This window comes from Arthrobacter sp. NPDC056493, assembly GCF_042795115.1.
Classification (GTDB): domain Bacteria; phylum Actinomycetota; class Actinomycetes; order Actinomycetales; family Micrococcaceae; genus Arthrobacter.
Map to the genome: position 1 here is coordinate 1 of NZ_JBHTSL010000022.1, position 57671 is coordinate 57671.

A 57671-nucleotide genomic window follows, 5' to 3' on the forward strand; every position below is an offset into this window, starting at 1 on the left:
CAAGCAGTCCGGCCTGGGCCGTGAAGGCGGCCTGGAGGGCATCGAGGAATACCTCTACACGCAGTACATCGGCATCGCCGACCCCTACGCCGGCTGATTTCGCCCTGCCCCCGCCAGCCGGCGGGGGCAGACCTTCCGGCAGGGGGCGACCCGACAACCGTTTACCTTCGGCAAACCTTGAGGGACTCGGGATGGGCTGTGGACGGGAAGCCGAATGCTCTCGAGCCCGAATGTCTTCGGGATACCTTCGCCGTTGTGTTGCCTGCGTAGGCTGAAGTCATGCGAAAAGATTTTGATCCCGGCGAACTGTCTTCGCGGGACTTTTACCGGCTGTTGACAGCCGTTGTTGTTCCCCGGCCGATTGCGTGGGTCTCGAGCAGGTCGGCTGAGGGCGTGGACAATCTCGCTCCACATTCCTTCTTTACTGTTGCATCAGTGGATCCGCCGATCGTCCAGTTCACCTCGGTGGGGGAGAAGGATTCGCTGCGTAACATCCGCACGCGGGGAGAGTTTGTGGTGAACCTGGCACCTGCCGGGCTGATGGCCGAGGTGAATGCCACGGGCACGAATTTTCCACCGGACGTGAGTGAGTTCGACGCGGCCGGCCTGACACGGGAAGCAGGGAGCACTGTCGGCGTGGCCAGGGTCGCTGAGTCGCCGGTGGCCCTGGAGTGCCGGCTGCACAGTACGTTGCTGATCGGTGACTGTGTTTTGGTGTTCGGGGAGGTCACCCATGCCGTGGTTGATTCGGGCGTTCTGGATGGCAGCCACCCGCGGATCGACCTGCTGGAGCCGCTGGCACGGTTAGGGCTCGATGAGTGGGGCACCACGGGGTCGGTCAGGGAAATGAAGCGGATCCGCAGGGACGATTGGCCTGGCGGATTCCGCCTGCAGGACCGCTCGGAGGACTGAGCCGTTGCGGGGTGCCTGTATGGTCCCGGGCACCCCCGCAACGGGGCTTGTTGGTTAGCCGAGGCCGAGCTGGACGAAGATGACCCAGACGAGGAGCGGCACCATACCGATCATCGCGATCGCCCAGAGCAGCAGGGCCCGGAAGAACATCCGCTCATCCTTGGGCTGGGCGCTGGCCATGAGCAGCGCCCCGCTGGTGGACATCGGGCTGACGTCCACCACGGAGGAACTGATGGCGATCGCCGTGATCACGCCGATGGGGGAGAGCACCGGATCCATTGCGATGGGAGTGACAATCGGACTGATCACTCCAAGAGTGCCGGTAGTGGAGGCGAAGGCGGAGACGACCGCGACCACGTAGCTGGCGATCAGGGCGGCGAGGGAACTGTCGCCCAAACCGGCGATACCTGCCTCCAGTTCCTTCAGGGCTCCCATTTCTTCGAGCAGGCCCACATAGGTGACGATACCGGTGACCAGAATGATGGCGGACCAGGGCATGCTCTCCACGGCAGGCTTCTGCACGCCTGGCTTCACGCAGATCAGCACCAGGGCGACGACGAGCGAAGCCACTCCGACGTCGATGCCCATAACCGTCGTCAATACCAGCAACCCTCCCAGGCCGAACAGGGTCAGGACCCGTATCGGTGTTGCGGCGACCTTGATCGGGCCCTGACGCGAAGCCGGGTCGGTGGCCACCTGCGCCGGTGCTGCAACGGTGAGCACCGAGGTCCCCGGGCCGCCGGCAGTGCTCCGGTCCGCCCCTGGACGTACGGGGTCCTGGCTGGCATCGGCTCCGGTCGCGGCCGATTCATCACCGCTTTCCCGTGCAGCGCGGCGTTTCATGATCCACTGCACAAGGACGTAAGCGAGGACCGCGAGGACGGCGTTGAACACGAAGCAGTAAACGTACAGCTTCAGGGAATCGGCGGATGCTCCTGCCTCATCGAGCATGACATTGGCGAGGACGCCGAAGGGGTTGACCGGTGAGAATGCGCCGGCGTTTGCACCCTGGACGATGACCAGGCCCATGGCCAGCGTACTGATGCCGAACCGGAGACCAAGCGCCAGGGCCACCGGAGCGACGATCGCGATGGCGGCCGGCGTGAAGGCCCCTGCCGAGGCGAGAACGGCGGTCAGAAGGAACATCAGGATGGGAACGAGCACCTTCCGGTTGCCGGCGAGGCGCTCGGCCCAGTAGGCGAGCAGGTCGATGGTGCCGTTGATCCTCACGATGGCGAAGAGCAAGGTGGCGCCGACGAGGATGAAGAACAGGCCGGCCGGGAACTGGCCGATGACTTCCTTGATGGGCATGCCAACGAGCATGGTGCCGACGCCGAAGGCGGCAACTAGGGCAATCAGTCCGGCATTGATCCTGGTGAACGAACCGATGGCAAAGGCGGCCACAAGGATAATGAACGCGATAAGGGAGGTGGACATGGGGGTCCGCTTAGATCGTCGCGCCGGTCAGGGCGCGCGTTCCCGAGAGCAGGCTGCCGGCACCCGCAATAGCCGGAGCGTGGCCCAGGGCTTTCAGGATCTCGTACGTCGTTGCCGTCGCCGCGGTGATGACCGGCAAACCGAGTTCATCTTCAACAGCCTGGACCGCCGGGAGTGAAGGCATCTGGACGCAGGCGGAAAGAACAATGGCCTGCGCGCCTTCGCGCTTGAGGTTACGCGCGATACCCGGCAGATTCTGCGGGTCCAGGCAGCCGACTGCCAGGTTGTCGGCTACTTCGAGACTGGTTGCGTCCAGGACCGTGATTCCGGCGCCCTCGATGTACTCGACCACCATCTGGGTCAGCGGCTTCATGTACGGGGTGATCATGGCAACCTTCCGGACGCCCATCTCCTGAAGGGTTCGTACCAGCGCTCCGGCGCTGCTGGTGACCGGTGCCGGGTGCCCGTTCCCGGCTGCAGCAGCGGCGATGACCTCTTCGGACCCGGCATGGGCTCCCGGCCCCTGCGCCATGACAGCCACGAGGCAGGCGTAGGCGATGACGTCCACGTCGGCGTCCGACACGGCTTCGGCGCAGCCCGCAGCCTTGCCCACCATCGCCAGAAGCTCTTCACGGTTGACGTTCTTCATGCCCGCCCTGGCGGAGTGGAAGGTGTACTTGTGCCCGGTGGCCTCGGACTGGCGGCGGAAGAGCTCGGGCAGCTCGGTTTCCATGGTGGTGTTCGAACTGGGAACGATCAGGCCGACGCGGGAGGCGCCTGGACGCTTGGGCTCGGCGGCAATTTCACAGGTGACTTCAGGGGTGCTCATCGTTTTCTCCACGACGTTGTGCTGACAGGAAAACCCACAATCCGGGTTGATGTCCCATGATGTGGGTTCAGTGGCCGGAATGTCAAACAGATCACACGGCGCCTCAGGGAGAGCCGCCGGATCATCGCTTCCGGTCTGTCTAGGATGGAATCCCCGCAGGGTGCGGAATAAGGGCAGAAGGGATCACCGTGTCATCGGACCAAGGCTCAAGCTCCTCACCTCTTCTGGTGCTTCACAAGGTCGCCGAGATTCTGGGCTGTTTCTCAGTCGGCGAACCCGAGCCGACCCTCCAGCAGATCATCCGGCAGACCGGACTGCCCTCCAGTACCTGCCAGCGGCTCGTTCAGAACATGGTCCGGGAAGGATTTCTGGACCGGGACGGAGACCGGTACCGGATCGGGATCGGCATGGTCCGCTGGGCCGCGCCCGGCACCCTTGGGCTCGACCTCGTCAAGCTGGTCAAGCCCGTGCTGCAGCAACTGCGCGACGAGACAGGCGAAAGTGCATGCCTCTACGTCAGGGACGGGGCATTCCGAACGGTGGTCGCGGTTGCAGAAACCCGCCACGTGGTAATGCGGCCTTTCATGGTCGGAATGGTGATGCCCCTTCACGCCGGAGCTCCTGGCAAAATTTTTCTCGCGTATGACCCGGACGCCTGGAGTTCGTTGGGGGAAGCGGAATTGAGCCGCTACACCCCTGCCACCCCCGGCACCCTCGAGCTACTCCGGGCGCAGGCGCAGGCAGCCCGGGAGCAGGGTTACTACGCAGCCTTCGGTGAGCGCAACGAAGACGTCGGATCGGTCAGCGCACCCGTTTTTGACCATACCGGCCGGCTCGCCGGTGTGCTGGGACTGGGATTTCCCACTCAGCGCATAACGCCCGGTGACGTGCCCAGGCTGGGTCCCATCGTGGCGCGTGCCGCCGCCGCCGCCAGCAACGCGCTGGCCTACCAAAATGTGACGCATAAGGACTAGGGGCAGTCTGTCCGCCGTCCCGGGTGTTTGTCCTGGGTGTGTACTGTCTGCCGTTGCTCCGGCAAAGGTGCTGGCGGAAGCGGAAGTACTGGCCCGTAAGTCGAGGGTTGCGAGATTTCATGTCTTCGGGTGGGCTGTGCTTTGGCGGACCACGAGTTGGGCCGGGACGAGGGTGATGCCGGGTCCGGTGGTGTGGGTGCGGAGTTCCTGGAGGATGTTGTCGACGCAGCGTTCGCCGATGTCGGCGAAGTTCTGGTGGACGGTGGTGAGCGGGGGAGTGTAGGAGGAGGCTTCTGGGACGTCGTCGAAGCCGACCAGGCTGATGTCTTCGGGGACGGATTTTCCTTTTTCGCGGAAGGCCCGGAGCAGGCCGAGGGCCATGTGGTCGTTGGCGGCGAACACGGCGGTGCAGCCGGGTTCGTCGGCGAGCCGGAGCCCGGCGTCGTAGCCGGAGTCGGCTGACCAGTCGCCGCGGATCACGGGCGGGACTGGTTTGCCTGCGGCGGTGAGGGTGGCGCGCCAGGCGGCGGCACGGCGTTCGCTGGCGAAGGATTCCTCGGGGCCGGCGACGTGCCAGACCGCCTCGTGTCCGAGGTCCAGCAGGTGCTGGACGGCTTTGTGGGCGCCGTCGGCCTGGTCGGTGTCCACCACGCTGTACTGTTCGCCAGCGTCGGAATCCACGACGACGACCTTCACTCCCGGGGGCAGCGTCACTGTCGCTGCGTCCAGGAGGTGGACCTCCATGATGGCGATGACTGCGTCGACGGCGAGTTCCCCCATCCGGGAGAACGCGCCCTGGATCCCGGCCTGCGTCGGTGCGGTGACCGGGAGAAGTGTGATGGCGAAGTCCTGCCTGGCGGCGTGGAAGGCAATCGCCTCCAGGGTGCGCATGTTCCCCAGCGAGGACAGGGAAAACGTGATCACGCCGATGGTCCGGAAGCTGCCGCGCTTAAGCGCCCGGGCCGCGCTGTTGGGCCGGTAGCCCAGCTCGTTCATGGCCGCAATAACGTGCCGGCGGGTGACGTCGCGCACCTCGGGGCTCCCGTTGGCAACCCGCGACACGGTCTGGGTCGAGACTCCTGCCAGCACGGCGACGTCCACAATCGATACGCGGTTGTGGGGTGCCTCAGCACGGCTATTGCCTGCATTTTTCATTTCGGTTTCCGCGGGAAGCCTGTCGCTTGGCGTCATGGCAGTACGTGACCGGCCTGTTCCTTCAACCGGGTCATGCCAACTGGATCTGAACACATCTTTCCTGCCTTGTTGCCAGGGCCGCTTCGACGGCACCGAGGGGAACAACCGTGATTCGAGTTAGCGATAAATCAGCACCTTAACCAAGCGTGTCGCGCTCGAGCGCATCGGATCTTCCCCCATTTTGAGCGGTTTTTGAAGGAAAAGCCAGTGATCCATCTATTTTTAACAAATTTTCGGAAAGGTCTTGATAGTGCGCTAACTCAGCCTGTAACTTATCTCACTAAGCCCCACAGCCGGGGCGATCACGAACACGAGGGAGTGTTGTTCATGCAGAGAATTGGAACTGGAAGCCGTCGAAACAAAAGGCTTGCCACAGTGGCACTGTGTGCTTCCATCCTGACGGTCGGCACGCTCGGGCTGGCCGGCTGCAAAGGTGGCGCCGCCGCGGACGGCGGGGCTGAGAAAGCCTCCGGCAAGGGGCTGGTTATCGGCTGGAGCCAGCGCGGCATCAGCGGCAGCGACTGGTGGAAAACCCTCGTTGAGGGCGGCCAGGCTGAGGCCGGCAAGGTCGGGGCGCGGCTTGAACTCCTGGACGCCAATGGCGACACTGTGCGGCAAAATGCCGATGTCCAAACCCTGATCACCAAGGGCGTTGACGTCGTCGTCATGAATCCGAATGACCCGATCGGGGTCGGCCCGTCAATTCAGGCATTGAAAGACGCGGGCATCCCGGTTGTGACAGTCAATTCGAGTGTAGATAAGTCTCTGGTTCCGGACATGTTCTGCTACGTCGCGGAGGACCAGGAGCAAACCGGTTCGCTCGCGGGCAAGGTGGCTGCACAGCGGGCACTTGAGAAGTTTGGGGACAAGGGGAAGATCAAGATCGTCGGGATTGGAGGCTTCCCGGGCGATGTGCTGAGCGACCTTCGGTTCAATGGCTTCCTGACGGGCTGGAACAGCGTCATGCAGAAGCATCCAGGCGTCACCACCGTGAAGCTTGACACCAAGTACGGGGAGTGGAAGCCGGACAAGGCCCTGGCGCCGATCCGTGATGTCGCCACGGCCAATCCCGACCTCAAGGTCATCTACAGCATGAGCGATGTCATGCATGGCGGCATCGTGCAGGGCCTGCAGCAGGCCGGCCTGTGGGGGGATGGGATCATCATGGCCAGCTATGACGGCGGCATGGGAGCCATCAAGGAGATGGTGGACAACCCAAAGGGACCTCTGCAGGCGGACGCGTCCAACCAGCCGTGGGACCAGGGAGCTGCAGCCGTGCGCATGGCAGTTGCCGCTGCCCAGAGTGACCAGTCCCAGTGCCCGGGCAAGACCAAGTACATCGATACGACCGTGGTCACGCCCGCTGACGCGGCCAAGTACTACGTCCCCGGCGACACCTACGTCCGCGCCAAGGACTAAACCTGCAGGCCCGGACAGCAATCTACAGCCGGCCCGTTCGGCCCCGAAAGTCCCAGATAAGGAACATCTATGTCCGCCAACAATCAGGCACCGGTGACATCAGCCACCGGGACCGCGGGAGAATCCCTTTCAAGTGCCCCGGAGCTCGAACTCGAGGCCATCACCAAGTCTTACCCTGGCGTGAAGGCGCTGAAGGGCGTCAGCTTCAGCGTCGGCCGCGGATCGATCCATGCGTTGGCCGGGCAAAACGGGGCCGGCAAGTCCACGCTCGTCAAGATCCTTTCCGGCGCCGAATCCCCGGACTCCGGGGGCATCCGCCTGGGTGGTGAGCTCCAGCGTTTCCGGGATCCAATGGATGCCCAGCAGGCTGGTATTCACACCATCTACCAGGAACTCTCGCTCGTTCCTTCCCTGTCCGTGGCCGAGAACATTTTCCTGGGCCAGCTGCCACTGCGCGGCAGGGCGGCGGTGGACTGGCAGCGGATGCAGGCGCAGGCACGGGCGGCCCTGGACCGGGTGGGTTTCGACCTTGACGTGCGCCGCCCCGTCGGCAGCTACTCCACGGCAGAGCAGCAGGCGGTGGAACTTGCCAAAGCGCTGCACAAGGACGCACGGGTCCTTCTGCTGGACGAGCCGACATCTACGTTGCCGATGCCCGATGTCGAGCGGCTCTTCACCGTCCTGCGGTCCCTGTCGGAGCAGGGCGTGACGCTGCTGTACATTTCCCACCGTATGGATGAGCTCTTCTCGCTCTGTGATGCAGTGACCGTGCTGCGCGACGGTGTGAACGCCGCGGATCTGAAGACGGCGGACTCCAAGCCCTCCGACGTCGTCACCGCGATGGTCGGGAAGAGCCTTGAAGGATCGATTGCCGACGCGGCATTGCGTGGAGAACGCTCGCCGCGCCTCGGTCCCGGCCCCCGGGAGAGGGTCATCCTCTCCACCGGTGACCTCTCGGAGCAGGGGTACGTGGACAAGGTGTCGTTCGAACTGCGCGAGGGCGAGGTCCTCGGACTCTCCGGGCTGATCGGCAGCGGCCAGTCAGAACTGGCTGGCCTCATTGCGGGTGCGCGGCGGCGGACCTCCGGAGAGATAAGCGTCGACGGGCGGACGGTGGACTTCCGTGCGCCGCGGGACGCGATCCGCCGCGGGATCGGGCTGCTGCCGCAGGACCGGAAGGCCGCCGGCTTCATCCCTGACATGGGTGTGGCCGGCAACATTACCCTGGCCAGCCTGCCGCAGTTCAGCCGGCTGAGCGTGATCCAGTCACGGCGGGAACGCAGCACCGCGGCCGACATGGTCGACCGCCTCGGCATGAAAGTATCCGGGGTGACCCAGCCCCTGAAGACACTAAGTGGCGGGACCCAGCAGAAAGCCATCCTGGCCCGGTGGCTTGTCCGCCAATCACGCATCCTCGTGTGTGACGAACCGACCCGCGGAGTGGACGTCGGGGCTAAGGAAGACATGTACGAGCTCATTCGCGAATTCGCGCAGGCCGGAGGAACCGTCGTAGTGGCGAGCTCGGAGATCACCGAGGCGATGATGTGCGATCGCGTCCTAATCTTGGCCCGTGGCCGAGTCGTCGCAGAACTCGACCACGACGACATCGACCCCTCCGGCAACGCCATCCTCGAGCGCTTCGCCTGACGGCGCCCATCCACCAGACTTCTATCCAGGAGAACAACCATGTCCCGGACCCTGTCGCCCCTGCCTCAGCGCAGTGACACCACGTCCCCATCCCCGAGTATCGCCTCGCGCCTGCGGGGCAGCGCCCTGCGCGCCCTGCCAAAGAGCTACCTCATCCTGGTGCTCCTCGTGATTATCGCGGTCGGCTATTACGTATCGGACGACTTCCTGACGTTCCGCAACGCCGAAAACGTGATTACGGCCGCCTCGATCGTCGTCGTGCTCGCGATCGGCCAATACTTCGTCATACTCACGGGCGGCATTGACCTCTCCGTAGGCTCGATCCTGGCGATGTCCACGGTCCTTACGGCACTGACCTTGCAGGCCGGAATGCCCGCCGGCGCGTCTGTCGTGTTCGTGCTTGCCTGCTGCGCTCTTGCCGGACTGATCAACGGCGTCCTCGTCGTGTGGTTGAATATTCCCCCGTTCATCGCGACGCTGGCCATGATGAGCGCCGTCAAGGGCTTCAGCTACATTATCCAGTCAACAAGCCTGATCGAGATCCGCGACCAGGGGCTCATTGAGGCCTTCTCCCGCGGCAGCTTTCTCGGCATCCGCAACCCGGTTCTGATCTTCATCATCGTTGCCGTGGCCGCCGCCCTCGTAGCCAAGTACACGACGTTCGGCCGCTCGCTCTACGCCATTGGCGGCAACCCGGAGGCCTCACGGCTTTCGGGCCTGCCGGTCGCCCGGAACCTGATCGTCACCTACACCATCTCCGGCGTTCTGGCGGGCCTGGCAGGGCTGGTCGCCGCGGCCCAGCTGCGGCAGGGAAGCTCCCTCATCGGCGTAGGTTACGAACTGGACGCCATTGCAGCCGTCGTCGTGGGCGGCGCCTCCCTGATGGGAGGCAAGGGCGATCCGCTGAACGCAGTGATCGGCGTGTTCATCCTGACGACCATCATCAACATCATGAACCTCGTCGGGATCTCCTCCGAGCCGCAGCTGGTGATTAAGGGCGCAGTGATCATCCTCGCCGTCTTCCTCTCCAGCGCAGGCGGCGTCCAGAGGATCTCCGGCTTCTTCTCCAAGCATTTCCGGCGAAGCCAGGCCGCCTAGAACCCGGGCCGATTTACCCGCCTACCCACCTTCAACCCATTCAGCTTCAGAAAGCAGGAATCATGTCCATTCGCCCCTTCGGCCGCACCGGTCTGACGGTCTCCGATATCTGTGTCGGCACGAGTGCGCTCGGCAGCTTTCCCGCCCAGTACGGTTACGAGGTCGATGAAGACACCGCCGTCGCCACGATCCACCGCGTCTTCGACGGGCACTTCACCTTCATCGACACGTCCAACGAGTACGGCGGAGGTGCAAGTGAAGAGCGGATTGGCCGGGCGATCGCCGAGCGCGGCGGCATCCCCGAGGGACACGTCGTCGCCACGAAGGTTGACCCGGTTCCCGGCAGCACCGACTTCTCCGGTGACCGCGTCCGCAGGTCTGTCGAGGAAAGCCTCGAGCGCCTCGGCCTCGACCAGCTCCAGCTCGTCTACCTGCACGATCCCGAGAAGATCCCGTTCGAGGAGGGAGTGGCCAAGGGAGGCCCGCTCGAAGCCCTCATCGACCTCCGGGACCAGGGTGTTATCCAGTACCTGGGCGTCGCCGGGGGCCCCATCGATCTGGAACTGCAGTACCTTGCGACGGACGCGTTCGATGCCGTGATCAGCCACAACCGCTACACCCTCGTGGAACAGACCGCCGAGCCGCTCCTGGAGGACGCAGCCCGCCGCGGCGTCGCCTTTGTCAACGCCGCCCCGTTCGGCGGCGGGATGCTCGTCAAGGGACCGCGGGCCGTCCCGCGCTACTGCTACGCACCTGTCGACCAAGCGACCATCGACCGTGTCCTGCGCATGGAAGCGTTGTGCGGGCAGCACGGCGTCCCACTCGCCGCAGCTGCCCTGCAGTTCTCTGTGCGCGACGAGCGCGTGGCGTCCACCATCGTCGGAATGTCCCGCCCGAGCCGCATCGAAGAAACCCTCGGTCTGCTCAACCATGACATCCCGCAGGAACTCTGGGACCAGCTACTGCCTCTTGCAGGCGCCGGCCGGAACGGCATCGAAGCCGTGACGGTCTGACAGCCGGGGCGCGAAGCAGGAATTTACGAAAGGAACCAAAATAATGACCAGGAAGAAGCAGCCCGAGCCGGTCGATGTCGTCATCGTCGGCGCCGGCGCCGGCGGGGCCACCGCGGCAAAGGTGCTGTCCGAGGCCGGCCTGAAGGTAGTGGGCCTGGAACGGGGGCCATGGCTGAAGCCCGAGCACGCATCGGGAGACGAGCTGAAGTTCCTCAACCGGAACTTCATCTGGCAGGACCCGAAGGTCAAGCCGCGGACCTACCGCCCCAACGATAAGGTCGAGGCGGAAATCACGAACTTCTCCGCCACGCCGCAGGTCGTCGGCGGCGGCACCACCCACTGGGGTGGCATGGTTCCGCGCATGGCCGAGAGCGATTTCAAGCTGCGCAGCCTGCACGGTGATGTTCCGGGCGCGAGCCTGGTCGACTGGCCAATCTCCTATGACGAGCTGGAACCGTATTACACGCGCGTTGAGTGGGAGTTCGGCACGTCGGGCCTGGCGGGGGCGAACAAGTGGGAGGCCTGGCGCAGCCGCGGCTACCCGACCAAGCCGTCACCGCTGAGCCAGATCGGGCGGACCTTCGCCACCGCGATGTCCAAGCTCGGCCATGGCACCTTCCCGATGCCGCAGGGCATGGTGACCGAACCCTATCGGGGCCGCCAGCCCTTCAGTGAGAACGGCTTCTGGCAGCAGTACCCGGACCCGGGCAGCGGCAAGTCATCGACGCTGATCAGCTTCATTCCGGACGCGGTCGCGACCGGGCGCTATGACCTCCGCTCCGACTCCTATGTCAGCGAGATCCTCGTCGGCAAGGACGGCCGCGCCACCGGTGTCCGCTACCAGGACGAAGACGGCGACGAGTTCGTCCAGCACGCGAAAGCCGTGATCGTCTGTGGCGGCGGCATCGAGACCCCGCGCCTGCTGCTCATGTCGAAGTCCGGGCTCTTCCCGGACGGCCTCGGCAACGGCAACGGCATGGTCGGTAAGAACGCGACCTTCCACCAGTACTCCTTCTCGGTTGGCTTGTTCGACCGTGAAGTCAGCGACCCGCTGTACGGGTGGGCGGGCCACTACATGAGCCTGTGCTCATTCGACTTCTACGAGACGGATGAGAGCCGCGGCCACATCCTGGGGTCGCTGATCTTCCCTTCGATGATCGGCCACCCCGTGAACTGGAGCTTCCCCGGCCGGCCGACCTGGGGCCAGGCGGCCAAGGACGCGGACCGTGAGTTCTTCAACCACAGCATGAAGATCGGGGTCTTGCTGCATGATTTGCCGGTTGAGGACAACCGCGTCGATCTTGACCCGAACGTTAAGGACGCCTGGGGTCTGCCGGTAGCCCGTATTACCCACACGCCCCACTCCAACGACTTCGCCCAGGAACGGTGGCAGGTTGCCAAAAACGGGGAGATCCTCGAGGCCGCGGGGGCGAAGAAGGTCATTCCGGTCAACATGGAGCGGATCACGGGCAACACCTCCCACGAACTGGGCACCGCCCGCATGGGCAATGATGCGGCAACATCCGTCGTCGACCGCTGGTGCCGCTCCCACGAGGTACCCAATCTTTACGTTTTCGACGCGAGTTTCTTCCCGACCGCGACCGGTATCAACCCGGCCCTGACGATCATGGCGAACGCCTGGCGGTGCTCTGACCGGATCCTTCAGGTCGACCGCCACGGCTGGTCCGAAAACTGATTCACCCTTCACAGGACACGAAAGGACAGATCTCACATGGGACAGGCGGAATGGGCTACGGTGCCCATCTCAACCCGGGACGTCGACGGCCCGGTCTTCTTCACCGAGCACGAGTGGAAGACGATCGAAGCGGCTTCGGCCCGGATCATCCCCACCGACCACCACCAGGGTGCGCGTGAGGCCACGGTGGTGCGCTTCATCGACCGGATGCTGGCGGGTACGCAGTTCATCTTCCCGGCCGCGGACGGCCTCGGGTTCCTCCGGATGGAGGGCCGCGACGAGGCCGCGTGGCAGGAACGCATCAGGCAGCGCCGGGAGTTTTACCGCGAGGGCGTCGTGGAGTTGGACCGGCTGGCCAAGGAGCGCGCCGACGTCGAGTTCATCGAACTCCCGGCAGGGGACCAGGACGCGGTGCTCGAGACACTATCGGGTGCGGCGAAGCCAGACGCATTCTCGCTGCAACACTCCGAGACCGGTCTTGGGGGCGCGCCGGCAGGAAACCAACCGGTCAACGAGGACTTTCTGGAGTTCTTCCCGCTGCTAGTGCTCAACACCCGTCAGGGGTTCTACGGCGACCCGGTGTACGGGGGCAACGAGAACCGCGTCGGGTGGGGTGTCATTGGCTTCGATGGGCCCCCGTCGCTGGCATCAACCATGGACGGCAGCTACACGACCCGGAAGTACATGGTGGAGGGGGCAGAGTGGCCATACGACCAGCATCCCGAAGTCCTGCGCTACCGGCGCCCGTGACAGTTGACGCGCCGACCGGCGCCGCGCTGCGGGGCCGGTCGAGGGTGACCGGGGATAATGGAGTGGTGTCCACGACCCCAGCGCCCTCGGAAACCCGTACCTCCAACGGTCGTGGGGAGCGGCTGGCATCCAGGTCAAAGGCCCCCCGGATGTCCGACGTTGCCAGGCTCGCCGGCGTGTCGCAGCAGACGGTGTCACGGGTTGTCAGGGGGGCATCCAATGTGGATCCGGACATCCGCCAACGGGTCGAGCAGGCCATTGCACAACTGCGGTACCGGCGAAACCCGGCGGCCGCGGCTCTCGCCAGTAACCGGACCATGACGATCGGCGTTGTCAGCTTCGAACTGTCGGTCCTGGGGCCAACGGTGGCCTTATACGGTATTTCCGAGGAGGCCCGGCAACACGGCTATGCGACGCGTTTAGTCACGCTGGCAAGTCTCCGCCGGGACGATATCCGGGCCGCTTTCGAGTCCATCAACTCGGACACGGTTGACGGCGTCATCGTACTCGCGCCTCTCCTCGATGCCATAACGGTTCTTGAGGGCCTCGACATCGGCGTTCCCGTGGTTACATTCCAGCAAGGATCGCAGCCGAGTCCGACCAGCGTCTCCGTTGACGAAGTGCGGGGAGCGCGGATGGTGGTGCGCCACCTGCTGGACCTCGGGCACGAAACAGTGTGGCACGTCCAAGGCCCGCCGGGCTGGATGGCAACATCCTCCCGCGTCCAGGGCTGGGCAGCGGAACTGGGGGCGGCTGGACGCTTCGTTCCGACCCCGCTCCCAACGTCCGACTGGTCAGCCGCCGAGGGGTACCGCGTCGGCCGTGAACTTGCCGCACGGAAGGACGTTACGGCGGTCTTTGCCGCCAACGACCCCTTCGCGCTGGGTGTAATCAAGGCCATGGACGAGGCCGGGCGCAATGTACCGGGCGACGTCAGCGTTGTGGGCTTCGATGATGTCAAAGAGGCCCCGTTCTTTCGGCCGGCATTAACCACGGTGAAGCTCGATTTCGAAGCCATCGGCCACATCGCTGTAACCCGCATTCTGGCCATGATCAAAGAAGAGGCAGAGGGAAACATCCCCCTGCTGGAACCGCGCCTCATACTCCGCGACACCACAGCATCACCTCGAAGCCAGCGCTGACACCAACCGCGCCGGCTGACTACACCCATACCCAGGCTGGACACCCCGCCTGCATAAACGGGCTTTAGCCCACCTCCTGAAAAGCGCAAAGACCTCAGGTCTTGCAATTCCCTACCTAACCGGAATACCGTGAGTTAGCGCTAACTCGGGTACTCGAAGAAGAGAAAAGAGAGAAAAACAATGGTCGATCCATTTGTCGTCGTAGCGGTTTCGCCGCGGACCATCAATGTGAAAAATCCCGGCGACGGCGTAGCCAACGTCAAACGCATCAACGAATTCATCGACACGGCAGTCATGGTCGGGGCCTGGGAGGGCTCTCCGGTCAAGCTGGTCGTCCTGCCCGAAATGGCGATCCAGGGCATGATCGCCAACACGCCCGGGAACCGGGAGAAGGAGCGCCACTTTGCCGTGACGATCCCGGGGCCGGAGACGGACGAGCTGGCGAAAAAAGCGGTGGAACTCAACACCTACATCGCTGCCGAGCTGTACATGGTCAAGGACGAGGACTTCCCGGACCGCCACTTCAATGTCGCCTTCATCATCGATCCGCAGGGCGAGATCATCTACAAGCGCTACAAGGCCACCAGCGATGCCTACGAAGGCGGCATGCTCGGCAACATGAACCCGCACGACGTGTGGGATGAGTGGATTGAAAAGAAGGGAAACGGCAACGCAATGGACGCCATCTTCCCGGTGGCGAAGACCGAGATCGGCAACATCGGCTACGCCATCTGCCACGAGGGTGTCTACCCCGAGGTGCCGCGTGGGCTCGCGATGAACGGCGCCGAGATCATCATCCGGGGCACGCTGATCGAGCCGGCCGTCCAAAACGGCATGTGGGAACTGCAGAACCGGGCGCACGCCATGTTCAACTCGGCGTACGTCGTCGCTCCGAACCTGGGGCCCGAAGTCCGTGAGGACGGAAGCATGCAGGACCTGTTCGGCGGCCAGTCCATGATCGTCGGTCCGCGGGGGCAAATCCTGACCAAGCAGCAGGGCTGGACCTCGGGCGACTCGTTCGTCTGCACCACGATCGACATCGAGGCGCTCCGCCGCGCCCGTGTCGCGAACGGCCTGTACAACCAGTTCAAGGACCTGCGCACCGAGCAGTACCGGGTCATCTACGACAACCCGATCTACCCGAAGAACCAGTACCTCGATGCACCGCCGAGCGAAGGCTGGCTGGGCCGGGAAGACTCAACACGGGCCGCCAATATCGAAAAGCTCATCGAACGCGGTGTTCTCACCCCGCCATCCGGCTACAAGGCCTAACGTGGGGGAATTGGCCGGGGAACACGTCGCGTGGACCCCGGCCAATTCCACGATGGCGGCCATGCCCGTTGGAGACCGGGCAAGCGGCGCCACGATATGGAATACAAAGCCACTCGTGCCGGCCGCTTCGCCGTCCGGAGCCGGCGCCGGTCGAAGCCGGACCGAGACAAAGGGGAGGCGGCTTTGCCTGTGTTCACCATCCGACCGAAAGAGGATGCTCAATGACCCGCCAGCCGCTGACCGGCGAAGACCACGAATCAGGGCCGAAAGAAGCAACAGCAAGTGACAGGCTTTCACTGCGGGCCGCTATTCTCGGCTTCGGGATATCCGGCCGTGTCTTCCATGCCCCGCTCATTCAGGCAGACGATTCCTATGTTCTGGAAGCCATCGTCACTTCAGACCCAGAAAGGACTATGGCTGCCCGGGCAAGTTATCCGCGTGCCCGGATCATTCCCACCGCTGAGCAACTGTTTGCCAAGGTGGATGAAGGGGAACTGGTCCTGGATGTTGTCGTCATCGGCACACCTCCCCTCAACCACAAGCAGCTGGCCAAGGCAGCCCTGGAACGGGGCCTGCATGTCGTCGTCGACAAACCGTTCGTCCCGTGCTCTGAAGATGGTGAAGAGCTTATTGCCGCGGCGGCTGAGGCCGGCCGGTGCCTGACCGTGTTCCAGAATCGGCGGTGGGATGGTGATTTCCTTACCCTCAAGCAGCTGATTCGCGACGGAGCGCTCGGCAACGTCCGCACCTTTGAATCCCGCTTCGAATGGTGGATGCCGGATGGGTTCCGGAACTGGCGGGACACGGCCCTGCTGGCTGAGGGAGGGGGGATACTCCACGACCTCGGCGCGCACCTGATCGACCAGGCCATCCAGTTGTTTGGCCCGGTCGCGGAAGTCTACGGGGAAACCGCCCGTCATGTCGGTCCCGATAAGTCCGATGCAGACCAGGATGCCTTCCTCTCGCTTCTGCACCGGTCCGGAACGCGATCCCGTCTGTGGATGAACGGTGGAGCTGCCCGGCTGGGTCCCCGTTTCCACGTCCTGGGCTCCCAGGCCGCCTACACGAAATGGGGACTTGACGGACAGGAAAAGACGCTGGGGGAGGGCATGCTCCCAACCGATCCTGAATACGGTCTTGAATCCCCGGAAACATGGGGGACATTAGGCGTGCCTGGATCCTTTCGGGATGAGCCGACCCGCCGGGGCGACTATCCGCAGTTCTATGCGCAGCTGGCGCATGCCTTACAAACGGGGAGCGCTCCACCTGTTGATCCCAGCGACGCTGTTGAAGTCCTCAAAATCATCGAGCAGGCTCGCCGATATGGAGATTTCGTCAACTTAGTAGCTGGGCGAGTCGGATGAGTCATCGTCCCAGGGACGAGACGTAAGCCGGGGGAGGGACGCTCAACGCTCCTCCGACATCTGTGGGTGCAGGGTGGCCAGACTCCTCAGGCCAGGCCACCCTGCGCTTAGCGTGTGCCTGTTACTGGCTCGGCGGGGACTTGTGCGTCTCTTGCACGAGTTGGGTGCAGCATTCGCCGATCATGATGGTGGTGATGTTGGGGTTGATGGTGGTCAGTTCCATTTCGGGGTTTCCCTTGTCTGAGGGGCTACCGGTGCAGGTTCGCCGGGATTTGGGCATGGCCGCGCAGGGTAGCTCGTTTGCACGTGAGAGCGGCCCGGGTGGCGGCGAAGGTTACTGGAGGTGTATCAGGGCTGGGCGTGACCCGTAGTTAGTTTTGAAGCTGGCCGCGGAGTGGCAGGGGCGGATCGAGTTGGAGTTCACGGGTCACTTCGTGCTCCAGCCACGTGAGCAGCGTGGTTGCTTCCCGGGTGTTGAATCCGACGACCAGCTGCACACCGAAGCCGTCGATCATGGAGGTGATCCGCCATGCAGCGGCCGCGGGGTTATCGGTGACGAAAACGCGCGCCTCGATGCCCTCAAGGATGACCTTCTCCACCGATGATCGCCAGAACTTGTCCTGCTTGCGCAAAATGTCAGCCATCCTCGGATCGATCCTGGCCGCGGTCCATGCCTCCAGCCACAGAGTCCAGTCACGGATGTTGCCGTGCGGGATGTAGGCGGTGAGGACGCGCTGAAGGCGTTCCGACGGGCTTCCCGGTGCGGCCATGGCTTCCTCGAGAAGATCGCTGGATGTCCGGGTGTAGAGGCCGTAGGCCTCTGCCATCAGATCCTCGCGGGAGCGGAAGTGGTAGAAAACCACGGATTCGCTGATGCCCAGGGCTTCGGCAACATCGGCCGCCCGCGTGGCGTTCATGCCACGCTCCTGTATCTGGTCGAGGGTAGCGCGCAAAATCTCGTTGCGGCGGGAGCTCGCGGACTTGCGCACGATCATCTTTCCATCCTAGGCCGCCCCGGGCTCCAGCCGGGCACTGGTGCGCGGATGGCCGGGTTCCGTGTCGGCAGCCCGTTCGGGCCTGCTGCCTAACGGGATCCCGCCGCATTCTCAAACTCCACGACGGTGCAGGTCGGATCTGGCCGGTAACTGCGGCAGATGCGCAGGGTCAGCTGCTCGAGGCGCAGCAGTTGTCCGGCGCGGAAGCCGGCCTCGCCGGGGAGGCGCACAACGTGCCGGCCCATGCGTACCGCTTCCTCGAACTTTTGTGCGTTGGGCGCCCCGCCCGTATGGCGGGACGTTGGCAGCTCTGGCAGCCGCCACGGGTTGGCGCGTTCCCAGGCTGCGGCGAAGCCGAGCACGAGCCGGTCCGTAAACTTTTTTCCAACGATCTGCAGCCCGACCGGCAGACCTTCGACGGTCTGCCCCGAGGGAACGCTGACCGCCGGCTGGCCGGTCAGGTTGAACGCGTAGCAGAAGTGGCACCAGTCATCTCCGTCACCGACGACCGCAGCCCCTTCGATCGCATCCGGCTGACGCTGAATATGGGGGAAGGCTACGCATTCCATGGTGGGAGTGAGCATCAGGTCATAATCGGCCATGAACGCTTCCCACTGGGAGGTGAAGGCGTGGCGCGCGTTCCGTGCCCGGGCGTAGTCCGCTCCGCTGATCTTCATTCCGGCCCTGATCAGCAGTTCCGCATCCGAACCGATCAGGCCGCTCTCAAGCAAGTCCCCCTCGGACGCGACGTTGTCAGCGAATGTCAGGGTGTTCCAGATCCCCAGCGGGTTCTTCACAGGCGGGTGGGCCGGCGTCAGGTTCGCGCCGAGTGCTTTTAGCCGGTCGATGGTGGCCCGGAAGGCATCCCGGACCCGGTCGTCGACCGGGATGTAGCCCAGGTCCTCGCTGTAAGCGATACGCAAGTCTCCAAGCCGCGGAAGGGTCGCCGCTGCTCCGCTGCGGGGTGCGTCATGGGTTGTCGGGTCGCGGGGGTCGGCTCCTTCGATGACCGAGAGGGCCAGGGCGGCGTCTTCGACGGTGGCGGTGAGGGGTCCCAGGTGGTTCAATTCGTACCAGCCCGGCCAACCCGGTGTGCGGGGTACCCGGCCGAAGGTCGGCTTCAGTCCAACGATGCCGCAAAAGGATGCCGGAATACGGATGGAGCCTCCGCCGTCGCTGCCAATGGCGATGGGTACCATGCCCGCCGCGACGGCAGCGGCAGCTCCGCCACTTGATCCTCCAGGGGTGCGGTCCGCAGACCAGGGGTTCACGGTGGTGCCGTATAGGTCGTTGCTGCAGTCGCCGCGGTAACAGAACTCGGGCAGGTTAGTCCTGCCCACGACGATGGCACCGGCGGATACCAGACGCTCCACGACGGCGGCGCTCTCCGGGGGCCTGAAGCCAACCAGTGCCCGCGACCCGGCCGTGGCTTCGTGCCCGGATTCCCAGAGGGAATCCTTGATGGCTACCGGCACTCCGGCCAGTGGTCCCACCGATTCTCCACGCGCGACGGCCTCATCGATTGCGGCCGCGGCCTGTCGGGCGGCGTTGCCCCGGACTTCAACGAAGGCATTGATGCTCGTATTGGCTTCCGCGATGCGGGACAGGCTGTCCTCAATGAAGGCCACCGCGCTCCGCTGCCCCGAGCGCACCGCCGCGGCGATCCCGGCTGCCGTAGGTGCTGTCACACCGGCTTCCGGCTGGCCGGCCTGGGCTGTCAGTGCGGATTCGTATGTGCCGGAGTTGGCGGTCAGATTAGTGAGCATTGGGAAGAACTCCTTCTTTAATAGCCATCTGTCGCTCTGCGGCGACGTCCAGGTTGCGGCATAGAACCAGGTAGAGCAGGCCTGCGACAGGCAGCCCAACGAAAATTGAGATGTCCACACCGGAGAGGGCGTCCGCGGCGAACCCGGTGAACGGCGTAGTCACCATGAAGGGGACCATCGCGACCAGTGCGGCGAGGTAGGCGAGGTTGCCGCGCCAGCCCCAGCGGCCGTAGACACCATTGGGGTTGAAGATTTCCTTGATCAGGTACCGGCCCTTCCGGACAAAGAAGTAGTCGATCAGGTTAATGGCGGTCCAGGGGGTGAAGAGATACGCCAGGAAAATCAGCACGTTGCCGTAGAAGGCGTTGAAGCGCTCCACGCCGACGAACTGCGCGGTGCCCCAGACCAGCAGGAACATGACCGCGATTGCCCCTGCACGTACTTTACGGCTGGGTTTGACCGGCTTGATGGAGTCACGGATCGAGATCATGGACATCATGCCGCCATACTGGTTGATCGCCATGACAGAGATGAGCCCGAACAGCAAGCCCAGAACGGCGATCCAGCCAAAGCCGGGGAACAACCGGTCACCGGCTTCCCTCACTGCCTCTACCGGGGTGGCGGACGGGCCCGCCGTCGCTGACAGCACAGCGCCGAGGAAGAACACCCAGATCGCTGAAAGGCCGCTTGACAGGTAAGTCCACCAGAATGTGGACCGGACGCCCACGTTGGCGGGCAGGTAGCGGGAGTAGTCGGAGACGTAGGGCGCCCAGCCGAGCTGGAAGCCGGCTGCAATAACGAACACCGTCATGAAGTGGTCGGCATGGAACGGGCCAGGTTCGAAATCGCCGCGGGGTAGCTGCGAATCAGTCAGTGCAGCGATGGTCAGCAGTACCATCAGCCCCAGCAGGGGAAACGTGAGCAAGCGGTTGATCTTGTGGATCCAGTGGTAACCGTACAGGGCTATAAGGGCAGCTGCTCCCGCTGCGAGCAGGTAGCCGACGCTGGTATCGGCTCCCGTGAGGGTGTGGAAAGCGTCAGCCGACAGGATCGCGTCGGACGTGTTGTAGGCGATGTAATTGATCAGGGCGAAAATCCAGACCGTCACAGCCGCCCCGATGTAGCCGAATTGGGGCCGTGACTGCACCAGCTGGGGCAGCCCCAGCTGGGGTCCCTGAGCGGAATGGGATGCCATGAAGAATGTCCCGAAAAGTGCCCCCAGCGTAGCGGCGATCAGAGTCCAGATCAGGCCGGCGCCGATGCTGAGCGCGGTGACCCCGGTGGCCATGGCCGTTAGATTAATGTTGCCGACAAACCAGATGGCACCCAGGTTGGACACTTTGCCGTGCCGTTCGTGCTCGGGTACCCAGTCGATCGAATGGAGCTCGATTCCCGGGGATTTTAGGGATTCGCCGCCAGTCGGCGTGGAAGACCCGCTCATTGATGCGTCCTTGGAAGGGGTTTCCCGCCGGGGGATTTGGAAAGAATGCTCAATGTTGCCTCCTTGCAACTAAGGCGTTTCAAAAATTGGGGAGTGTTCGCGAGGATGTGTGCGTCCAGGCGAAGTAGCGTGTGATGGCCCTTACTGAGTTATAGCTCAGTAAGATTGCAAAGGTCAATGGGCGCCGGCATCGAGGCCCGCTTCGGCGGAACAGGTAGAAGCCTGACTGCGAGCACTTGACGGCAGGGGCCAGCTCAATCACGATTGGTTTCACATGATGCCTAGAGTTGCTGAACAAGCAACAGATACTTCAAGGCAAAACAGACCCCGGAAGCGCGAAAATCCAGGGAGAGCCAGCCCGCTCAAGGTGGCATTCGAACCGACAGGCTGGCAGGCGGCTGAAGGACTCACGTCTAATGACCGCCATGACCGAACACCGATAACGGGGATCCCGTCAAGCTAGCGGCTGCTGTCACGTGCACGTCGTGGAGATGAGTCAGCGGTTGCCGGGTCACCATTCAAGGCCCCGCCTTGACCGAGGACTGGGACCTTTCGTCATTCCCGGGTGGCTGCGCGCTGTCGTGAGGCATATGCTTCGCGAAATAAACGACGAGCGACAGGAGCGGCAGTTCATGGGCCATGAACGGGTGCTGGTTACGGGCGGTTCCGGCTTCATTGCGGGCCATTGCATCCTCAAGCTCCTTGAGGAGGGCTACCAGGTCAAAGCAACAGTGCGATCTCTCAGCCGTGAGGCGGCCATCCGTTCCGTCCTCACGGACGCGGGAATGGTCAAGGGCGGGAATCTGAGCTTCTCCGAGGCTGATCTTACGGGGGATGACCGGTGGCCAGGGGCCATGGACGGAGTCGATTATGTGCTTCATGTGGCGTCCCCTGTTGTGCCAGGGAATGTCGCGAATGAAGACGAAGTAGTTGATCCGGCATGTGAGGGTACGCGCCGGGTGCTCCGTGCCGCGACCAATGCCGGCGTCAAAAGGGTTGTCCTGACGTCCGCGTTCCATGCCGTTGCCTGGGGATACCCATAGAGTGACCATGTGTTCACCGAGGCAGACTGGAGCCGGCTCGACGGTCCAGGCGTCGACGCCTATGCCAAGAGCAAAACCCTCGCCGAACAGGCCGCATGGGATTTTGTGAGCTCTGAACCGGGAGCGCCTGAACTGACCACTGTCCTCCCTGTCGCGGTGATGGGGCACGTTCTGGGAACTGACATTTCAGGCGCCAACCACCTTTTGCAAAGGATGCTCACCGGGACAATGCCCGGCTACCCGCGGATGTTTGTCCCGATCGTGGACGTCCGCGACGTCGCTGCCGGGCACTTCCTGGCCATGACCACCCCGGCAGCAGCCGGTCAGCGCTTCCTTCTCTCCAATGGCACGGCCATCGCCATGAAAGATATCGGCGCCTTACTGAGGGCGCGTCTTGGCGAATCAGCAAACCGCGTCCCGACGAGGACGATCCCTGACTTCATAGTGCGGGCAGCTGCTGTCTTCTCCGCACAGTTCCGCCCCGTCGCAGCGGACCTTGGCTTTGCACGGCGAACGTCGAACGCCAAGGCCCGCAGTATGCTCGGCTGGGAGCCCCGCCCCGCTGAGGAAGCCATCGTCAGCGCAGCCGAAAGCCTGGTCGCCACCAATCGGTTGTCCGCGTCCTGACAGGTATTCCCGCGGGCCCCGGCGGCCCTTCCGTGATGATTGGTGACTGGCGATAACGGAGATTCCGTCAAGCCTCGCCTAACGGTGGGCACCATGCGAGCGACTGTTTCTGTCGCTTGTGGTGGCAGCCAGCGCGGACTCTTTCGTGGCACATGCGCCCTAACGTGCTGAATGGACCGCTAGATTCGGGCGCCCAAACGCGTTTGTAAGACGAGGAGTCCGAAGGCGGCGGTCAGCGCCAGCGCACTGGGCGCCAGGAAGACAAGCGGCAACCCTGCGGCGCCAACACCGATGCCGCCGACAACTCCTCCAAGGGCGGAGCTGACCGCCGGTGCACTGATGAAAATCGCGGACGCCGTCGCAACGGCCTGTGGCAGCAATCGCTGGGCGACGATGATTCCCAGGCCCGCGAACACTCCCCACACGCCTCCCATGAGGATTTGGGCGATCAGCAGCCCGCTGGGAGATGCGCTGAGCGCGAAGATTGCGTTGGCGCCGACACCAAACAGCGCACCGAGGACCATGAGGTTGAGCATGCCTGTCCGGCGGGCGACAACAGCAGCGGCGGGCATCAGAATGAGCTCAACCAGGGGCTGAATGCCGATAATGGCGCCGCTGAGCGCTGGCGGGTAATGCTGATCATTCATATAGATCGGCAGATAGGCGTACTTGATCGGTTCTCCGGCATAAACAAGGATGTAGAGCCCCGTGAACGCCAGCAAGGGCCCCATCGCCTTCAGCGATACATGAGTCTTGGGACTGGGTGCGTCAGTGTTGTGGGCGGTTGTTGCCTGTGCACGCGGCGTGTGGTCGCGAAGAGTTCCGAGAGGGAGCAGCTGGGCCAGTGTGCAGATCGCGGTTGCCACGAGCATTGCCCGCAGGCCCAGCTGGGCGCCGAGGAAGGTCCCGGCAACCGGACCCACCACCCATCCCAGCGTCAGTGACATCCGGACATACGAGACGATGCCGTCACCAGCGGGCGACGGATTGGTCTGGAGTTCGTCATGAATGGCTGCGAAGAGCTGCGATGTTGCTGCCCCGGCGAAGGCGAGGACGAGCGCACTGATGGCAAACGGCATCCACAGCTGGGTTGAGAATGCGATCCCGAGCCACCCAAGAAAGCCGGCCATCGCACAGAACCGGAACGGGCCAAGCCGGCGCCCCGTGTGATCCGACCGCCGCCCCACAAAATACCCGCCCGCCAGGGCGGTGAGGTTTGTCAGATAGTACAGTCCGGCGACAGTCAGTGAGCCGCCGAGTTCGTCCACGATGAACCGGGCGATCTGCGGTGCTGCAGCGGAGAAGCCGAGACCCGAGAAGAACAGCGCGAGCGTCGCACCGCGATACAGGGGCGTGGCAAGCACCACCCGCAACGCCGAGGGACTGCGCGTCAGTTGATCCGTCATTGTCATGCTTTCTCCATTGAAGTGGCCCCGTCTGCAGGGCGAAACCCAAAACCTAGTGAAGCTCGGTTTTGATCATAAACTGCGGACCGCGCGACGTCCATGAACCCGCGGAGGAAATGGCTCGTGTGGAACCACGGTTTTTTGTGCCGCGGCGATCGGCCCGGCGGTAGTTATCGTTTCAGCTCCACCAGCAACGGATGCCGAAAGGCGGGGGAGCCATGCACCTGACCGGCGCAAAGTACGGACCGGATTTGGCTCCCACCTGTCCCGGCGGCCGATGAGCGGGATTCCATCAAGCTGCCGCGGTCATGCGCCTCAACCGCCGGTGACCTGGGGTGTGTTCGGGTCTCAGTTTTGTGGGGGCTGTGCATCCGGAGGAGCCCTTAGGTAAGGTCGCTGGGGTCGGTGTTTGCTCCGCATAGAACAACGCATACCTTTTCATTCTCGGCGGGCATGTAGCCGGCCGGGCTGAGAAGTCCGGCAAGCGCCGTTGCGGCACCGTGTTCCACAGCGAGCCGGTGCTCGCTCCACAGGGCCTGCCGTGCACGGATGATTTCTTCGTCCGGGACAAGCACCGACTGGACTAATTCGTGTTGTGCCGCCTGTAGCGCCATTACGGATGCCCGCCGAGCGCCCAGAGCGTCTGCAGCAACGGACTCTACAGCGACGTCCACGGGGTGGCCGGCCCCAAGGGCGGCGTTCAAGGCGCGGCAGTTCTCCGGCTCGACGGCGATTGTCCGAATACCATAATGCTGGGCTACGGTTGCTACCCCGGAGAACAGGCCACCTCCTCCAACTGCAACCAGGACCGTGTCGAGGTCAGGGATCTGTGCGTGGATCTCCTCCATGAGTGTTCCGGCACCGGCGGCGATAAGCGGGTGATCGTAGGCGTGGGACATCAGGGCGCCCGTCGCGGCAGCGAATTCCTCACACGCGGCCAGCGCCTCAGCATACTCGGATCCGACAAGCCGCACATCTGCGCCGTAGCCTCTGAGCCGGTCCACCTTGATCCGTGGGGCGTTGGCTGGCAGGAAGACTGTAGCGGGAACCATCTGATCCTTGGCTGCCCAGGCGCACGCCATTCCCGCGTTGCCTCCGGAAGCGATAGTGACGCCCGCGTCGGGTAGTGTGCCCGCGTCTCGGTGGGCCAGGATAAAATTCTGGGCTCCGCGCGCCTTGAACGTGCCGGTAAACTGCATAAACTCCAAAGCCAGTTGTACAGTCCCTTGATTTGAGCCTCGCTCGGCATCCCTTTTGACGGGATCGCTTTGCGCCACAGCCACCGGCCTGATGACGTTCTCGACTCGGTTCCTGGCAGCCTCGATGTCTGCGTACGTCAGGATTTCCATGTTCCGGATTCTTCCTCCCAATACAACGACTGCGGGAACATACGGCTTCCCCGCTCTTGTATCTTTCCACCGAGCGCGGCCTCCCGGTGGCACCGGACACCGAGGACGAAGAAACAGTCCAGCGCCCCGCCGGTAAGGATGGACCTTTAGGGCTATTCCTCCGGGCGTTGACTGGCAGCGGGGCGTGTTGATGTGGGATGAGCACCTTTGTTTGTTAGCCACTCCAGGGTTCTCATGCTGCCGGAAACATGAGTCACTAACCGTATGGATTGGGATGAAGCGGGCAGCAGAGCGGACCGCAAACTATGGAGGGCCTTCTTTTGGGTTGGCGTGGGTCTGCTGGTCGTGGCAGTCCTCAACGTTGCCTTCGTTCTGTCCGATCCTCCGGCGAACTGGTGGCAGTATTTGTCCCCTGTATCTAACGTTTTGGTCGGCGTTGCCATATTGATCTACAGCCGCAGGAGATATAAGTCGCGATCGGCGCCTGGCACCCCTGTACAGTGAGATTCACAAGATTCACAAGATTCACAAGATTCATAGACATTCACAAGGGGCGCCCATGGACAACCCGTTTCGCCCCACTGCTGGGGCGGCTCCGCCCGATCTGGTCGGGCGCGGGGGAGTGCTTGACGAATTCGCCTACGGCCTCCGGATCGGTTCAGGTGCCCCGGGCCTCTTGACCATCTTCACTGGAGCGCGGGGAATCGGCAAGACAGTCATGCTCGGCGCAGCTGAAGACCTTGCGATAGCAAGCGGCTGGGCGGTCGTTTCCGAGACGGCCACGGGCGGATTCCTGGGCCGGATTGGTGAGGCAATGCGGCGGCTGTCCGATGAACTGGGAGAGGGACCCACAGGCCGGCGCGTCACGGCGTTGTCCGTTGCCGGCTTCGCCGTGACGACGCAACTCGCTCCCGAGGAGCAGGTGGACTGGCGCGTGCGTGGTTCGAGGCTTCTCCGGTTGCTGGCGCAGCGGGGCACCGGACTGGTCATCACTGTTGACGAAATCCATGCCGCTGACCGCAACGAATTGTCCCAACTCGCAGCCGACGTACAGCACTTCATTCGCGAGGGCCTTCCTATCGGACTGATCTTTGCCGGGCTGCCTGCCGCTGTCTCCGACCTGCTCAACGAAGGTGTCGCCACGTTCTTGCGCAGGGCGGACCGCATCGACCTCCACGCGGCTTCGATCGCTGAAGTCGATCGATCCTTTACCGAAACGTTTGAAGGCGCTGGTACGATCCTCGGCGGAGATCTGGCCAGGAAGGCGGCAGAAGCCACCGGCGGGTATCCCTTTCTGATCCAGCTGGTTGGCTACTACCTATGGCAAGAAGCGGAAAAGACCACCGCGGGCCTGGACGCCGCAGCTGTGGACCGGGCAGCCACTGCTGCCCGCCGAAGAAACGAACGCGTGGTCATCGAAGCTGCCCTGTCAACAACGTCCGGGAGAGATCGGGACTTCCTGCAGGCCATGGCAGGGGACTCCGGGCCTTCCTCCACCACCGACATCGGCAAACGAACCGGTATGCGGCCCAACGCCGTCGGAAACTACCGAACCCGGCTACTGGACGCCGGCCTCATAGAACCCGTAGGACACGGACTTGTCGACTTCGCAATCCCTGGATTGCGCGAATACCTCATCCGGCGTCCCGCGCTTTAACAGAAGCCTCCTTGCCTGTATCGTTCCCCTCCAATACGAAATGGACCCAAATTAATGTATGCCGTCCTCGAATATGTCTACGAAGAAAATTACCTTCAAACCCGCGAAGCGCATCGCGCAGACCACCTCAGGGCTGCGTGGGAGGCAGTCGAGCGGGGAGACCTGCTTCTTGGTGGGGCCGTTGGTGACGGGCCGTTCAGTGGGTTGCTGGTCTTCACCGGCGAGAACGCACTCCAGGCTGCAAGAGCTTTTGCGGCGGCCGACCCATACGTCACCGGTGGGGTCGTGACGTCCTGGACCGCCCGCCCGTGGACAACCGTTGTGGGAAAGGACGCCACCACGCCCATTCGCCCCTGAGGTTCAGCCAAGCGGACGACGTTTCGCCGCGTGCTTCAGATCGCCCGTGGCCTGATCTGCGCCGCATGTCTGCGTTCCCGGTGGGTTCCGGGCAGCCAGCTGTGAGGCTTGCGCCGTCGACGTCATAGGGTCAGCAGTGAACCGGGCTGTAGAACGCGGCACCCCAGCTGGAATGGTCGGTTGCGCCGGGCCCGAAGCTTGCGTCCAGGATGATGCATTGGCCTCCGGCCCTTTGCGTGTTCGTGTAGACCGGCCGGGGGTAGTAAGAGTAGTAGCCGCGCGAGGCATCGTCGGGTCCGTATGAGGGGTAGTTCGCGATCAAATTTTCACGGTACATCGTCACGCCATATGTGGGGCCGTAGGCGTATGCCACGGAGCAGTTTTTGCGCGCTGAGGCGCTCCAGTACACGTCAATGGAGCCGGTCTTCGTGCCCGGTTTTCCGAAACGGTAGTCCTTGCTATAGGTCGGCACGGTGATGGGGTGTGAGCCGATATACGCGTATCCCGTACCGCATGGGCCTGCGGCGGAGGCCGGAACCGCTGCGACGAGCGACGCGCCGGTCGTGACCGTGACTGCGACGAGCAGCGAGAGACTTTTGTGCTTCAGTATGCCCGGTGTGAACTTCATAACTTCTCCAACGTCCTGGGATGGCTTGTGCGGCACGATCATATAAGCACAACGAATTGAATAACTATAGGGTGCAGGCCGATACGGATCAGCCGCACCGAACAGGACCAGCCGCACCGAAGGTTTCTGGGAAGGCCGTCGATCCTTCGTCAACAACCTGCGATCGCCAACACCGCAGCGGATCTTTCACCACTTGTCGTGACCACCTGGGAGCTTTGTGGGTAGCCCTTGTTGGCCCGGTCTGGAGAGTTACCAGGCCAACCCGGTGCTGGCTGGCCGGGACACGGTATGCGGCGGCCGTCAGAGCCTGTCAGTACTCTCTGGGTTGGATACAAGGAACTGCATTGGTGCCTTGGTCCATGAAGAACGGATGAGGTTGATGAGCAAACCTGAGCGTCCTGTAAATGTCGTCTTCCAATGCAAGCACGATGTGCAGTCCCTGCGCGTGGTGGTTCCACGGGAAGTTCCGCACGAACTCTGCTGTAGTCCGAGCCAGTCCGCTGGATTTGGACCGGGCGGCGGAGGATGCGCCATCCCAAAAGATTTGGCTCAGCGGGTTGAGCGTGAGCTTCGCGATTCGTTTCAGGAAAGCAAGCGCAGGGGCTTTGTGCTGATTGGGGAATAGACGGCCATACGGCGGGGCAATTGTGCAAGCGATGCTTGCACAATTGCTTTCGCCATCCCTGGCTTGTCGACCGGCATGGATGGCGAGCGTTTAACCCGGCCGGAATCCAGAATGAACATGTCGATGTTGCAACGGCCTGTTGCAACATTCCTGACCCGGGCTCTGTTTGGGCGCACGAACTGGGCGATGATTCCTCGCAGTCATCAGCAAAACTCCTGGGGTGTCCACAGCACCCGGAACGCGACAAGCTCGACGTCGCTGAAATCTACAGTTCACTGTTTGCACTCGTTCAACCGTTCACAGACCTATCGATAGCTCCGACTACGAGCGACCGAAGGACTCAGGGAACGCTGCCTAGGCTGAGTTCATAGTACTTTCAGTGAAAGGGCGGTATTTTCGCCGTTTCAGGCGCGCGTGCGACCTGCTTGTTGGGTGCTCCGGTCACGGAACGAGGTCAGCGCCTCGACGACCAGATCGTGATCGTCCTTTTGTGGAAGTCCAGAGACTGTGGCGGTGGCGACGTGTCCGGTGTTCTTGACAAATATCGGGAAGGCTCCACCGTGGGAGGCGTAGCGTGCCTCGTTGAACCATCCGTTATCTTCGAGTCTGCCCCCGCCAACCCTGCCTCTAAGCCCGACAAGAAGTGACGGTTCAGCATATCTTTCGGTTGTCCTGCTTTTTCTCTGAACCCATATGTCGTTGTCCGGTGTGGCCCCGGGGAGGGAGACGTGAAAGAGGACGTGCTCGTTCCGGCGGATGTCGATCGCGATCGGGAGGTTCCGCTCTTGGGCAATCTCCATGATCAGCAGGCCGAGGGCCAGTGCATCCGCTTGGTCAAAGCTGTTCAGGTGCAGGGTCCTGGCTTCGTATTCGAGGCGCTCTATCAGCGATTGCAGCGAGGCTTCGGGCTGCTCGTACCGGGCGTCCGGGTCGAATCCCGGCTCGGCGTGGTGGATCATGAGTGGTCTTTTCCTGTCTGGCGATCCCGCTGCGCAATTTCGCCGGGGGCGGGCGTCGTTAGGGTCAGGTCCTTGTGCGCCAGGTGGCGGTGGAGGACCGGATCTTGAGCTGGGGCTGGATGAGGGCCAGTTGCGTGGGGATGTCCGCGTTGCCGTCAGCGAGTCGGGTCATGAGCATCTCGGCACCTTTCGCGCCGACCTGCTGCGGGAACCCTGCCACCGAGGTCAGGGGAGGGACCTGGCCGGCGGCGATCCGGGTGTCATCGAAGGACGCCACTGCGATGTCGCGGCCCGGTTCGAGTCCGCGGCGGCGCATCTCTCCGTAGACGCCTTCGGCGACGATGTCGTTGTAGGCAACCACCGCATCCGGAAGCCGGCCCAAATCGAAGAGCCGGCCCACCGCCGCGGCACCCCCTTCAGGGGTGATGGAACTGCGGAAGTCATCCACGCTCCACAGTTCACAGCCTTTGCGCTCGAGCGAAGCCCGAAGGCCTGCTTCGCGCTCCGTGAGGGACGGTGCGGGCCGGCCGCCGAGGAAGGCGACGCTTTTGCAGCCGAGGGCGGCGAGGTGCTCTCCGACAAGGGTGGCGCCGCTGACGTTGTCGCTGCCGACATAGTCGAATTCGTTGAACCGGCGCGCGAGCAGTACGACGGGGACGTTGGCGGCGTTGACCTGTTTGGCCAGGCGTTGCGGGTCGGTGTCCGGGGCGGGAAGCAGCAGTAGACCGTCCACCTGGCGCTCGATCATGGAGGCGATGATCTCGTGCTGACGGTCGGCGTGGTCGCGGCTGTAGCCGATGAAGATGGTGTATCCGGCGTCGTGGGTGATCTGGTCTACTGCCATCGCCAGTTCGGCGAAGTAGGGGTTGATGATCTCGGTGACGATCAGGCCGATGGTCATTGACCGGCTTTGGCGCAGGTTGGCAGCAGCCCGGTTGTACACGTAGCCAAGCTCGTCCATGGCCTCGCGTACCTTGACCGCCGTGGACTCCGGGATGCGGGAGCTGCCGCGGACGACGAGGGACGCGGTTGATCGTGAGACGCCGGCGGCCTTGCTCACGTCTTCGAGGGTGATGCGCGGGGCCATGCTGTCATCCTGCCGGTGGGTCGATATGCGAAGAAGCGGCGCTCCCCGTTTCTCGACTTTACCAATCCCCGGCACGGCGCCTGGGCAGGGCGCCGTCTTCCGGCGGAGGGTGTGGCCCCGGGACGCTATCACCGGCGTGATGACTGTTCCCGGGGGGAGTTCTCCGTGGCATCGTTCGTCCGGGTGGACGTGCCGGGGGCGAGGATCGTGTCCGCGACGCGGAGGGCGTTGGCAGCGATGGTCAGCGCGGGGTTGAGGGCCGCGGAGGAGGGAAAGAAGGAGCTGTCGACGACCCATAGGTTGTCCAGGTCGTGGGCGCGGCAGTCCGGGGTAAGGACGCTGCTGGCCGGATCATGGCCCGCCACGGCTGTGCCGCACTGGTGGGAGTTGGTTTCGATGCCCATCCGCTCGGTGAAGATGACGGGGTAGCCGGACCGCCGGACCGCCCGGGAGATCCGCCGGACCAGTTCCCTGTGGGGGCCGAGGTTGTTTGGTTCCCACCAGACGTGGATTTTGCCGTTGACGACGCTAATGCCGTTCTGCCTGCGGGGCAGGTCCTCGGTGGTGAGGTAGATGTCGATGCTGCGGTCGGACATCGCCTTCAGGAGCCAGGTCGGCGCCCAGGGCTTGGCCATCTTGAGCATGCTGGCGCGCAGCTTGCCGAGCATCTGCAGGTTCCCCAGTGGGTATTTGTTGGCGGGCCCGGCTTCGTACCAGTCGTTGAGGCCGAGGGTTTTCTGCCAGAGCGTCCTGTTGATCCTGAACGGGTTGATGCCGATGAAAAAGGTGCTGTTGTGCACCATATAGTTCCTGCCGACCAGTCCCGAGGAGTTGGCGAGGCCCTGTGGGTGGTCCTTCGTGGCTGAGCGCAGGAGCAGCGCGGCAGAGTTCACTGCGCCGGCGGCGAGGACGAATTTGTCGGCTTCGATGCGGATGACCTTGCCGTTGCATTCGGCCAGGGCCGCGACGATGGTGCGTCCGTCCGGTCCCGGGATGAGGCTGGTGACTTTTGCATCGGTCAGCAGCTCGACGCCGGCAGCCAGCGCGGGGTTGATGGCGATCTTTTCGGCGTCTGACTTCAGCCCGGCCTCGTTGGGGGCGCCGTCGCTGGTGGCGCAGAGGGTGCGCTTTTCGGGACTGTCGGCGTCGAGTCCGTTGGGCATCCGGAAGGGGTGCAGTCCCTGCCGGCGCAAGGAGTCGGCCAGAGCCTGGATAGCCGGTTCGTGGTCCAGTGCCAGGTGGGGATAGGCCTCCGAGTGGATCGGCTCGGTGGGGTCCTCGCCTATCTGGCCGTGGACCTGGAAGAGCTTCTCGGCGCGTGTGTAGTACGGTTCGAGGTCGGCGTAGCTGAAGGGCCAGGCCGGGGACGTCCCGTCGGGGTGCTGGGTTTCTTCGAAGTCGCTGGCGCGGAAGCGGGGCAGGCAGGCGCCGTAGACCTTGGTGTTGCCGCCGACCCAGTAGTAGACGCCGGGTTTGAAGGGCGTTCCGGTGCGGCCGTTGTACCAGGTGTCGGCGTTCTTGTAGCGGCCCCTGAGGTAAACCTCGTCCAGGTCGGAGTTCTGCGGTTCTGCCGGGAGGCGGTGGCCGCGTTCGAGAACGAGGATTCTTGAGCCGGAGTCTTTCAGGGCGTAGGCCATGGTGCCGCCGCCCATGCCTGATCCGATGATGGCGATGCCGGTCCTGATCAACCTGCCCGGGAGCACCGGTTCTGCCGGCGCGTCGGGACGGGGCGCTTCGTCGATGGTTTCCCAGTTCATGGTGCTCACCGGCTCCGCTGGGCTTCGTTGAAGTGCTGGATCTGGTCGACGGTGTCGAGGAACCAGTAGTCGCCCCACATGACGGATTCGTCGACGCCGAGGTCTTTGCCTTCGTGGTAGCTGCCGTGCTTGAGCACGCCTGCCCACGCTTCGTCCGGGCCGGCGAGGAAGTCGTCTTCGGTGAGGCGAAGGATGATGGCCAGGGCATAGTCGGCGTAGATTTTGGCCTTGGTGCGGTCCTGGACGAGGCCGGCCAGCTGCCACATGCCGCCGGCTGCGGCCGCTGCGGCCGAGGTTTCATAGGGCCGGGCGGGGGTGGGTTCGTCCCAGTCGTTCGGCGGAACGAGGCGCTCGCCGGTCTTTTCGATGTAGAAGTCGGCGGCGGCGATGGCGGTTTCGAGGAAGCGGCGGTCACCGGTGAAGCGGTAGACGGTGCCGAATCCGTAGAGCGCCCAGGCCTGACCGCGGGCCCAGGAACCGTCGTCGGAGAAGCCCTGCTGGGTGGTCTGCTTCAGGAACGCGCCCGTTTCGAGGTCGAACATGCCTTCGTGGGAGGCCGAGCCGTCACCTCTCACGAGGTAACGGCGGGTGGTGAGGCAGTGGTCCACGGCTTTGGCGGCCAGGTCCGGCTCCCCGGTCTGCTGTGCGGCGTAGAGCGCCAGGTGGATGTTCATCATGATGTCGATGAACAGGCTGTCGGGCTGGCGGAAGCTGGGCATGTAGCGGCCGGCTTCGCGGTACCGGCCGGCGGTGGTGCGCCCTGCATCGACGAGGACGTCGCGTTTGGCGGTGTCGCCGGTGGCTTCGAACCAGCGCCGGTAGGTGGACCAGAACAGGAAGCCCAGGTCGTGCACTGTGTCGTCGCTCTTCCGTTCCTCGATGAGCTCGGAGTAGTGCTCGGCGGCGCTGCGGAAACCGGCCCGCTCGGCCTCGGCTGCCCGGTACGAGAGCATCCACAGCTGTCCGCCGAGGAAGCCCTCGCACCAGTTGGTCCACGCCTCGCCGTCGACCACCCACTTGCCTTCCTCGGTGTAGAGCGGGAACCGGTCCGGGTGCTGGGCGATCAGACCGCCGAGCTTAGTGGACGCGGTTTTCCATGCCTTTTTAGCGGAGTCGTGGAATGCTGCCGGCACTTCGTACCCGGACGGGAGGGAGAGGGGCAGGATGGTCGCCAGGACCACCGGGGTGGCTGGCGTGGCGGCGGGCGTGGCGGTCGTCATTTCTCTGAGTTTCCTTCCCTGGTGCGGGGCTTCAGCGGCGGGATGCGTCGGGCGCGTCGACCCAGCGGTTTTCGCGGACGCCGACCTGAAGCTGGATGGTCTTCAGTTCACTGAATTCGGCCAGGGCCTGGCGGCCGAGTTCGCGGCCGATGCCACTTTGTCCGTAGCCGCCGAACGGAACTTCGGGGTAGCCGTCCATCCAGCGGTTTACCCACACGGTGCCGGCGCGGAGGTCGCGGGCGGCGGTGAGGGCTTCGTTGATGTCGTTGCTCCAGATCCCGGCGGAGAGTCCGAACGAGGTGGAGTTGGCGATGCCGATGGCCTCGTCGAGGGTGTCGTAGGGCAGTACGGACAGGACGGGGCCGAAGATTTCGTCGGTGGCGATGGACATCTGGGCGGTGACGCCGGTGAAGACGGTGGGCTGGTAGAAGCGGCCGTCCAGGCCGGTGTCGAGGCGGTCCCCGCCGGTGAGCAGGTGGGCGCCGGCTTCGCGGCCTTCGGCCACATAGCGTTCGACGACGGCGAGCTGGGCGTCGTTGACGAGGGAGCCGACGAGGGTGTCGGCTTTCAGCGGGTCACCGACGCGCATGTGCTTGGCGCGTTCGACGACGGCGGCGGCGAACTCGTCGGCGATGGAGCGGTGGACGATCAGGCGGCTGCCGGAGTTGCAGCACTGGCCTACGTTGAAGTAGCCGCCGAAGACGCCTGCATCCACCGCTGCGGTGAAGTCGGCGTTGGGGGTGATGATCTGCGGGTTCTTTCCGCCGAGCTCGAGTTCGACCTTTTTCAGGTCCCGGCCGGCGGTGGCGGCGATGTTCTTGCCGACGCCGGTGGAGCCGGTGAAGCTGATCATGTCGATGCCGGGGTGCTCCGCGATGGCGGAACCCACGACCCGGTCGCCGGTGACAATGTTCACCACGCCTGCCGGGAAGCCCCCCTCGCGGATGAGCTGGCCGAGCATCACGGTGGTCGCCGAGGTGCTTTCGCTGGGCTTGACCACCGCGGAGTTGCCGGCGGCGAGGGCGAAGGGCAGTTTCTGGCTGATGATCAGCAGCGGGAAGTTCCAGGGCGTGATCATCCCGATGACCCCGATGGGTTCGTGGACGACCATGGCCAGGGTGTCGGCGCCGAGGGCATTGTGGGCTTCGCCCTGGGTGTTCCGGGCCAGGCTGGCGGCGTATTCCCACAGTTCGGCAGTGCCGGCGACTTCGTTGCGGGACTGGGTGATGGGTTTGCCCGTTTCGAGGGTTTCGGCCAGCGCCAGTGCTTCGGCGTCGCGGCGGACGAGGTCGGCGACCCTGAGCAGGAGCTTGGACCGTTCGGATCCGGTGGACAGCCGCCAGCCGCGGTCGAGGGCTTTTCGGGCGGCGGCGACGGCACGGTCCACGTCTTCCTGACCGCCTTCCGGGAAGGAGGTGACCTCAACTTCATGGGCCGGACTCAGCCGCGTGAAGGTCTGGCCGCTTTGCGCCTGGGCGTCTTCGCCGTCGATGAGCATCGGGCGGTAGGTGGGCTCGACGTCGTCGAGCGTGTAGCTCTTGGTTTCCATCTCAGGTGTCCTTAGAAAAATGTTGGGTGAGTTTGGCTGGGCGGTCTCAGCGGTCCGTGAAGAGCGCGGGGCGCTTCTCACGGAAAGCTGCGACGCCCTCGGCAAGGTCGTCGGTGGCTGCGGCGAGTCCGCCGGCCAAGGCTTCCAGCACACGGGAGGGTGCGCCGTCTGCTGCTGCGTCGATGAGTTGCTTGGCCAGCTGCACCGCCAGCGGCGCTCCGGCCAGCAGGTCGGCGCTAAGCCTGGCCACGGCGCCTTCCAGTTCGTCTTTAGGTGCGACGGCGGTGACCAGTCCCCAGGCGAGGGCTTCCTCTCCCGAAAGCTGCCGGCGGGTAAGGACCATTTCCTTGGCCCGTGCTCTGCCGACGAGTTCGGTCGCCCGTTCGGTCCCGCCCCACCCCGGAACCGTTCCCAGGCCTGTTTCAGGCAGGGCTACCCTCGCCTCCGAGGCGATGACGCGGAAGTCGCAGGCCAGGGCGAGTTCCAGGCCGCCACCGAAGGCAAGACCGTCGACGACCGCGATGCTGGGCTGGCGCAGCCCGGCGAGGGCGTCGAACGCCAGGTGGCCGGTGGCGATCCAGTCCCGCCACATGCCTGCGGCGGAAAGGTCCGCGAAGTGGTTGATGTCGGCTCCGACGCAGAAGACTTTTTCGCCGGCGGTGCGGACGATGACCAGCCGCGCCGTTGAAGCGGCGACCTCGCGGGCGGCGGTTGCCAGGTCTTCGAGGAGTCCGAGGGTCAGGGCGTTCAGTTTGGACGCCCGGTCGATCAGGATGGTGGCTGTGTGGCCGTCCTGGGAGTACTCGACGGTGACCTGTTCGGTGACGGCCGCCGTTGGGGTGCTCATGGCTTGTCCTTTCGCTGGCCGCCGAGCTCGCCGGCGAGGTGTTCTGCGGCGCGCAGGACGATGGCCCAGATGGTCAGGGTGGGGTTGATGCCGGGGCAGCTGGGGAAAGCGGCGCCGGAGTACATGTAGAGATTGCGGGTGTCGTGGACGGCGAGGTGTTCGTCTAGGACCGTTCCTGCCGGGTCGTGTCCGAAGCGGGCGCCGCCGAGGTCGTGGCTGGAGCCGACGCCGGTGAAGTAGGGGCCCTGCCAGGTCTTGGTAGCACCCATGTCCTGCAGCAGCCCAGTTGCCTTGTCCGCCATCCAGGAGGCCAGCTGCCGTTCGTTATCCCGCAGCCGGTAGGTTACCCGGACCAGCGGCATGCCCAGACCTGAGGAGTCGCGGTGCCGGGGGTCGATTTCCAGCCGATGCGAGGCATAGGGCAGGGCGTCGGGCTGGATGCGGATGACGCCTTGCTGGGACCAGAGCTTCAGGTGGTCACGGTAGCCGGCGCCCCAGCGGCGGACGTCCCCGGGCAGAGTTTCCCGGGCGATCTGCAGCGGCAGGGCCTGCTGTTCGGCCCCGAGGGTGGCGCCGCCGATGAAGCCGTGGTCCAGGGAACGGAACTCGGGGGAGAGGAAGTCGTCCAGCACGACGCCCTGTGCGGCCGGGCCGGTGTGCCGGTTGAATTCGGTGCCCGGGAACAGGGCGTCGACATGGCCGAACATTTTGGTCATGTAGTGCATGCCCAGCTGTCCGGTGTTGTTGCCCAGTCCGTTCTCGTGCTTTGAGTCCGCCGAGAGGTACATCAGGCGGAGGTTTTCGTAGGTGTAGGCCGAGAGGATGACGGCGCGGGCGTACTGGCGGCGGACCCGGCCGAGGGGATCGACCCATTCGACGCCGCGGGCGGCGCCGGATTCGTCCATGATGATGCGGGTGACGCGGGCGTGGGTGCGCAGTTCGAAGTTGCCGGTGGCGATGGCCGCGGGTACGGGGCCCAGGCCCGGGTGCCAGCGGTCACCGCGGAAGGAGCCGAGGCCGTTGTTCCAGGCACTGTATCCGGTGGCGGGGCGCCCGTTGTAGGACTCGGTGGTGAATCCGACGGGGACGGGGTGGGGGTGCAGCCCGGCAGCCTTGGTGGCGTCGGTGAATTTGTTGCCCAGGATGAACGGGCGGGTCGGAGGCAGGGGCAGCGGCTTGCTGCGCTTGATGAACGGGTTGGATTCATCCCCGGCGATGCCGATCAGGTGTTCGAGCCTGGTGTAGTACGGTTCGAGCTGGTCGTAGGTGACGGGCCAGTCGGCCAGGGTGCAGTCCTCCGGCAGGGCACCGGTGCCGTAGAGACCGTCGTAGTGGCTCCTGGGGGCGAACTGCCAGGGGTGGAAGCGGCGCAGCCAGGATCCGTAGTGCCCTGCGGATCCACCGACGCCGTTGACCATCCGGCCCAGCGAGAAGGTGGCTTCGCGGCTGTCTTCCTCGTCGGTGGTTTCGCGCCAGCGCGGGGTTTCCTGCTGGAACTTCGGGCCCAGCCCGCCGCGGGTGTAGTAGGCGTGTTCGAGTTCGTCGGGGAGGAATTCGTCCAGCGGCCGGAACGGGCCGGCCTCCAGGCCCACTACGCTGAGGCCGGCTTCGGCGAAGACCTGGGCGCTGAGTCCGCCCATGGCGCCGACGCCGACCAGCAGGACGTCCACTTCGTCGGTCATCTGCGGGCTGACGGCGTTCTCGTAGCCGAGCTGCTTGAGCTTGTGGCCTTCGGTGTCGCGCGGGATCTCCCGCATCGCGTCCGCGAGGGTCTTGATGACCCCGCCTTTGGCTGCGTGCTCGGTGCTGAGGTTTTCCTCGGCGGAATTTTCCAGCCAGACCCCGGGGTGTTTGAGGAACTTCCAGCCGGCGGCGTCCTTGTTGCCGCCGTGGGCCGGGTCCGCGAACAGGCCTTCCTGCATGTGGGCGACGACGAGTCCGAAGAGGTCGCACTGGTCTTTGACCGGCAGCTGGTCGGTCAGTTCGCCCTGTTCGAGGAGGGAAAGCACGTCGGTGCGTTCGTCCAGGGTCAGCGATGCGAAGTTCCGCCCGTGCTTGTCCTCGGCGTAGCGGTCCAGGGCGCCGAAGAGCCACTGGTACCTGGGCAGGTCCTTGCGGCCATAGCCTTCGAGCGTGAGGTCCAGGTATTCGGTGACTCCGGCGTCGCGGACGTCGGGGCTTTCCCCGTCGGAGGGGAACATGGCTTCAAACAGCGCGTTGGCGAGTTCGGTTTGGTACGGGGTCAGGATGCGGAAGCTTTTCATCGCGGGAGTCCTTTCAGGTGTTTGGGCCGGGCGTCAGTGCACGGCCAGGGAAGGGGAGCGCTGTTCGATCCGTTCGTGCAGCGGCAGCGGTGGAAGGCGGATGCCGGCGGGGGAGTCGGCGAACAGGGCGAGGTCCATGGTGCGCAGGTTCTCCGAGACGATCAGCGGGAACTCGCTGCGGTCCAGGACGTCCTTTTGCAGGTCGACGCCGGGCGCGATTTCGGTCACGACGAGGCCGTCGGCCGTAAGTTCCAGCACGGCCCGTTCCGTGATGTACTTGACCTTTTGGCCGCGGGCGAGGGCCCTCGGTCCCGAGAAGGTGACAGCGGAGACGTCGTTGACGAGCTTGGTGAAGGGCCCGTCGGAGCGGATGTCCAGGCCGGTTTCCCCGGCGGTGATGTCGCGGCGTCCGGCGGTGAAGGCGCCCATGAAGACGATTTCCGGGGCGGAGGAGGTGATGTCGGCGAAGCCGCCGACGCCGGCGGTGACGTGCCGTTTCTTCGGCAGGTGGTGGACGTTGACGTTGCCATGCCGGTCGATCTCCAGGAAGGAGAGCAGCGAGCGGTTGAAGCCTCCGCCCTGCAGGAGGGTGAACTGGTCGATGCTGGGCATGATCGCATCCGGGTTCTGGGCGCATCCGAAGGCGAAGTCCAGCAGCGGGACGCCGCCGACGGCGCCCTGTTCGATGACCCAGCTGACTTCCCGGCCCTGGTTTTCCTCAACCAGGATGTGCGGCACCAGCGCGGAGACGCCGAAGCCGAGGTTGACGATTTCGCCGGCTTTGAGTTCCTGGGCGGCGCGGCGGGCCGTGACTTTCTCGATGGAGAAACCGACGTGTGGAAGCGAACTCAGGGGCCGGCGAAGCTGGCCGGAGATCGCGGGATCGTTGGGGGTCAGCGTGGTCTGCAGTTGGTCTTCGGCGATCACGACGGCGTCGACCAGGATTCCGGGGACTCTCACCTGCTGGGGGTGCAGGCTGCCGGCTTCAGCGACGCGCTTGACCTGGGCGATGACGACGCCGCCGTTGTTATGGGCTGCGTAGGCGAGGTCCAGGGCACCGAGCGGGGAGCCTTCGTCTTCAAACGTCAGGTTGCCGTATTCGTCTGCGGTGGTGGCGCGGATGATGGCGACGTTCGGGACAACTACGGGGAAGAAGAGCCATTCCTGCCCGGCTACGGTGGCTGTTTCGACGTGCGCGGCGGGGGTGGTGTTGTTCATGCGGCCGCCCTGCAGGCGGGGGTCGATGAAGGTATCGATTCCAACCTGGGTGAAGACGCCGGGCTGTTTCGCGGCGGCGGTGCGGTGCATCTGGTAGATCACGCCGGAGGGGAAGTTGTAGGCTTCCACCTCGCCGCGTTCAATCATCTGCCAGATCAGCGGCGGTTCGGCGCTGGACGGGCCCGAGGGGTAGGAGCCGGCGATGATTTTGCGCAACAGGCCCCGGCGGGCGATGTGGTCGATGCCCTTGACGCCGTACATGTCGCCGGCGGCGATCGGGTGCACGGAGGTCAGGTTGACCGGGTGCGAGGTTTCTTCGAACCGCTGGCCGATGCCGGCCAGTACGCTGTCAGGGCAGCCCAGGGCGCTGGAGGAGCTGACGGTGATGACGTCGTCGTCGTTGATGAGCTCGGCTGCCTCGCGGGCCGAGAGGATCTGTACCTTCTGCATGATGGTTCTTTCTGGGGGTGTTAGTTGATGTGTACGGTGCGTCCGGAAATGGCGGATTCCTGGGCTGCCAGAGCAACCTTGAGGGCAAGCAGGCCGTCCCGGCCGGTCGCTGTGGGGACTCCGGTTCCTTCGACGGCGGCGGTGAAGGCCCGCAGGCCGATGACGTAGAGATCCTCTGAGCAGTCGACCTCGACGGACTGGACGCCGGACGCGGTGGTGAGAACCACTTGGCCCTTGGTGTCCTGGGTCATGGCGTCGATGACCTGAATGGTGCCGTCCGTGCCGTGGACTTCCAGGGAGGTTCCGGCATAGCCGACGGTGAAGGAGTCGTGGGTCTGGGCCAACACCGGCGCCTGGCTGTCATTCTCGTAGCGGATAACGGTCATGGCGGCGTCTGCCTGGCCTCCGGTGTTCCATCCGGCCTGCCGGACAGCCAGCGCGGTGACGGCAACGGGGGTGCCGAGCAGCGGGTTCAGCACCGACGCGTCATGGCAGGTGATGTCCAGGATGACGCCGCTGCCGGGCGTCCCCTGTCCCAGCCGCCAGCCGCGCAGCCGTTCCGGCAGGAGCACGGCGTGGGCAACTTTTGCCGACAGGACGGTGCCAATGGTCCCGGCCGCGACGAGATCCCGGACCTTGGCGTGCAGGGGACTGCCGGGCAGGTGGTGGTTGGCGGCAAGGACGAGGCCGGCTTCTTCGGCCAGCCTGACCATGGATTCGGCCTGGCCGGCCTCGAGGGCGAGTGGTTTCTCGCACAGGACGTGCTTTCCGGCTTTTAACGCCCGGGTGGCCTGGTCGAAGTGTAAGGCGTTCGTGGAGGAGATATAGACGGCGTCAATATCCCAGCCCAGCAGCTCGTCCAGGTCGGTGGTGTACCGGGCCAGTCCGTGGCTTGCGGCGAAGTCGCGGGCGCGCTCAGCGGATCCGCTGACAACGCCGACGGCGTCGCCGCCGCTGGTCCGGATCGCGCCGATGACCCGTGTGGCAGCGATGTCACTGGCGCCGATCAGGCCCCATTTCAGTGCTGGCATGGTGTTCTCCTAGGTTCGGGGTCGCCATTGGGCGGTGGAGGCTCTGACTTTCAGGGCCGGTTCGATGAGGGAGCGCTGGGGTTCCAGCGAGGTGTCGCGGATGCGGTTCAGAAGCAGTTCGGCGGCCGTGCGGCCGATCAGTTCCGGGTAGGTGGAAACCGAAGTCAGTGGCGGGAGCAGCAGTTCGGCCATGGCGATGTCGTCAAAGCTCGCCACGGAGACGTCCCGGCCCGGTTCCAGGTTCCGGCGGCGAAGTTCGGCGTAGATGCCCAGAGCTACCGCGTCGCTGTAGGCGATGATGCAGTCCGGCCAGATGCCCTGGTCAAGGACCCTGGCCACGCCCTCGGATCCGCCGCTGGCGTTGTTCGTGGTCGGCGCGGACCGGGACGGATCGAAGGCCACGCCGCTTCCCGCGAACCCGGTTTCCAGTCCTTTGATGCGTTCAGTCCGGGCCGAAGAATGTTCAGGACCGCCAATCAGCACAGCCGAGGCGGCGCCCAGGGAAGATACGTGCCGGGCCAGCTGCTGCCCGGCGGCAATGTTGTCCGGACCGACGTAGTCCATCTCTTCGGAGAAGTAGCGGGCCAGCTGCAGGACCGGCACGGAGGAACGGTCAATGATCTGGCAAACCGGGGTCAGCTCGGTTCCCTCGGCCGGTAGCAGGAAAATCCCATCGACCTGCTGCTGGACCATCGTCTCGAGCTGCAGGGCCTGCCGCTCGATGTCGTCCCGGCTGTACCCGACAACGAGGGTGTACCCGGCTTCATGGGCGGCCTTTTCAATGGCCATGGTCAGCCCGGCAAAGTAGGGGTTGCGGATGTCCGTCACGAGCAGCCCCAGGGTCATCGACTCACTGCGCCGCATATTGGCCGCATGCCGGTTGTAGACATAGCCCAGTTCCGCCATCGCCAGCCTGACCCGGTCCGCGGTCGCCTCCGGAATCCGGGAGCTTCCCCTCAGCACCAGGGACGCGGTAGATCGCGATACCCCGGCAGCCCTGCTCACGTCGTTCAGGGTCACTTTTTTCACTGGTTCTGCACCTCCTCTCGCGTTCGGTCCACTATTTCTATCACGGTTCACCACTCAATGGTAGAGCGATCTAATAAAAATCTACCGGACGAGATCCGCCAAATTCAGGGAAGTTTCGCTAATAATTGCGGTCAGCTTGCGCCGGGAGGGCCGGTCAACGCGCGATCGCAAGCTAACTATTGCATCGATCTACTTAACTATGTAATCTGAACCACAACGCAGGCTCCAGCCGGGCCTTATCCGGCGTCTGACAACCCAAAGGAGAGTAGTCATGCGTGCACCAAAAAAGCTCAAGATCTCGTTGGCCGTAACGGCGGCGGCAAGCCTTATTGCAGTAACCGGATGTTCCGCCAACCAGCCCGCCGGCAGCTCCACGGGCGGCTCCGACAAGCTGGAAATCACCTCCTGGTGGACCTCTGGTTCCGAGGCCGACGCCCTGAACGTTTTGATTGACGGCGTGAAGGCGGCCAAGCCCGGACTCTCCGTGGACAACGCCGCGGTCTCCGGCGGCGGCGGCTCCAACGCCAGGCAGGCACTGGCGGCGCGGCTTCAGGCCGGCAGCCCGCCCGATGCGTGGCAGGTACACCCGGCCGGGCAGCTCAAGAGCTACGTCGACGGCGGCCAGGTCGCGGACCTGACCGAGCTGTGGACGCAGAACGATTGGGCCTCCCAGATGCCCAAGGACGTGGCCGAAGCCCAGCAGGTCAACGGCAAGTACTACACCGTCCCGATCGGCGTTCACCGCGGGAACGTGCTGTGGAGCAACCCCACCGTGCTGTCCAAGGCCAACGTCAAGATCGACCCGGCAGCCGGCGTCGACGCACTGATCAGCAGCCTGAAGCAGGTTCAGGCCTCCGGGGCCACACCCGTATGCCTCGGTGACAAGGACATCTTCGCGTCCTCCCAGCTGCTCGAGTCCATCATCATGTCCAGGGCGGGGGCGGATAACTGGAAGAAGCTGTTCACCAACGAATACTCCTTCGACGCACCCGAGGTGAAGCAGGCCCTGCAGGACTACAAGACCATCCTGTCGCTGGCCAACAAGGACCACTCCGCCATCACCTGGGATGAAGCCGCGAAGAAGATGGCGGACGGTGCCTGCGCCGTGAACCTGATGGGGGACTGGGCCTACGGCGAGCTGGTCAACGCGAAGAAGAAGCCCGGCACCGACTTCACCTGGGTGGCGTTCCCGGGCAAGGAAGACATCTTCGACTACGTCGGCGACGGCTTCTCCATCCCTGCGAACAACATCCCGCACGCGGACGCGGCCAACGCCTGGCTGAAAACGCTCATGGATCCCAAAGTCCAGACTGCCTTCGCCGCGAAGAAGGGCTCCATCCCCGCGGTGAAGTCCGCCGACATCTCCGGCCTGTCCAAGTACCAGCAGGAAGCGGCAAAGAGCTTCGCCTCAGCCAAGGTGGTGTCCTCCCTGGCCCACGCCCAGGCCGCCGGAGCGGAATTCGCCCAAACGTATGCCGACGCAGTGTCCACCTTCAACGGCAGCGGCAACATCGATGCCTTCATCGCCAGCATGACGGCGGCCCAGAAGACCCAGCTCTAGAAGCCGGTCAGCCAACCAAGTCGCAAAGGGTGTGGCTGCAGGCCCCTGCAGCCACACCCCGGACAGGATCAGTGATCACATGACAACCTCAACACAACTGCCGCCCGCGCCGGCCAGCCCCGGTCCGCGGCCCAGGAAACAAATCCCGCACAACGTCAAGACCTCCCGCCGGGCCGCATGGATCTTCGCCCCCAGCCTGCTGGTCAGCTTCCTCTTCGTCTATGTCTTCATCGGCATCACGGTCTACATCTCCCTGTCGAACTGGAAGATCGGCACCAGCCCGAACCTGACGCTGCGCAAGCCCCTCGGAGGCACCTACGGCGAGATCGTCCAGGAACAGCGCTTCCAGGCAGACATCCGCAACGTGGTGATCTTCACCGTCATCTTCCTGGTCCTGGCCATCCTCGGCGGACTCATCGCGGCCCTCTTCATCCACCATGTCTCCGTGGGCAAGGGCCTGTTCCGGACCGTCTTCCTGCTGCCCTACGCCCTGTCCTTCATCGTCACCGGTGTCGCCTGGCGCTGGATTTTCTCTCCCTCGACCGGCGTCAACGAAATCCTCCGGAGCATCGGCATCGACAATCCGCCCGGCTGGACCACGGACCCGACCATCCTCGGTGCCCTGAACAACCCCTCAGGCACGGACTTCCTGAAAGTCCAGTTCGGCATCCCGGTGGCGCTGCTGCCGATCATCTTCGCTGCAGCCTGGCAACTCGTGGGCTTCGCGATGGCGATGTACCTCGCCGGCCTGGCCTCCATCCCCGAAGAGCACCTCGAGGCGGCCAGCGTCGATGGAGCCAACGTCTGGCAGCGACTGCGGCACATCGTCCTGCCCCAGTTGTGGCCCTCCACCATCACCTGTTTCGTGCTCCTGCTGCACGTGGCCCTGAAAATCTTCGACCTCGTCGTCGCCATGTCAGGCTCCGGCCCCGGCTTCGTCACAGACGTCCCTGGCATCTACATCTACAACTACCTCACCAGCCGTTACGACAAAGCCTCCGCAATGGCGATCATCCTGCTCCTGCTAACCCTCGCGGTCATCGTCCCGTACCTCATCCGCGGATACCGCAAAGAGAGAAAGGCATAGACATGGCCGTCGAAACACTCGAAGCGACCCCGTCCCAACGCACCCGCACGGCGCACCGCCGCCCCGGAAAGGTGGCCCCCAAGCCCCGGACCTGGCACCTGCCCAAGTCCCTGGGCGGCTGGATCGTCCTGGCGGTCTGCAGCATTGCCACGCTCGGCATGCTGGTGCCCGTATACGTCATCATCACCACCGCACTCTCCGGAAGCACCGGCGCGCCGAACTTCTTCCTTGCCTTCCCCGATGCCCCCAGCCTCGACGCCTTCAAGGGCGCCTGGACCAAACTGCACGGCTCCCTGGCCAACTCACTGCAGATCACCATCCCGGCGGCCCTGATCTCCTGCCTTCTCGGGTCGATCAACGGCTACATCCTCTCCAAGTTCCCGTTCCGGGGCTCCAACGCCCTCTTCACGGTGCTGCTCGTCGGCATGTTCATCCCGTTCCAGGCCGTCATCATCCCCGTGTTCCAGTTCCTGAACATGCTCCATCTGCAGGGAAGCATCATCGGCCTGATCCTGGTACACATCATCTACGGCATCCCGATCACCACACTGATCTTCCGCAACTACTACGAAGGCATTCCCAGCGCCATCATCGAAGCGGCGTCCATCGACGGTGCAGGGATCTGGGCAACGTTTATCCGCGTCATGCTGCCGCTTTCCGTCCCCGGCTTTGTCGTCGCCGGAATCTTCCAGTGCACCAACATTTGGAACGACTTCCTGTTCGGCTTCATCCTGGCCTCCCCGGCCGCGTGGCCGGCCACCGTGACACTGAACAACCTGATCGGAACCACCACGGTTAACTACTCCGAGCTCATGGCCGGCGCCGTGCTGGTCGCAGCACCCACCGTCCTGCTCTACCTCGTCCTGGGCCGGTACTTCGTGAGCGGCCTCACCGCCGGAGCCGTGAAATGAGCCTGGACGTCCTCTGTGTCGGTGAAACCATGGCCGTTGTTACCCCGGCCAGGGCCCAGCCACTGAAGGAGGCCGAGGAATGTTTGCTTGGATACGGGGGAGCGGAGTCCAACGTGGCTGCGCACCTGGCCGAATTCGGGTACCGGTCCGGGTGGGCAAGCCGCCTCGGCCAGGACCCGTTCGGAGACCGCATCATCGGGGGCCTGGCTGCGCGCGGAGTGGACGTCAGCATGGTCATCCGCGACAGCAACGCCGCCACCGGCGTGTATTTCAAAGACCCCGACCTGGGCCACGGCGCCCGGACACTCTACTACCGGGCCGGGTCAGCGGCCTCGGCCATGGCGCCGGAGGATTCAAGCGCCTGGCCGCTGGAACAGACCGGCTGGATCCACACCAGCGGCATCAATGCCGCACTGTCCGCCGGCTGCTCCGAGCTCACGGAGCACCTCCTGACCCACGCCCGGGCCACGGGATACAAGGTCTCCTTTGACGTCAACTACCGCCCCGCCCTGTGGGGAGTGGACGCCGCCGGACCGCGTCTGCTGGAACTGGCCGCCCGCGCAACGGTCGTCCTCGTCGGGCTCGACGAGGCGGAAACCCTCTGGGGCTGCACCACGGCTGAACAGGTGGCCGCGCTCCTGCCCGGACCCCGACACCTGGTCATCAAGGACTCAGCCACCGAAGCCGTGGAATTCGTCCGCGATGACAGAGCAGCAGAAACAGTGGTCCGCGTGCCCGCTCACCGGGTGGACGTCGTCGAACCCGTGGGCGCCGGCGACGCGTTCGCAGCCGGATACCTGGCCGGTCTTCTCCGCGGGGACCAACCCGAGGACAGGCTCGCCCTGGGACATTCCTTCGCCGCCTGGACGCTGGGCACGCGCGCCGACTTCCGCCCCGGCCATGGAACGAAACCCCGCACCTATGACACCGGACAACACCACGCGACCGTGAACTGACGGCGCCAGGAACCCGGGGAAATATCGCCCCGCAGCACGACACTGAAAGAGAACACTTTGGCACACACCCTGCACAACGACTGGTTTGACGACGACTTCTTCCGGGTACCGGTCATCGCCGTACTCCGCGGCCTCGCGCCCGGGGAGGCAGTCAGGTCAGCCACCCGGGCCTGGGACGCCGGCGTCGAGCACGTCGAAGTCACCATCGAAACACCCGAAGCGGTCCGGACGCTTGCCGCCGTGGCCAGCGCCGCCGCCGAACGCGGCGTCGCCGTCGGGGCCGGCACCATCACCAGGCTCGAGCAACTGGACGCCGCGGCTTCCGCCAACGCATCATTCACCGTCTCCCCGGGCCTGGACGAAGGGATCATCCACGAGAGCATCCGCCGCGGCATCCCGCACCTCCCGGGCGTGGCCACGGCGAGCGAAATACTCCGCGCCAAGGCCCTCGGCCTCACCTGGCTCAAGGCCTTCCCCGCCTCGGTTCTCGGCCCCGACTGGGTCAAGGCCATGAAGGGACCCTTCCCTGAGGTGCGGTTCGTCGCGACCGGTGGCATGAAGGCGGCCAACGCGCCCGCCTACCTCTCCGCCGGGGTCAGCGTCGTCGGACTCAGCTCCGATTTCGCTTCCGACGGCGGTGCCGCGGCCGTCCGCGACCTTCTTGCCTCAGTCGCCGGAACGAACGCTGCAAGCTGACACCACCGCATACTGACCGCACCGGAACAGGAAGCGGGGAACATCATCACAAGAACACGGGAGCCGGCCGCGAGCCGGACGACGCTAAAAAAGGACACCGCCATGGCTCCGGGAAACCAACGCGACCTTCAAGCGGTCCTGTGGGACATGGACGGCACGCTTGTCGATACGGAGCCGTACTGGCTGGCCGCACAGAGCGAAATTGCGCGAGAGCACGGACTTAACTGGACCATGCAGGACGCCCGGGCAACCGTCGGGCAGGCCATGCCGGTCACTGCTTCGATACTTCAGGACCGCGGTGTCTCGCTCTCCACAGAGGAAATCATCAATGACCTCCTTGAACGGGTCGTGGCCAAACTGGAAGGCGGCATTCCGTGGCTTCCGGGCGCCGAAAGAATCCTGGCTGAACTGGCCGCCGCGCACATTCCTTCCGCCCTGGTCACGATGGCCTTCAGCCCCGTCGCCACCCGCGTGGCATCTGCCGCGCCCATCGGGACCTTCCACGCCGTGGTCGCCGGCGACGCCGTCGCCCAGGGCAAGCCCCACCCGGCGCCCTACCTGGTTGCCGCAGAACTCCTCGGCGTCGAACCCGCGCTCTGTGTGGCCGTGGAGGATTCAGTCAGCGGCACCACCAGCGCCCGGGCCGCCGGCATGGAAGTGGTCGTGGTCCCCGGAGTTGTCCAGCCGCAATCTGGCCCCGGCCGCCACTTTGTCAGCTCTCTCGAGGACGTCTCCATGGAAAGCCTCCGCACCATACTCCGGGACACCGCAGTCACTGACCACCCGCCGTTCGACCAACGCACGGAGCTGACCGCTCGCTGACAACCCGGACGTGCCTGTTTCGTTCATGTCCAGCGCGCAAACCCAGCCCTGCAGCCAGGTACAGTCTCCAGCGTCGGCGTCCCGGCCTGCAAGGATTCAGGCTGCGACATGCAGTCAGGACAACAGCAACGGCTTTCTTTGATAGAGCGATCTACTCATTCAGATTTCTTGAATCCCGTTGTATCTGCGGAAGATGACGCGACCGTATTGGACATGTCGACCGAAATCTATTGCATCGATCTACTAACTTCGCTACTCTGGTTTCAATGATTCGGTCTGCAACGGTCGGGGTTCCACTGGATTCGAGATGCCCGGCGTGCCTGAACCCCTTAACGGCCGGTCAATAGCAGCGCAGACCCCGGCCATTGCAGCCGGGCCTGGGGACACAGCACGGCCGTTAGCGGCCTCACCGCCAAGAGAACTTAAGCACTCACGATAGGTAACACACACGATGTCAATTAACGAGGACGTTAGGGGCGCCAGCGCCACTGCCACGTCAGAGGTGACCCGCACTGACCTGCTGCGGGCAGCATGGGCCAGTTCCCTGGGAAGCGCGTTGGAGTATTACGACTTCGCGCTCTACAGTCTGGCCTCGGCGCTGGTGTTCGGGCCGCTGTTCTTCCCGGGAAGCAACCCCAGCACCGGCCTGATTCTTAGCTTCGGCACCTACTTCCTCGGTTTCGCCGTCCGGCCCCTGGGCGGGATCATCTTCGGTCGGCTTGGCGACAAGCTCGGCCGTAAGTTCGTCCTGCTCACCACCGTGGCACTTATGGGCGGGGCGAGCACCTTGATCGGTTTCCTGCCGACCTACAACGGTTCGGGCGGCGACTGGTACGGCGGGGGCGTCGGCATCATCGCACCAATCCTTCTGATCGGCCTCCGGCTGCTCCAAGGATTGGGCGCAGGCGCCGAGATGGCCGGGGCATCGATCCTCATGACCGAATACGCTCCCCGCAAGGAACGCGGCTTTTACGCCGCATTGCCCTTCCTCGGAGTCCAGATCGGAACGGTCACCGCCGCACTGGTCTACTTCGTGCTTCTCAACGCTAACCAGACGGTCAAGATCACCGAAACCTGGCTGTGGCGCATCCCGTTCCTCGCCAGCGTCGTCATCCTCTTCGTCGCGATTTTCATCCGCCTCAAGCTCAAGGAATCACCGACCTTCGCCAAGCTCGAACCCCACGAAATGATCGTGGACAAGCCTTTGCGCACGCTGTTCAAGCTTTCCGGGAAGACCCTGCTGCGCGGCATTGGCCTCCGGATGGCAGAGAACGGCTCGTCCTCCATCTACCAGGCTCTCGCCATTGCCTACGTCACCAGCGCAGCAGTCGGCGTCACCGGCCCCATCGGCGCCCTGTCCCTGGTCTTCGCTGCAGCCCTCGGAGCCGTCGTCGTACCCATCGCCGGCAAGCTCACCGACCGCTTCGGGCGCGTCAAGGTCTACCGCGGGTTCGCCATCTTCCAGCTCATCGCGGCCTTCCCGATCTGGTACGTCCTGAGTCTGGGCGACACCGTCCTGACCATCGCCGTCCTCTCCCTCGGGCTCGGCATCGGCACCTGGGGCATGTTCGGCTCGCAAAGCGCCTTCATGTCCGAACTCTTCGGCGTACGCCAGCGCTACCTCGGCGTCTCCGTCGCCCGCGAAGTCTCGGCAGTCATCTCCGGCGGCATCGCCCCGCTCGTCGGAGCATGGATCATCTCGATGGTCGTCGAAGCCAACGGCGGATCCTCCGTCACCGATGCGGGCCTGGGCGCCTGGGTCCCAATTGCCGGATACCTTGCCCTGCTGACGCTTATCACCATCGCCGCAACGTTCTTCACGCCCGAAACCATCGGCCGCGACCTGAACGAAACCCGCGACGCACTGGATGACCCCGCCACCGTCGCAGCCCACCACGCAGCATCCTGATCACCGGGCAAAACCGAAGCAATAGATAACCCAGCACCCCTTGGGGCGTAGTTCGCCCCAAGGGGTGCCCCCAATCATTACCGGCGGACCCCCTTGATCGCCGTCGGGCAATCCGCCAGCAACAATCCCGGTAGGACAAGAACATGACTTCCCCACTCACCGTTAACATCGACGGCCATCAGGTACCCGTCATCACAGCCAAGACCGTCGTCGTCGGGACCGGATCAGCCGGTTACTGCGCGGCTGACCGGCTGTGGGAAATGGGCCACGAAGATGTCGTGATGGTCGCCGATAAGGTGCGTGCCGGTGCATCCCGCAACGCCGGTTCGGACAAGCAGACCTATTACAAAATCACCCTCTCAGGTGGCGACAACGATTCCGTGCGAAGCATGGCGGAGACACTTTACTCCGGCGGAGCGATGGACGGTGATAACGCCCTGGCCGAGGCAGCCCTCAGCGGACGCAGCTTTACCCGGCTTGTGGACCTCGGTGTGCCCTTCCCGCAGAACCGCTACGGCGAATTCATCGGGTACAAAACAGACCACGATCCGCGCCGCCGGGCCACCTCCGTCGGGCCATACACCAGCCGGACGATGGTTGAAATGCTCGAAAAAAAGGTCCGCCGCAACGGTACCCAGGTCTACGACCAGTGCCGCGTAGTCGACGTCATCACCCAGCGGAACGGGGACGGGCAGCTGTCGGTCCAGGGGCTGTTGGTCCTCCGCCGGGACGTTCACCATGACGGCCCGGACAGCCCCTACCTGCTTTTCCGCTGCCGGAACATCGTCTACGCCACAGGCGGGCCCGCCGGAATCTACGCCACCCGAGTCTTCCCCAACGGACAGTGGGGCGCGTCCGGCGCGGCGTACCGGGCCGGCGTGCACGGCAAGAACCTCACCGAATGGCAGTTCGGACTGGCCTCCACCCACCCGAAATGGAACGTCTCCGGCACCTACATGCAGGTCATTCCCCGCTTCGTTTCAACGGACCCCGACGGCGATGACGAACGCGAGTTCCTCACCGAAGCAATCCCCGATTACGGGCGGCTCATGTCCCTGGTGTTCCTGAAGGGATACCAGTGGCCGTTCGACGTGCGGAAAGTCCGTGACGGCTCCTCACTGATCGATCTGCTCGTATACCGCGAAACAGTCCACCGTGGCCGGCGGGTTTTCCTCGACTTCCGCCGCAACCCCGGGCGCGATGACTTCGACCCGGCAGCCCTGGAACCCGAGGCCTACCAGTACCTTGAGAAAGCCGGAGTACTCTTCGGCACCCCCGTCGAGCGGCTCAGGCATATGAACGAACCGGCCTACCAGTTCTACCTGGACAAGAACCCCTACGTGGACCTGGAAAAGGAGATGCTGGAAGTCGACGTCTGCGCCCAGCACAACAACGGCGGCCTGACCGTCGACGCCTGGTGGCAGTCCAACGTCCGCGGATTCTTCCCTGTTGGAGAGGCCGGCGGTTCGCACGGCGTCTACCGCCCGGGAGGCGCCGCCCTGAACAGCGGCCAGGTCGGCGCCACCCGCGCAGCAACGTACATCGTCGCTGCACCGGAGGAACCCAGTCTGTCAGATGCAGCCTTTGCTGCCCTTGCCCGTCCTGCTCTGGACGACGCGGCCAGCCTTGCGGCTGCGGCCGCGCGACGCGAAAAAGACGGAGCGCCCGACAATACCGGCGAGCTCCTAAACCGCATCCAGTCCCTGATGAGCGCGAAGGCCGGTCCCGTCCGCTCCAAGGAATCAATCAGCGAAGCACTCGGCGAAATACGTGAGCTGGCAGGGAACTACGCGCAGCTCATCTCGGCGTCGAAGGGATCACGGCGGTCCATGGACCGGGTCTTCCTTGTCCGCGACATCCTCACGACCGCGCATGTGTACCTTGCCGCGATGGCAGACTACCTCGAACACGGCGGCCGCTCCCGCGGCTCCGTCCTCTACACCGATCCAAGCGGTTTCCTGCCCCGTGCCGGTTGCGGGCAGAATCCCGACAACGAGCTGGACCTGCCCGAGCAGTTCCGCCTGTCGCTCGACGAAGGTGCCCTGGACGGAGAAATACAGGAAGCTGCCCTTCGTTCCTCCGCCGACGTCGATGACTGCGCTGCCAGGGACCGGGTCCAGGGGCGCACTGAGGATACAGGGGCGGGCGAACCCGTCTTTCACTGGCGACCACGCCGCCCCATCCCAGAGGACGACGACTTCTTCGAGAACGTCTGGCGACAGTTCCGCGAAAACGGCAACGTGTACTAGGAGCGGGATGGAGAGCCCAAGATGCGCTCAAGTCACTGGCTGCCGAGGCAATAGGAATCTGCTGTACGCAGCTCAGGGGAGAGGCTGGTTCGCCTGGTGCTGATCAGATGATCTGAATGGCGAGACGCACCCCGAAAAACGGCTCCTGTATCGCATCGGGCGGATCGCACGATCACCCTCACGAGTGGCTGGCGTCAGCGGATGGGCCGGTCATTTCGAACTTGCCGTTGACACATCTACTCCTACCTCGATTACCGGGTCCGCAACGACACCGATCGGGCGTTCCAGTTCTTGGTCAATACGACTGATGAGCATCTTTGCGGTGAGCTCTAGGCCAAGCGTGTTCCTGACGTGAGGTTCTACATCCGTGCAGAGTATGCCCAGTTTCACGAAGCCGCCGGCGGAGTCTACCGCCAATACGAGGTCGTGCGCCTGACCCGCGACAGGCCAACGGGACTGGTGGTGTCGCAGGAACAAATCATCGAGAACAAGGCTCAGCTCGTCCACGACGGGCACATGATCAACGCACCCATCTTCGATGCACAGCCCCAGGCGGAAGCGGGCAACGGAACGCTTGCACAAGCAATGGCCTGAGCTGTTCGGCGCCTCAAGAGGGGTGCCCATTCGACGATCAGCCTTGCCCCGATGATGACGAATCAACGAATTAAGTCATCAAGGGCGCGACTTCTTGTCGGTAGACCAGTCTCTCAAAAGCACGAACGATGGCCAACTTAGCTTGATGACTTTCTTCTAGTTTCGGCGTGGTGGCCTATGCCGACCACAATGGAACCGTGATTGAAGACACTCCTGAGGCAGGTGGCCAAACTGCGTTGCCGGGCCTTTCCAATGTTGCCGGGCCTTTCCAATACGGCAGACAGGGCGCTGAGTCGTGAGCTCGACGAATTGCGCCTCGATAATGCCAGGCTGCGGAAACTCTTGGAACTCACGGAAGTGGAGTCAAAGGCAGCACACCTGGCCCAGGCAGCAATTCCTTCGGTGGTGCACCATGGTCCGGTATCCATGGAATCGTCGCCGGAAGCGAAGGTCCGGATGTTCCAGGACTTGTTTAGGGCGCGCAGTGACGTCTACGCAGTCCGGTGGGAAAACTCGCGGGACGGCCGCTCCGGCTGGGTTCCTGCGGTCGCCGGTGGTTGGCGCAAGGGCGCGAACATCGCGGGTGCCAATTTCCTGCCGCTGACTCCGTTCGTTGTTGCGGATCATTTGCGCGGGGCGCAGCACATTGGCCTCTATCCTTTGACTGAACAGGACACCTGTTGGTGGGTGGCGGCGGACTTTGACGGCGGCGCCGCAATGCTGGATGCGTTGGCGTACGTCAAGGCGGCTCGTTTTCGGGGTATCCCCGCAGCGTTGGAAGTGTCCCAATCCGGACGTGGCGCCCATGTATGGATCTTCTTCAGCACAGCTCTGCCGGCGTCCGCAGCACGCCAGCTTGGCACGGGTCTTATCCACGAGGCGATGGCATTGCGGGGCAGTATGAGTCTGGCGAGCTATGACAGGCTCTTTCCTGCCCAGGACGTTCATTCAGGCAAAGGCATGGGGAACTTAATTGCTTTGCCGCTGAACGGCAAGCGCCGCCAGCACGGCACGACGTTGTTCCTCGACACTACGACTCTCGAACCATATGAGGACCAATGGGGGTACCTTTCCAGCCTGGATCGGCTTTCGGAGCGGGAAGTTCGTGCCCATGTCGGAAGGCTGCCTGCCGTCAAATTGGGACAAGAGGTTCGCCGGCTTGAACTGCCGCTATCGTCCAAGATCGTTCCACGCCCCGCTCTGATCGTCCGAGTCGCATTCGCATCACGCCTTACTATCAAGGCAGCAGATCTTGGACCAGCCATGATCTCAGCCGTCAAGCATGCCGCTTCCATGCCGAACCCTGAGTTCTATGAACGCCAACGCCAGCGGCGATCCACCTGGAATATTCCCCGGTACCTGCGCAACTACGACGAATCGCTTGAGGGAGACCTCATCCTGCCGCGTGGGTTGTTGCCCTTCATGAAGGAACTGGTCGAATCGAGTGGTAGCTCGTTGCGCATTGATGATCAACGGGTGGAAGGTGCGGACCACAGCTTCGAGTTCGCGGCCCGCCTGCGCGCGGAGCAACAAGATGCCGTCGATGCCGCCACTGCCGCCGAGCACGGGGTCCTGGTGGCCCCGCCCGGCACAGGCAAGACAGTGATGGCGTGTGCTGCGATGGCACTTCGTGGCGTCTCAACGCTCATTCTGGTTGATCGCAAAGCCTTGGCGGAGCAATGGCGCAGCCGCATCCGTGAGTTCTTGGACGAGAATTGCGGCCAAATCGGAGGTGGCCGTGCCAAGACAACGGGTCGGGTCGACATCGCGCTTTTGCCTACGCTGGCACGGCGGGAAAATGTTGCCGAGCTGACCGCCGGCTATGCTTTCGTCATCGTGGATGAATGTCACCATGTCCCGGCGGCAGCGTTCACTCACGTCATGAACCAGATCCGGGCCCGGTACTGGCTGGGGCTGACGGCCACCCCGTACCGGCGGGACAAGTTGGACTCGCTGATCTATCACCAGCTCGGCCAAATCTCGCACGCGATTTCCCCGGCTGTTCCGCGGCAGTTGCCAACGCACGCACACGAGATTGCCGAACCGACGCTGACTTTGGAACTGCACCGGACCTCGTACGCGTACGACGGCGCCGCAGACCCGAGTGAACCGGGCGGGATCTCTGCCATCTATAAGGACTTGATCGCCAATGAGGAACGCCTACGTCAAATTTACGACGACGTCCTTGAAGCTTACGAGCAGAACTCCCGAATCCTTGTACTGACTACGTGGAAAGCCCATCTTGAGTCCCTGAGGTCCCGGTTCGAGGCGGCTGGCCTGAAGCCAGTGGTTTTCACCGGGGCGATGAAGGCCAAGGAACGGCAGGCCGCGGTCGACCTTCTTGCAAGCACGGATGATGCGGAGCCTCTGCTGGTCTTGGGCACCGGCTCATATATTGGAGAAGGCTTTGACTGCCCGAAACTGGATACCCTGTTCCTTGCAGCGCCGGTGTCGTTCAAAGGCAGATTGGTTCAGTACATCGGCCGGATTATCCGGCCTTACCCAGGGAAAACTGTGGCGACAGTTCACGACTGCCACGACGAATCGACACCCGTACTGGCCGCGTCCCTGAATAAACGGGCTCCGGGCTACGTCTCGCTCGGGTTCCCTGACCCGCGCAAGCCCAAAAGCAGATAAGACGACGGTGACCGCCGTCCGGATGAGCCTACTCCCAAGGCGCGCACCTCCAGGTCGGCGCATCTTGGCCAAGTTGCCGGGTCGGACGTCTGATGTCACCGGCACAGGCAGGAAATCAGCACGGGCGTGGACTTCATATTGCGCCGCGACGCGGGGCTGCTGAAGCGCCTGGAGGACGTCTGAATTATCGCCTCGAATACGACGACATCGCCGCCTTGCCAGATCTTCGCGCTGCGATGCACTGCCGGGCCACAACTGTCATGGGTGTGACGGCTCGTCCCTGCTGCACGTTCAACAAGTGGCAGCCGTAATATAGCACTTGAGTTGTAGAACACCTGAGTTGTATGATGGGCTCGATGTGGAATGTTGACGTGGGATTAGTTGAGCCGTGGCTGTTAGGTCTTGACCAGGACTCGTATGAGCAGATTGTTGCTGCATTAGAGCTTCTCGCTGAGCGCGGGCCTCAACTTGGTCGTCCTTTGGTCGACACGGTGGTTCGTTCACGGCATAAGAACATGAAGGAGCTGCGGCCGGGATCGAGCGGGCGGTCGGAACTGCGGATCCTGTTTGCCTTTGATCCGGAGCGGCGGGCGATCCTGCTTGTTGCTGGGGACAAGGCGGGCAACTGGAGCAAGTGGTACAAGACGAACATTCCGCTTGCTGATGACCTGTTTGATGATCATCTGAGGATTCTGAAAGGAGGGGCATAGTGGCGAAGTCCATGGAGGAACTGCTGGCAAAGCGTCCGGTTGACCGGGCAGCTGTGAATGCCCACAAGAAGCGCATGGTCGATGAGGTCCGGGCCTACCGGCTTCGGGAGCTCCGTGAGGCCTCTGAGCTGACGCAGGTCGAGCTTGCTGGGCGCCTGCATGTCAGCCAGAACAGGGTGTCCCGCATCGAGCACGGTGACATTGATCGTGCCCAGGTCGATACTTTGCGAAAATACGTCGAGGCGCTGGGTGGCCGGCTTCGTGTCGAGGTTGAACTCGGCGACGAACGAATCCAGATCGCCTGACGAAGCGACTCCGAGCGATCCCCGGCGGCAGCCGTCTGCCCGGACAGCGAGGTCTAATAGGTTGGAAAAGAGGTGTGCACATTGTGCACATCTTGGGCTTCGGATGGGGTCGTACTGGGGGCGGTCTGGGGCGGATTGCGGAGGTTTTCGGGATTTCCCAGTGTTTGCAATGGCCGGAGTCCGGTTCGAGTCCCATCTTGGGCACGTGTTTTCCCTGTTCAGGGGCTTGTTTGCCTCTGAGTGTGGACATTTTGTGTTGTGAGGGGCCCTCCGGGGGCCTTTCTTATTGGTGGCCGGTGGTGTGGCCGGCTGTCTCCGTTCCTGGTGCTTGTGCTTGAGTGTTTGGTCTTGGGTACCTGTTCATGGTCCCCCTTGGCCTGGATAGCATGATCTGAGAACGTTCGGCGGAAAATTTCTCTGCTGCTCGACATTGGTTGTTCATCCCGTTCCTCCTTTCTGGTAGTGGTGGGCTGTTCTGCTTATTCATGGTCGGCCTGAGGTGGAACTGCATGACCTTCTTCAGTTGCGGAGTCGTCTGTGCCGCGTTGCCTGTTTCTGCCTCCATGCCTGTTCATGGCAGGGCTTCCGGATGGCTGCATGACTGTTGTGGCTCTGTGAGGGATGCCAATTGGGGCTAGTCTCTGCAGCCCTTAGAGTTCCGGGCCTGCAGATTGAACATTGGGCGTGTCAGTGGTGTCGTGCCGCCGGCGCCGGGCATGTTCATGAGCCGACTAATGTTTGGACGTGTCAGTCCCGGACCAGGAGAACGCCATGAACAGCAGTGATACAACATCCCGCAGGTCGCCAGTCATCGCCGTCGTCGGGGCAACCGGCAACCAGGGTGGCTCCGTCGTGCAGGCGCTCCTGGGAGGGGACGTGCGGGTGCGTGCCCTCGTCCGCGATCCGGGCAAGCCTGCAGCACAGGCGCTGGCCGCCGGCGGCGTTGAACTCACGGTCGGCGATCTGACCGACCCGGCAGCACTCGACGCCTTCCTTGACGGGGTGGATGCAGTGTTTGCCATGACCACGCCGTTCACTGACGGCCCCGAACAGGAGACCGCCACCGGCATTGCGATCGCCGATGCCGCTGCCCGCGCCGGGGTACGGCACCTTGTGTACAGCTCCGTCGGTGGTGCCGAACGGGAATCCGGCGTCCCGCACTTCGAGAGTAAGCGCCGTGTC

General features: G+C 63.8%; 47 protein-coding genes (1 of these 47 running past the window's edge). 28 read left to right on the plus strand and 19 right to left on the minus strand.

Going from position 1 to position 57671, the window contains the following annotated elements; genetic code table 11:
• The first annotated feature begins 279 nt into the window (after positions 1-279).
• Positions 280-912 carry a flavin reductase family protein gene (locus tag ACFQ50_RS11095; RefSeq protein ID WP_377995577.1) on the plus strand — a complete coding sequence of 211 codons (633 nt, stop codon included), beginning with the start codon at positions 280-282 and terminating at the stop codon, positions 910-912.
• A 54-nt stretch (positions 913-966) separates the two neighbouring features.
• Here ACFQ50_RS11095 and ACFQ50_RS11100 read toward each other — a convergent pair whose 3' ends face one another.
• Both ACFQ50_RS11100 and ACFQ50_RS11105 read right to left on the minus strand, forming a co-directional pair.
• Positions 967-2349 (minus strand): SLC13 family permease, encoded by a 1383-nt coding sequence (locus ACFQ50_RS11100; protein WP_377995578.1) that lies wholly within the window; start codon positions 2347-2349, stop codon positions 967-969.
• A 10-nt stretch (positions 2350-2359) separates the two neighbouring features.
• On the minus strand, positions 2360-3178 hold the full coding sequence (locus tag ACFQ50_RS11105; protein WP_377995579.1) for an Asp/Glu racemase: 819 nt from the start codon (positions 3176-3178) through the stop codon (positions 2360-2362).
• Positions 3179-3366: 188 nt separating this feature from the next.
• Between ACFQ50_RS11105 and ACFQ50_RS11110 the strand changes: the two genes are divergently transcribed.
• A complete protein-coding gene (locus ACFQ50_RS11110) occupies positions 3367-4152 on the plus strand; it encodes an IclR family transcriptional regulator (protein WP_377995580.1) in 786 nt (261 codons plus the stop codon).
• 117 nt (positions 4153-4269) lie between these two features.
• Here ACFQ50_RS11110 and ACFQ50_RS11115 read toward each other — a convergent pair whose 3' ends face one another.
• Positions 4270-5307: a LacI family DNA-binding transcriptional regulator gene (locus tag ACFQ50_RS11115; RefSeq protein ID WP_377995581.1), complete on the minus strand. Its 1038-nt coding sequence runs from the start codon at positions 5305-5307 to the stop codon at positions 4270-4272.
• Between the two features lie 414 nt (positions 5308-5721).
• Between ACFQ50_RS11115 and ACFQ50_RS11120 the strand changes: the two genes are divergently transcribed.
• The 9 genes from ACFQ50_RS11120 to ACFQ50_RS11160 all read left to right on the plus strand — a co-directional run bounded on the left by ACFQ50_RS11120 (position 5722) and on the right by ACFQ50_RS11160 (position 16747).
• Positions 5722-6765 (plus strand): sugar ABC transporter substrate-binding protein, encoded by a 1044-nt coding sequence (locus ACFQ50_RS11120; protein ID WP_377995582.1) that lies wholly within the window; start codon positions 5722-5724, stop codon positions 6763-6765.
• Between the two features lie 69 nt (positions 6766-6834).
• The gene (locus ACFQ50_RS11125; RefSeq protein ID WP_377995583.1) at positions 6835-8412 is read left to right on the plus strand and encodes a sugar ABC transporter ATP-binding protein; all 1578 of its coding nucleotides are present in this window, start codon (positions 6835-6837) and stop codon (positions 8410-8412) included.
• Between the two features lie 39 nt (positions 8413-8451).
• The gene (locus tag ACFQ50_RS11130) at positions 8452-9510 is read left to right on the plus strand and encodes an ABC transporter permease (RefSeq protein WP_377995584.1); all 1059 of its coding nucleotides are present in this window, start codon (positions 8452-8454) and stop codon (positions 9508-9510) included.
• A gap of 62 nt (positions 9511-9572) precedes the next feature.
• Positions 9573-10523 (plus strand): aldo/keto reductase, encoded by a 951-nt coding sequence (locus ACFQ50_RS11135; RefSeq protein WP_377995585.1) that lies wholly within the window; start codon positions 9573-9575, stop codon positions 10521-10523.
• Positions 10524-10566: 43 nt separating this feature from the next.
• Positions 10567-12219, plus strand: a complete 1653-nt coding sequence (locus ACFQ50_RS11140) for a GMC family oxidoreductase (RefSeq protein WP_377995586.1) — start codon at positions 10567-10569, stop codon at positions 12217-12219.
• Between the two features lie 36 nt (positions 12220-12255).
• Positions 12256-12969, plus strand: a complete 714-nt coding sequence (locus ACFQ50_RS11145) for a gluconate 2-dehydrogenase subunit 3 family protein (protein WP_377995587.1) — start codon at positions 12256-12258, stop codon at positions 12967-12969.
• 149 nt (positions 12970-13118) lie between these two features.
• The gene (locus ACFQ50_RS11150; protein ID WP_377995588.1) at positions 13119-14111 is read left to right on the plus strand and encodes a LacI family DNA-binding transcriptional regulator; all 993 of its coding nucleotides are present in this window, start codon (positions 13119-13121) and stop codon (positions 14109-14111) included.
• Positions 14112-14291: 180 nt separating this feature from the next.
• Complete coding sequence (locus ACFQ50_RS11155) at positions 14292-15383, plus strand: nitrilase-related carbon-nitrogen hydrolase (RefSeq protein ID WP_377995589.1); 1092 nt, start codon at positions 14292-14294, stop codon at positions 15381-15383.
• A 221-nt stretch (positions 15384-15604) separates the two neighbouring features.
• Positions 15605-16747, plus strand: a complete 1143-nt coding sequence (locus ACFQ50_RS11160) for a Gfo/Idh/MocA family oxidoreductase (protein WP_377995590.1) — start codon at positions 15605-15607, stop codon at positions 16745-16747.
• A 371-nt stretch (positions 16748-17118) separates the two neighbouring features.
• Here the strand turns inward: ACFQ50_RS11160 and ACFQ50_RS11165 are convergent, their stop codons facing one another.
• The 3 genes from ACFQ50_RS11165 to ACFQ50_RS11175 form a co-directional block, all read right to left on the minus strand.
• Positions 17119-17742, minus strand: coding sequence for a TetR/AcrR family transcriptional regulator (locus ACFQ50_RS11165; RefSeq protein ID WP_377995591.1), 624 nt, complete (start codon positions 17740-17742; stop codon positions 17119-17121).
• 89 nt (positions 17743-17831) lie between these two features.
• Entirely contained in the window at positions 17832-19508 is a 1677-nt protein-coding gene (locus ACFQ50_RS11170) for an amidase (protein ID WP_377995593.1), read from the minus strand.
• Positions 19498-20949, minus strand: coding sequence for a purine-cytosine permease family protein (locus ACFQ50_RS11175; protein ID WP_377995594.1), 1452 nt, complete (start codon positions 20947-20949; stop codon positions 19498-19500). Before ACFQ50_RS11175 ends, ACFQ50_RS11170 begins: the two co-directional genes overlap by 11 nt.
• A 632-nt stretch (positions 20950-21581) precedes the next feature.
• On the opposite strand from ACFQ50_RS11175, the gene ACFQ50_RS11180 reads away from it, so the two are divergent.
• Positions 21582-21992, plus strand: coding sequence for an NAD-dependent epimerase/dehydratase family protein (locus ACFQ50_RS11180; protein ID WP_377995596.1), 411 nt, complete (start codon positions 21582-21584; stop codon positions 21990-21992).
• Between the two features lie 9 nt (positions 21993-22001).
• Positions 22002-22619 carry a hypothetical protein gene (locus tag ACFQ50_RS11185; protein WP_377995597.1) on the plus strand — a complete coding sequence of 206 codons (618 nt, stop codon included), beginning with the start codon at positions 22002-22004 and terminating at the stop codon, positions 22617-22619.
• 179 nt (positions 22620-22798) lie between these two features.
• Here the strand turns inward: ACFQ50_RS11185 and ACFQ50_RS11190 are convergent, their stop codons facing one another.
• Positions 22799-24031 (minus strand): MFS transporter, encoded by a 1233-nt coding sequence (locus tag ACFQ50_RS11190; RefSeq protein ID WP_377995598.1) that lies wholly within the window; start codon positions 24029-24031, stop codon positions 22799-22801.
• A gap of 377 nt (positions 24032-24408) precedes the next feature.
• Positions 24409-25368: a threonine/serine dehydratase gene (locus ACFQ50_RS11195; RefSeq protein WP_377995639.1), complete on the minus strand. Its 960-nt coding sequence runs from the start codon at positions 25366-25368 to the stop codon at positions 24409-24411.
• Between the two features lie 565 nt (positions 25369-25933).
• Here ACFQ50_RS11195 and ACFQ50_RS11200 point away from each other — a divergent pair.
• Both ACFQ50_RS11200 and ACFQ50_RS11205 read left to right on the plus strand, forming a co-directional pair.
• The gene (locus tag ACFQ50_RS11200) at positions 25934-27031 is read left to right on the plus strand and encodes an ATP-binding protein (RefSeq protein ID WP_377995599.1); all 1098 of its coding nucleotides are present in this window, start codon (positions 25934-25936) and stop codon (positions 27029-27031) included.
• A 54-nt stretch (positions 27032-27085) separates the two neighbouring features.
• Positions 27086-27388 carry a YciI-like protein gene (locus tag ACFQ50_RS11205; protein ID WP_377995601.1) on the plus strand — a complete coding sequence of 101 codons (303 nt, stop codon included), beginning with the start codon at positions 27086-27088 and terminating at the stop codon, positions 27386-27388.
• A 130-nt stretch (positions 27389-27518) separates the two neighbouring features.
• On the opposite strand, the gene ACFQ50_RS11210 is transcribed toward ACFQ50_RS11205, so the two are convergent.
• The 11 genes from ACFQ50_RS11210 to ACFQ50_RS11260 form a co-directional block, all read right to left on the minus strand.
• A complete protein-coding gene (locus ACFQ50_RS11210) occupies positions 27519-28016 on the minus strand; it encodes a hypothetical protein (RefSeq protein ID WP_377995602.1) in 498 nt (165 codons plus the stop codon).
• A 1029-nt stretch (positions 28017-29045) separates the two neighbouring features.
• Positions 29046-29600 carry a heme-degrading domain-containing protein gene (locus tag ACFQ50_RS11215; RefSeq protein WP_377995603.1) on the minus strand — a complete coding sequence of 185 codons (555 nt, stop codon included), beginning with the start codon at positions 29598-29600 and terminating at the stop codon, positions 29046-29048.
• A 64-nt stretch (positions 29601-29664) separates the two neighbouring features.
• The gene (locus ACFQ50_RS11220) at positions 29665-30687 is read right to left on the minus strand and encodes a LacI family DNA-binding transcriptional regulator (protein WP_377995605.1); all 1023 of its coding nucleotides are present in this window, start codon (positions 30685-30687) and stop codon (positions 29665-29667) included.
• A 128-nt stretch (positions 30688-30815) separates the two neighbouring features.
• Entirely contained in the window at positions 30816-32444 is a 1629-nt protein-coding gene (locus ACFQ50_RS11225) for a GMC oxidoreductase (protein WP_377995606.1), read from the minus strand.
• A 5-nt stretch (positions 32445-32449) separates the two neighbouring features.
• The gene (locus ACFQ50_RS11230) at positions 32450-33664 is read right to left on the minus strand and encodes a glycoside hydrolase family 88 protein (protein WP_377995608.1); all 1215 of its coding nucleotides are present in this window, start codon (positions 33662-33664) and stop codon (positions 32450-32452) included.
• Positions 33665-33695: 31 nt separating this feature from the next.
• The gene (locus tag ACFQ50_RS11235) at positions 33696-35213 is read right to left on the minus strand and encodes an aldehyde dehydrogenase family protein (protein WP_377995610.1); all 1518 of its coding nucleotides are present in this window, start codon (positions 35211-35213) and stop codon (positions 33696-33698) included.
• A 46-nt stretch (positions 35214-35259) separates the two neighbouring features.
• The gene (locus ACFQ50_RS11240) at positions 35260-36060 is read right to left on the minus strand and encodes an enoyl-CoA hydratase/isomerase family protein (RefSeq protein WP_377995612.1); all 801 of its coding nucleotides are present in this window, start codon (positions 36058-36060) and stop codon (positions 35260-35262) included.
• Positions 36057-38324, minus strand: a complete 2268-nt coding sequence (locus ACFQ50_RS11245; RefSeq protein ID WP_377995614.1) for a gluconate 2-dehydrogenase subunit 3 family protein — start codon at positions 38322-38324, stop codon at positions 36057-36059. Before ACFQ50_RS11245 ends, ACFQ50_RS11240 begins: the two co-directional genes overlap by 4 nt.
• Positions 38325-38357: 33 nt before the next feature.
• Positions 38358-39992: an acyl CoA:acetate/3-ketoacid CoA transferase gene (locus tag ACFQ50_RS11250; protein WP_377995615.1), complete on the minus strand. Its 1635-nt coding sequence runs from the start codon at positions 39990-39992 to the stop codon at positions 38358-38360.
• A 20-nt stretch (positions 39993-40012) separates the two neighbouring features.
• The gene (locus tag ACFQ50_RS11255; protein ID WP_377995616.1) at positions 40013-41023 is read right to left on the minus strand and encodes a Gfo/Idh/MocA family protein; all 1011 of its coding nucleotides are present in this window, start codon (positions 41021-41023) and stop codon (positions 40013-40015) included.
• A 9-nt stretch (positions 41024-41032) separates the two neighbouring features.
• Positions 41033-42052 (minus strand): LacI family DNA-binding transcriptional regulator, encoded by a 1020-nt coding sequence (locus tag ACFQ50_RS11260; RefSeq protein ID WP_377995617.1) that lies wholly within the window; start codon positions 42050-42052, stop codon positions 41033-41035.
• Positions 42053-42323: 271 nt separating this feature from the next.
• Here ACFQ50_RS11260 and ACFQ50_RS11265 point away from each other — a divergent pair, with 271 nt between their 5' ends.
• The 13 genes from ACFQ50_RS11265 to ACFQ50_RS11325 form a co-directional block, all read left to right on the plus strand.
• A complete protein-coding gene (locus tag ACFQ50_RS11265) occupies positions 42324-43613 on the plus strand; it encodes an extracellular solute-binding protein (protein WP_377995618.1) in 1290 nt (429 codons plus the stop codon).
• Positions 43614-43692: 79 nt separating this feature from the next.
• Positions 43693-44700 (plus strand): carbohydrate ABC transporter permease, encoded by a 1008-nt coding sequence (locus ACFQ50_RS11270; protein ID WP_377995619.1) that lies wholly within the window; start codon positions 43693-43695, stop codon positions 44698-44700.
• Between the two features lie 2 nt (positions 44701-44702).
• Positions 44703-45611 (plus strand): carbohydrate ABC transporter permease, encoded by a 909-nt coding sequence (locus ACFQ50_RS11275; protein ID WP_377995620.1) that lies wholly within the window; start codon positions 44703-44705, stop codon positions 45609-45611.
• Positions 45608-46567: a sugar kinase gene (locus tag ACFQ50_RS11280; protein WP_377995621.1), complete on the plus strand. Its 960-nt coding sequence runs from the start codon at positions 45608-45610 to the stop codon at positions 46565-46567. Before ACFQ50_RS11275 ends, ACFQ50_RS11280 begins: the two co-directional genes overlap by 4 nt.
• Before the next feature lie 57 nt (positions 46568-46624).
• On the plus strand, positions 46625-47263 hold the full coding sequence (locus tag ACFQ50_RS11285) for a bifunctional 4-hydroxy-2-oxoglutarate aldolase/2-dehydro-3-deoxy-phosphogluconate aldolase (RefSeq protein ID WP_377995622.1): 639 nt from the start codon (positions 46625-46627) through the stop codon (positions 47261-47263).
• 102 nt (positions 47264-47365) lie between these two features.
• Positions 47366-48085, plus strand: coding sequence for an HAD family hydrolase (locus ACFQ50_RS11290; RefSeq protein ID WP_377995623.1), 720 nt, complete (start codon positions 47366-47368; stop codon positions 48083-48085).
• 451 nt (positions 48086-48536) lie between these two features.
• Positions 48537-49994 (plus strand): MFS transporter, encoded by a 1458-nt coding sequence (locus tag ACFQ50_RS11295; protein ID WP_377995624.1) that lies wholly within the window; start codon positions 48537-48539, stop codon positions 49992-49994.
• Between the two features lie 143 nt (positions 49995-50137).
• Positions 50138-52243: an FAD-binding protein gene (locus ACFQ50_RS11300; protein WP_377995625.1), complete on the plus strand. Its 2106-nt coding sequence runs from the start codon at positions 50138-50140 to the stop codon at positions 52241-52243.
• A 351-nt stretch (positions 52244-52594) separates the two neighbouring features.
• Positions 52595-52837 carry a hypothetical protein gene (locus ACFQ50_RS11305; RefSeq protein WP_377995626.1) on the plus strand — a complete coding sequence of 81 codons (243 nt, stop codon included), beginning with the start codon at positions 52595-52597 and terminating at the stop codon, positions 52835-52837.
• 201 nt (positions 52838-53038) lie between these two features.
• On the plus strand, positions 53039-55474 hold the full coding sequence (locus ACFQ50_RS11310) for a DEAD/DEAH box helicase family protein (protein ID WP_377995627.1): 2436 nt from the start codon (positions 53039-53041) through the stop codon (positions 55472-55474).
• A gap of 356 nt (positions 55475-55830) precedes the next feature.
• Positions 55831-56184: a type II toxin-antitoxin system RelE/ParE family toxin gene (locus ACFQ50_RS11315; protein WP_377995628.1), complete on the plus strand. Its 354-nt coding sequence runs from the start codon at positions 55831-55833 to the stop codon at positions 56182-56184.
• Positions 56184-56489, plus strand: coding sequence for a helix-turn-helix domain-containing protein (locus ACFQ50_RS11320; RefSeq protein WP_320538102.1), 306 nt, complete (start codon positions 56184-56186; stop codon positions 56487-56489). The genes ACFQ50_RS11315 and ACFQ50_RS11320 overlap by 1 nt, the downstream gene beginning before the upstream one ends.
• Positions 56490-57260: 771 nt before the next feature.
• Positions 57261-57671, plus strand: partial view of an NmrA/HSCARG family protein gene (locus ACFQ50_RS11325; protein WP_377995629.1) — the start only. Its footprint extends 474 nt past the window's final position; 411 of the gene's 885 nt are visible here — the first part of the coding sequence; it begins with the start codon at positions 57261-57263; its stop codon lies off the right edge, out of view.

What these genes read in the sequence shown, in the direction of transcription:
- ACFQ50_RS11095 (WP_377995577.1), top strand. Translation starts at nt 280, where the DNA reads ATGCGAAAAGATTTTGATCCCGGCGAACTGTCTTCGCGGGACTTTTAC.
- ACFQ50_RS11100 (WP_377995578.1), bottom strand. Translation starts at nt 2,349, where the DNA reads ATGTCCACCTCCCTTATCGCGTTCATTATCCTTGTGGCCGCCTTTGCC.
- ACFQ50_RS11105 (WP_377995579.1), bottom strand. Translation starts at nt 3,178, where the DNA reads ATGAGCACCCCTGAAGTCACCTGTGAAATTGCCGCCGAGCCCAAGCGT.
- ACFQ50_RS11115 (WP_377995581.1), bottom strand. Translation starts at nt 5,307, where the DNA reads ATGAAAAATGCAGGCAATAGCCGTGCTGAGGCACCCCACAACCGCGTA.
- ACFQ50_RS11125 (WP_377995583.1), top strand. Translation starts at nt 6,835, where the DNA reads ATGTCCGCCAACAATCAGGCACCGGTGACATCAGCCACCGGGACCGCG.
- ACFQ50_RS11130 (WP_377995584.1), top strand. Translation starts at nt 8,452, where the DNA reads ATGTCCCGGACCCTGTCGCCCCTGCCTCAGCGCAGTGACACCACGTCC.
- ACFQ50_RS11135 (WP_377995585.1), top strand. Translation starts at nt 9,573, where the DNA reads ATGTCCATTCGCCCCTTCGGCCGCACCGGTCTGACGGTCTCCGATATC.
- ACFQ50_RS11140 (WP_377995586.1), top strand. Translation starts at nt 10,567, where the DNA reads ATGACCAGGAAGAAGCAGCCCGAGCCGGTCGATGTCGTCATCGTCGGC.
- ACFQ50_RS11145 (WP_377995587.1), top strand. Translation starts at nt 12,256, where the DNA reads ATGGGACAGGCGGAATGGGCTACGGTGCCCATCTCAACCCGGGACGTC.
- ACFQ50_RS11150 (WP_377995588.1), top strand. Translation starts at nt 13,119, where the DNA reads ATGTCCGACGTTGCCAGGCTCGCCGGCGTGTCGCAGCAGACGGTGTCA.
- ACFQ50_RS11155 (WP_377995589.1), top strand. Translation starts at nt 14,292, where the DNA reads ATGGTCGATCCATTTGTCGTCGTAGCGGTTTCGCCGCGGACCATCAAT.
- ACFQ50_RS11160 (WP_377995590.1), top strand. Translation starts at nt 15,605, where the DNA reads ATGACCCGCCAGCCGCTGACCGGCGAAGACCACGAATCAGGGCCGAAA.
- ACFQ50_RS11165 (WP_377995591.1), bottom strand. Translation starts at nt 17,742, where the DNA reads ATGATCGTGCGCAAGTCCGCGAGCTCCCGCCGCAACGAGATTTTGCGC.
- ACFQ50_RS11170 (WP_377995593.1), bottom strand. Translation starts at nt 19,508, where the DNA reads ATGCTCACTAATCTGACCGCCAACTCCGGCACATACGAATCCGCACTG.
- ACFQ50_RS11175 (WP_377995594.1), bottom strand. Translation starts at nt 20,949, where the DNA reads ATGAGCGGGTCTTCCACGCCGACTGGCGGCGAATCCCTAAAATCCCCG.
- ACFQ50_RS11180 (WP_377995596.1), top strand. Translation starts at nt 21,582, where the DNA reads ATGGGCCATGAACGGGTGCTGGTTACGGGCGGTTCCGGCTTCATTGCG.
- ACFQ50_RS11190 (WP_377995598.1), bottom strand. Translation starts at nt 24,031, where the DNA reads ATGACAATGACGGATCAACTGACGCGCAGTCCCTCGGCGTTGCGGGTG.
- ACFQ50_RS11200 (WP_377995599.1), top strand. Translation starts at nt 25,934, where the DNA reads ATGGACAACCCGTTTCGCCCCACTGCTGGGGCGGCTCCGCCCGATCTG.
- ACFQ50_RS11205 (WP_377995601.1), top strand. Translation starts at nt 27,086, where the DNA reads ATGTATGCCGTCCTCGAATATGTCTACGAAGAAAATTACCTTCAAACC.
- ACFQ50_RS11210 (WP_377995602.1), bottom strand. Translation starts at nt 28,016, where the DNA reads ATGAAGTTCACACCGGGCATACTGAAGCACAAAAGTCTCTCGCTGCTC.
- ACFQ50_RS11215 (WP_377995603.1), bottom strand. Translation starts at nt 29,600, where the DNA reads ATGATCCACCACGCCGAGCCGGGATTCGACCCGGACGCCCGGTACGAG.
- ACFQ50_RS11220 (WP_377995605.1), bottom strand. Translation starts at nt 30,687, where the DNA reads ATGGCCCCGCGCATCACCCTCGAAGACGTGAGCAAGGCCGCCGGCGTC.
- ACFQ50_RS11225 (WP_377995606.1), bottom strand. Translation starts at nt 32,444, where the DNA reads ATGAACTGGGAAACCATCGACGAAGCGCCCCGTCCCGACGCGCCGGCA.
- ACFQ50_RS11230 (WP_377995608.1), bottom strand. Translation starts at nt 33,664, where the DNA reads ATGACGACCGCCACGCCCGCCGCCACGCCAGCCACCCCGGTGGTCCTG.
- ACFQ50_RS11235 (WP_377995610.1), bottom strand. Translation starts at nt 35,213, where the DNA reads ATGGAAACCAAGAGCTACACGCTCGACGACGTCGAGCCCACCTACCGC.
- ACFQ50_RS11240 (WP_377995612.1), bottom strand. Translation starts at nt 36,060, where the DNA reads ATGAGCACCCCAACGGCGGCCGTCACCGAACAGGTCACCGTCGAGTAC.
- ACFQ50_RS11245 (WP_377995614.1), bottom strand. Translation starts at nt 38,324, where the DNA reads ATGAAAAGCTTCCGCATCCTGACCCCGTACCAAACCGAACTCGCCAAC.
- ACFQ50_RS11250 (WP_377995615.1), bottom strand. Translation starts at nt 39,992, where the DNA reads ATGCAGAAGGTACAGATCCTCTCGGCCCGCGAGGCAGCCGAGCTCATC.
- ACFQ50_RS11255 (WP_377995616.1), bottom strand. Translation starts at nt 41,023, where the DNA reads ATGCCAGCACTGAAATGGGGCCTGATCGGCGCCAGTGACATCGCTGCC.
- ACFQ50_RS11265 (WP_377995618.1), top strand. Translation starts at nt 42,324, where the DNA reads ATGCGTGCACCAAAAAAGCTCAAGATCTCGTTGGCCGTAACGGCGGCG.
- ACFQ50_RS11270 (WP_377995619.1), top strand. Translation starts at nt 43,693, where the DNA reads ATGACAACCTCAACACAACTGCCGCCCGCGCCGGCCAGCCCCGGTCCG.
- ACFQ50_RS11275 (WP_377995620.1), top strand. Translation starts at nt 44,703, where the DNA reads ATGGCCGTCGAAACACTCGAAGCGACCCCGTCCCAACGCACCCGCACG.
- ACFQ50_RS11280 (WP_377995621.1), top strand. Translation starts at nt 45,608, where the DNA reads ATGAGCCTGGACGTCCTCTGTGTCGGTGAAACCATGGCCGTTGTTACC.
- ACFQ50_RS11290 (WP_377995623.1), top strand. Translation starts at nt 47,366, where the DNA reads ATGGCTCCGGGAAACCAACGCGACCTTCAAGCGGTCCTGTGGGACATG.
- ACFQ50_RS11295 (WP_377995624.1), top strand. Translation starts at nt 48,537, where the DNA reads ATGTCAATTAACGAGGACGTTAGGGGCGCCAGCGCCACTGCCACGTCA.
- ACFQ50_RS11300 (WP_377995625.1), top strand. Translation starts at nt 50,138, where the DNA reads ATGACTTCCCCACTCACCGTTAACATCGACGGCCATCAGGTACCCGTC.
- ACFQ50_RS11315 (WP_377995628.1), top strand. Translation starts at nt 55,831, where the DNA reads ATGTGGAATGTTGACGTGGGATTAGTTGAGCCGTGGCTGTTAGGTCTT.